Raw genomic sequence first — 57671 nt, 5'->3', positions numbered from 1 at the left:
AGCGCCTGGCGCATCGGAACCGCGCCAGCGAAAGATGCTGAAACCCAAAACAATTCACGCGGCCGCAGATCTTCTGACGTAAAAATGCGCGATACTGGCCCCGAACGCCCGCCCTCTCCTATCCTTGAAGGGCTGCCCTGCGCAGTCGCACCCCATGGAGGCTCCAGAGCGTAGTGTCCGCACGAATCACGCCGCTGCGGCTCGAATGTTTCGAGCAGCTTCCCAAGCATGCCCGTCGCTGTGTGTTCTGGGAGGTCGATCCGACGACTCTGGGCAGCGACGACCACTTCGCGGATCCCGAGTTCGAGAAGGAAGCCTGGCTCTCGATGGTCATGCTCGAGTGGGGTGCGTGCGGCCAGATGGCCGTGCCCGTCCGGCGCCCGGGCGAACAGGAGGACGCTCCGGTCATCGAGCAACGGGAGGCGGCGTGTGTCGGTTACGCCCTCTATGCGCCACCGGGCGCCGTTCCCCGCGCGCGGTGCTTCCCGACCGGTCCCGTCAGCCCCGATGCGGTCCTTCTCACGTCGATGGGCGTCGAACCGGGACACGAGGAGACCCTCGCGCACAGCCTGATCGCGCAGACGGTCGCCGACTTGAAGCGCCGCGGCGTGCGCGCGCTCGAGGCGTTCGGCCGCACCGCAGAGGCGGGCGACCTCGCCGAGCCTGACACGGCACCCCCGGAGATCCGGTCGGTGATCGAGCCGTTCGGCGACTGCTCGTTCGACCAGTGCATGATCGCCGCGGATTTCCTTACCGACGTCGGGTTCACCGTCGTCGCGCCGCATCGGTACTTCCCGCGGTTGCGGCTCGAGCTCGACCAAGGCCTGGGGTGGAAGGCCGAGGTGGAAGCCGCGCTGGAACGGCTGCTGCACAGCGCGCGGCTCGAACCGGTGGGCGCCGGTGCGTGCGGCGCAGACGTCAGTGAGTGAGCCGGCCGGCCTGCTCCACCGACAACTCGTGTGCCAATAACTCGGCGAACGTGAAAGTGCCTGTGGGCCGGTCATTTTTGCCGAGGAGGTACAGCCGCTTGACGGCCGCGAGGATGCCCTCGGCAATCGAGTCGCGAGTCTGGCTCGTCACAAGCAGCTCGCGGTCGCGCGGGTTGGTCACGTAGCCGATGTCGACGCACACGGTGGGCATGCGAGTCAGCCGCAGCAGATCCCAGGTGCGTCCGTGAGTGCGGCAATCCCGTAACCCTGTGCGAGCCACCACTTCTCGTTGAATGAAGTCGGCGAGGTTGCGGCCAATCGTCGACACCGAGCCGTGTGAGTTGCCGAAATGGAACGAGGCGACCCCGTTGGGGAGGTCACTGGATTGGCTGGCGCAGCGCAGGCTGATCATCAAGTCGGCACCGACGGTGTTCGCGGTGGCGGCGCGCTCGGCATCCGACGGGCTTCGATTGCCCGGCCGGGACAGGAAGGTCTCCATGCCGATCGCGGTCATCCGGCCTTCGAGCCGAGAAGCCAAGTCCCACAGCACGTCCGCCTCGCTGATCGGCCCCGTCGGGCCCTGCGTGATCATGCCGCGGTCACCGCCCCCGCGGCCGGGGTCGATGATGATCCGCTTACCGGACAGGCGCGGGCCTGAGCGGCGCACGAGTTCTTCCTCCCGGATCGCATGCGGGGATCCGCCGGTGACGCGGGAGCCGAGAAAATACAACGAGCGCAACGTCTCCGGCCCGCAGATGCCGTCAGGAGCCATCCCGTACTCACGCTGATACGACATCAGCGCCGTGTGCGTGGTGAGCCCGAAGTATCCGTCGACGAGGCCCGTGTAGAAACCGAGATCCTGCAGGCGCGCCTGCAAGGACGCGACGTCGTCGCCGTACATGGGGGCACCGAACTGATGGTGCAGCGTGCGCGCACCGAGGCGGTACGACGCCTCCTTCAACGCGCGGTAGGTGGCTTCACCCACGATGCCGTCGACGAGCAGGCCGCGGTGCTGCTGGAATGCGCGTACCGCCTGGTCGAGCTCGGCGTCGAACATTTCCGGGACAGCGTGCTTCCCGGTGGTCAGATCCGCGTCGGGATGGTCAAGCCAGCCCAGGGATGCCAATGCATCGCGGATCTCGGGGACAGCGCTCCCGCGATCCCCGCGGCGCAGTGTCGACATACAGGGCCTTTCGGTCACGCTCGCCGAGTCGGACGCCGGTGCGCCGAGAGCGGCTCAACGCAAGGGCAATACGATCGGCGATCGCACGACAAGCTGAGAATATTGTCGCAGACGGGCCGCCAGATTAGGAAAACGCCAGGCACATCGCAGGTGCCTACAGGTGGTCGTTGAGCTCACGCAGCAACGCCGCTTTGCTCTTGGCGCCCACGATCCGCTTTACGGGTTCGCCGCCCTTGAACAGGATCAGCGTGGGGATCGACTGGACTTTGAAGTCACGCGCGGTGCCCGGGTTGGCGTCGATGTCGATCTTCGCGACCGTGAGCTCAGAGGCCTTTTCCACGGCGATCTGCTCGAGCACCTTCGCCACCAGCCGACAGGGACCGCACCAGGTCGCCCAGAAGTCGACGAGAACGGGTTGCGACGCGCCGAGCACGTCTTGTGCAAACGTTCCGTCGGTGACGGCAATCGTGGAGGTGTCGTCGCTCACAGCGGGGCTCCTATCAGATCATCGGTGGTATCGACGGGGGCCGACTCGGCGAGCCAGCGTTCGGCGTCGATGGCCGCCGAACAGCCCGTCCCGGCGGCAGTGACCGCCTGCCGGTAGGTGCGGTCGACGAGATCGCCGGCCGCGAAGACGCCCTCGAGGGAAGTCTGGGTGGTTCCGCTGCGCACGAGGACATAGCCGTCGTCGTCGATTTCGAGCTGGTCGCGGACGAGGTCCGAGCGGGGGTCGTGGCCGATGGCGACGAAGACACCCGTGACGTCGAGCGCGCGCTCCTCGCCGGTGACGGTGTCACGAACCCGCAGCCCGGTGACACTCGTGTCGCCCAACACCTCGGTCACCACGGCGTTGGTCACGAACTGGATCTTGTCGTTCTCCTCGGCGCGGGTGAGCATGATCTTGGATGCGCGAAACTCGTTGCGGCGATGCACAACTGTGACACTGCGCGCGAACCGCGTCAGGAACGTCGCCTCCTCCATCGCGGAGTCGCCGCCGCCGATCACCGCGATGTCCTGATCGCGGAAGAAGAAGCCGTCGCACGTGGCGCACGCACTCACACCCCGGCCGAGCAGCTTCTGTTCGCCGGGCACGTGAAGGTAGCGGGCAGCGGCACCCATCGCGAGGATGACCGCGCGAGCATGGTGGGTTTCGTCGCCGACGGTGACGGTCTTGATTGCGCCCTGCAAGGACACCGAGTCGACGTCCTCCATCCGCAGGTCGGCGTCGAACCGGAGCGCCTGCTCGCGCATCTCGTCCATGAGCTCGGGGCCCTGAATGCCGCTGCGAAATCCCGGGTAGTTCTCGACTTCGGTGGTGGTCATCAGCGCTCCACCGAACTGGGTGCCTTCGAAAACCAGCGGCGAGAGCTGTGCCCGTGCGGCGTAGATGGCTGCGGTGTATCCGGCGGGGCCCGATCCGATGACGATGACGTCGTGAACGGTGGGGGAGGAACTCATGCCAGCCTTTCTGCCCTGTCGCGCAACGATCTCAACACCAGGGTATGTCCCGGTGTTCCCCACCGGCGTCACGGACGCCGGATCTGCGTTTCGGCAAGCAGCCCGGTGTCGGCTGCATTGCAGTTCGGACTCACCGCCAACGCCACGACCTGCGTCTGGGTGCCCGCCGTTGGCGTCTCGCCTGCCAACAGCAACAACACCGCCGGTTGACCGACGATCGTGAGTTGCCGCGCACCGAGCACGGCTGTCGCGCCGGGATAGCCGAGCCCGCTCAGACACGACGCGCGCCGGCGGGGGTCACTGAGAGGCCCGAGATCGGGCGGGGTGCGCAGCAGCGCCAGGATTTCGTCCTCCGACAGGGGGATTGCCGGGTCGGCTGCGCTGGTGTTATGCAACGACGTGCCTGCGCGCGTGGACGTATCTGAACCTGCGAGGCTCACGACACCCACCACCGCGGCCACCAGGGCTGCGAGCGCACCCGCGGCGGTGCTTGCGCGAACAATCCGCCGGTGCCGGGCGCTTCGAACCGGCGGCGCAGTGCGCAACGCGGAGACCACTCGGTCAACGACCGCGGCCGGCACGTCGGGGGCCGACGCCTCGTCGCCCCCTAGTCGAGCGAGGTCAGCACGGACCCGCTCGACCGCCGGCATCCGCCCGTCGTCCATCCATGCCGTTGTACCGGGTGTCTGGCGCGAAAGCGATACGGCTATCCGGCGGCGCCAGTGGCCGCGTCGTGGTCGAAGTACCGCAGCATCAGGGCGAGCCGCCCGCGCGCGCGGGCACACCGGCTCTTCACCGTTCCCTGCGGCACCCCGAGGATCCGCGCGGCGTCGGCGATCGAGTAGCCCTGCATGTCCACGGCAACGACTGCCGCGCGCTGTTCGACGGGAAGGCGCATCAGCGCCCGCTGAACCACGACCGCGGTATCGGTCCGAGGGGCAGGATCGCTGACCGAGCCGATGTCGTCCTCGAGTTGAATCGCGAGGTGATTCTTGTTTCGCCGCAACCGATCAAGGCATGCGTTGACGACGATCCGGTGCAGCCAGCTGCTCACTGCCGCGTCGTTGCGGAACGACCCTGCGCTGCGGTGCGCCGAGAGCATCGCGTCCTGCAGCGCGTCGGCGGCGTCCTCCCCCGTGCGACTCGTCAGCCGCGCCAGCCGGTAAAGCTGCCGCTGGTGCCGGAGGAACAGCTCCTCGAACGCGTACGGATCTCCCGCGACGTGTGCCGCCAGCAGCTCCGCGTCACTGCGATGCGGCCGTTCTGACCCCCCGAGGAACCCCACAGCCGAACCCTAAGCGCCCGCCGGTGGGTGCTATGACGCCAACTTCAGGAATGCTTCCGTCTGCAAATATTTCGTCGGCGCGACAGCGGATGACGAGGCTGGTCAGGCGCGGTGGTAGTGATGGCCGGCGGCCGTTGACGCTGAGAACGCCATGGCTGGAGCTATTTGGGATGAGCGGTCAGGACGTCCCTTTGAGCGTGATCTCGGCGATCTCGGCGTGCGAATCGCTACCAGTGCTGCCCAGCTTCGTGATGAACACCACGACGTTCGAGGTGGGCTGGGCGTTGTCGATCCGGATCGTGTTGGAGCCCTGCTGCATTGCCTGTGGCTTGGTGAGTTCGGTGGTGTCGCCGAGGCTGGCCGGCGAAGCGCTCGAGGACGACCGGAGCTGGATCTGGGTGCCCGTGCTGTTCACCGTGACGTCGGCCGACGTCAGCACGGTCGGTTTAGGCAGATGCAGCACCAGGCCGACGCCGGGGTAAGCGGCGGGGAACGGGTCGCGGTCGTCGTAATGGACCGTCTTCCAGGCGGTTGCGGGATTGCCGTCGATGGCCAGCGTCGCCTGGTCCGGGTTGTCGGGAGACCCGCCCGGCGCCCAGGACGTCACCTTGTCGGGCTTCACGACATCGCCGGCCTCGGCGGGGGCGGCCGCGCCCGACGACGGATGCAGGCCGTACTTGTCTTCCTTGCTGCCGTAGCCGCCGTCAAAGCCGTGGAACAGTGCCGCGGCCAGCAGTGCGGCCACGACGAGGATTGCACCGACGACTCCCAGCCCGATGAGCAAGCCTCGGCGGCGCTGCGCGCGTTCGTCTTCGTCAAGGTCGCTCCATCGGCGGAATCCACCGCCCTTGGAGCGCACGCCGGCGGGTGGCGCGTTCTCGACGGGCGCTATCAGCTCCGTGCGGTCGGCCTCGGCGGTGGCTTGCTGAAGAATGCTCAAAAGCGTTGAGGCGCTCGCGATCCCACCACCCTCCTGGACCGAGCGCACCGCTGCCGCGGACACTTGGAACGGGATCTGGTGGTCGACGGCCTTGGGCTCCACCGGATTTCCCATGGCGTCGACGTCCGCCGGTGCCAATCCGCTGGGTGCGCCGCTCTCCGGCAATGGCCACCGGTTGAGCAGCAGCGCATACAGCACGGCACCCATTCCGCGAAGGTCGTCCTCGGGGGTGGCGCTCGGCAGTGTCGCGGGAAATGCAAGGGCGACGTCGCCTTCGATGCTGACCCGAATTCGACTGGGATGGTCGATCGATAGCGCGACGCCTGCCGTGTGCGCTGCATCGGCAGCGGCGGCAAGTGACTGCATCGCCCGCGCGCCGCCGATCGGTGACGGCGACGTGTCGGCCACCTCCTGCAGAGACCCGCCGCGGATCCATTCCGACACAATGAGGCCGCCGGCGCGGGTGCGCACCACGTCCAGCACGCGGGCGATGCCCGGCATGGTGATGCGGCTCAGCCGGAGCGTACGAGAGAGGATGTCGGCCACCTCGTCCGATGGGAGCCGGCCGTCGGGGTCGACGAACGTCAACGCCACCTGCCGATCGAGCGCGGTGTCCAGCGCCTGCCAAAACTGCAGACCGTCGGGACCGCCGTGATCGACGAGCAACCTGTAGCGTCCGTCGGCGATGCTCACGCCTGGCATCAGGGACACGTCGTCTCCGCCGGACGCGTCTGAGGACGGAGCCGCCAGGCCCATCGCCTCGCGCGTCGGGTCGCCGGCGAAGTCACCGGCCGGAACGCCGACACGGCGCAGCGACGACGTGTTCACGGCCGTGTCGGCGGACACGTCGGGCTGGAAGTCGTCGGCCGCCGGGCGTGTCAGCCGCGTCGTTGCGTCGGCACTCCCTGGGGTCTCGTCGGTCACCGCCATCCCTTCCCATGCGCTGCCCCGGACGTGACCCGGCCGAACGGGTCCGGGTCCCGTGCGTGGCCTCGGCGTGTACGGAAGCCTCTGCTCAGGGTACGAGGTAACACGTCCAGGCTCGTGCCAAACCGGGATTGACCTGGCGGGCGCACGCCCGAGGCGACGGCGCACGGCAGCCAGCGCGGCCCTGGCTTCAGGTACCCGTGCGGCGAACATCACCGTGGCGACGATGGGCACCATGATCAGGCCCAGAACAAGCAGACGCAGCAGCGAGCCGACCCCGCCGAAGCGTTCGGTAAGGACGTTGACGTGCAACAACCGGTCCGCGACGTGAGCGACGAGGCCGGCCAGGAGCGAGGCCGCCACGGTCACGAGCACCGTGCGGAGCACCTCCGTGCTGAACAACGCCCCGCCCGGCGGGCGCAGCGAGCGGCGCAGCAGGAAGTAACCGAGGGTGGCGCCGGCCAGGAAGCCGAGCCCGTTCGCCGTTCCGAGATAGCCGGCCACCATCTCGGGGCGGGCGATCACGCCATGCCCGGCGAGCTGTTGCACGAGAAGTGATGCGCCGATCTTCACGGAGGTGATCACGACGATGATCAGAATCGGGGTCCAGGGCTGATGGCGTGCGTAGAAGACCCGCAGCTGCAGCAGCACCATCGCGTAGGGAATCAACGTGAACGCGGACAGGGCGATCGCGTTGCCGAGATAACCGGCATCGACCGCACCGAAGTTGCCGTACGCGAACAGCGCCGATCCCATCGCCGCCCCGCCGACGGTCATGAACGCGGCGATCGGGATCAATGTCACCATCGTCAGTCGGGTGGCCAATCCCAGGTCGCCCAACACGCCGCCGATGTCGTCGGCGGCGGCGTTGCGGGACAACCGCGGCATCACCACGGTCAGCACGGTGACCCCGATCAACCCGAACGGCAGCATCAGCACGAGCCAGGTGTAGTTGTAGATTGCCGGGCCGGAATCGGCTGCCCAACTTGCGATCTGGTTGCCGACCACCAGGCCGAACTGGCTGATCATCACGTAGAGGACCATCGCCGCGGCCATCATCCCGAACTGCTTCAGACGATCGTCGATTCCCCACAGCGGGCGCAGGCTTATCCGTTGGCGCGCGATCGCGATCAGCAGCACAGCCGTCTGGGCCGCTACGCCCAGCGTCGTGCCGACGCCAAGCACCAACAGTTTGATGTTGCCGTGCGCTGCCGAAAGATCGGCAGGGACAAGCACATACACGCCGAGCGTGAGAATTGCGACAACGTTGTTGACCACCGGAGCCCACGCGGGAGCACCAAACGAGTTGCGATTGTTCAGGATTGCCATGAAGACCGAGGACAACCCGTAGAACAGGACCTGGGGGAGCAGCAGATACGCGAACGACGTGGTGAGGGCCTCGTCGACCTTCGAGGTGGCGGTGCTGCCCAGCATCAGCCGGACCAATATCGGCGCGGCCACCACGGACAGGGTCGTCGTGATCAGCAGCAGTGTGGTCGCGATGGTTACCAACCGGCGGACGAACGCAGTCCCGCCGTCGGGGTCCTCGCGCTCAGCGCGGGCGAGCACGGGGACGAAAATCGCCGTGAACGTCGCTTCCAGGACCAGCGCCGCGATGAGGTTCGGCAACTGGTTGGCAACCGAGAAGGCACTCGTGATCGCCGCACCGAGGATCGCGGCCAGCAAGACGAATCGCGCGAATCCGGTGATCCGGCTGATCAGCGTCGCGAAGGCGATCCCCCAGGACCGGGATACCACCGCCGCGTCGCTGAGTTCGGGCCGCGCAGACGACGGTCGAGTGGGCGGCGGCCGGGCGCCGCGTGGCTGGCGGGGCAGGTCGGCGGCGGGTCGGCGCGAACCCTGCCGAGGTGGCACGGGACCGTTGGCCCCAGGCTGCGGCCGCGGGCGGTATCCAGGGGGCTGCGCCCTACCGCCGGGCTGCGCCCTCCCCCCAGGGGCCGGTTGAGGGCCCGCGGGGTGCCACCGGCCGGTGGTCACACGGATTCCGGGCGGTCCAGGTCGGCCGGATCGGGCTGACCGCGGAAGCGATGCCACAAGCGTCGGCCGGCCAGCATCACGAGAACGGCTGCGGCGGTGATCGTGATCGCGAACAGCAACTTGCCGTACGCGTTCGAGTGCACTGACAACCGGACCGGATCGCCCAGCGGCAGACCGTCGGGGGTGCGCAACGTGACGTCCACGGCAACCCGCTGGGTGAACTGCACCTCGATCGGAACCCGCAGCGGCAGGTACCCGGGAGGCAGCTCCTGCACACCGATGTCGGTGACTTTCATGCCGGGCGGTGCCTCGATCTGCACGCGGACATTGATCGGCACCGGAAGGTCATTGCGCAAGACCAGGGGAAGCGGGCTGTGCTCGGTCGCCAGCGTGTACGACCCGCCCGGATTGACGATCGTCACCCCGCGAAACATGTCGTCGATCGTGGCGTCGACGGCCGTCATCTGTTGCTGCGCGAACTCGTCGCGGTTGTTGGGCCCGACGGCCTGGCTCAGCGCACGCAGCATGTCCTCGCGCAGCGGCGCGGTGTACTGCGGGCCGGTCAGTCCGGTTCTCGGGTCGGTGGACAGAGCGGCGGTCAGCCCCCACAAACGGCCGACCTGGCGCGACATGTTGGCAGTGATCTGGTCGCCGATTCGTCCGCGGCCGCCGGCGTCGTCTTCTGCGCCCGGTGAATTCGCAGAGGCGCTCTCCTGCGCTTCGCCCACAGTGGCAGGCAGCGACCGCGGCACCGCGACACCGCTCCGGATCGTGGCCGCCAGCGTGCCCAGGACCGTATGCGCGTCGGCCGATGTCAGGTCCCAGTACAGCGGAGGCATGACGACTTGCGAACGGGGCGCCGCGTCGGGATTGAGCGCCAGCCACATGAGTGCGCCGATGGCGTCCTGTCTGCGCGCGGTCGGCGAGTCGCGCTGGTAGGCGACGACGAGCGAATGGCCGAGATACGACGGCGTCGACGGGTAGTTGCCCGTGGCCGCGAGTGCGGCGCTGACCGTCGGATCGAACGGCGCCGCCACCAGCTGCTGGGACACCCTGCGCGGGACAAGGGCGGCGGGCCGCAGCTGGCCGTCGATTTCGTCCTGCGCCGTGCAGTCTGCCGCGGTGATCGCCACCGTGGGTGTGCCCTGCGCGGTCAGCAGGGCCGCGGCGGCGGGCGTCAGCCTCTCGTCGCCGATCAGGGCTATCCCGCGCTGCGATTGAACACGCAGGATCTGGTCGACGACATCCGCGGCGCCAGCGGTCGCGATGGTCGCCAACCCCTTGTCGCCCACTCGGCGCACAGCGTCGAGGCTTGCCTGCGCATACGGCGTCGGCGTCACGCATGTCCGGCCGGCCAGCGCCCGGAGCCGGTCGAGCCATCCGGACGCGGCGTCTTGCCCGGCGCCGGGGTGAGTGGGCGAGTTGCGGTCGGTGGGACGGTCGGCGACCACATAGCCGCCGGTCATTGCGTTGACCGTCACCAACAGGTCGGGATCGACCGCCAGGCACAGGGCCTCGTTGACGCGGGCCCCGGGGTCGTTTGCCGGATCGGTCGCGGACTCCGCCGCCGACAACAGGGTGTCCAGCCGTCCGCCCGCTGCCAGCGATGTCGCCAGGTCGTCGTCAGTGAGGCGGACGGGAGTGACGCCGCCGGGGGAGCCAGGGGCCAGCCGCGGACGGTCAGCCAATGGCCACAGCATCGTCACCATGACGGGGGCGGAGGTGTCGGGAGCGACGTCCCCGGCTGCCTGAGGGTTGGTCGGCGGTTCAGGCGGCACGCCGAGGACGGGCAGCAGGAAGCGGGCGTCGTCGAGCCGCGCTGGTTCGCCGAAGTCCGGTGTGCCATTGGCGTTGACCAGAAGCGGGTAGATGCCTGGCCGCGTGATGCGAAGCGAGGGTCCTGATGAGGCGCGGACTGGGTAGGACAGCCTGAATCCGGCGGCCTGTCCCCGTTGCAGCTCGGGCACCACATTGATGAAGTCGCCCACCGCCTCGTACTGATCGGTGGTTCCGTTGAGGTTCGTCCGCAACCCGATCGACGACGTCACCGGGCCGGCGCCTTCGAGCCGGACGACGATGTCGCGGACCGTGCGGTCGCCGACGTTGGTGACCGTCCCGTCGACCGTCACCGTCGGTTCGGCGGTGTTGGTGACTGTCTCCGGGGTGACCCGGTCGATGCGCACCTCGAGAAAGCGGGTGTCCGCCGGCTCGCCCGCGGCCGCGCGCGGCGCCGTGGCGGCCGCCGCGGGGGCCAAGGCCAGCAGCATGACGCCAAGCAGCCGCGACGCGGTGACCAGCATGAATCGCAGTACTGTCCTGAGGTTCTGCTCGTCGACCGCGCGGTTATGGCCGGCCGTGACCATGCGCCCGCCCCGAGCCGGACTCGCCATGTGGACGCCGCCGAGTTGTCGAGTGGGTTTGGCGACGGCGCCACGGCGTGCTGTGCGGAAGCGGCGGCAGTGCTCCCGGTCCGTGCGTGTGCAGCGTTTGGATCAGTTCGTCGGCGACCTCGGCGAGCCGCCGTTCGTCGGCATAGGCAAGGCGCGAGGACAGCTCCTCCAGCGGCACCCAGGCCACCTCGCTGACCTCGAGGTCGTGATCAGAGAGCTCGCCCCCGAGAAAGCGCAGCAGATAGTGATGCACGGTCTTGTGCACGCGCCTGCCCTCGGTGACGAACCAATAGTCGATCGACCCGAGCGACGCGAGCACGTCGCCGCGGATCCCGGTTTCCTCGGCCACCTCACGGATCGCTGTCTGTTCGGCGGTCTCGCCGAGCTCGATGTGGCCCTTCGGCAACGACCACAGCATCCGCCCGCGGCGGTCAACCCGCCCGATCAGCGCCGCTACCTGACTGCCCTGCGGTCCGTCGAGCCCGTCGACGACGAGCCCGCCCGCCGAGGTCTCGTGAACGGTGCGCAGCCGCTCCGGAGAGCGGTGCCCGGTGCGGGGCTGACTGCGCGAGGCCGAATCCTGTTTGGACGACTGATCGGCGGAGTCGGCGGCAGCAGCGACGCGCTTGCCCCGGCGCCGGCCTCGGCGCCGTCGTGGCCTCGCCTGTTCGCCTTCCGACACCCAAGCGATAGTAGCTGGCATGACTTTTCGTCCCGCCCCCACGCGCCGGTCGGCGGACATCTTAGCGCGAGCATTAGGGTAATCGAACGTGCCCGAAACCGCGTCGAACGCCGAGCTGCTCGCCGGCGCCGTGGTTGCGCTGAACCGGCACGCGGATACTCTGCAGGCCCTCGGCGCGGCGTTCGCCGACGCCGGCCACGCGCTGTATCTGGTGGGCGGCAGCGTCCGCGACGCGGTCCTCGGCCGGTTGAGCGGCGACCTGGACTTCGCCACCGACGCGCGCCCAACCGACATCCAGCGAATCCTCAGCTCGTGGGCTGATGCGTTGTGGGACACCGGCATTCAGTTCGGCACCGTCGCTGCCGCCCGCGGCGGGATCAGAGTCGAGATCACCACCTACCGCTCCGACAGCTACGACCAGGTGTCGCGAAACCCGCAGGTGCAGTTCGGCACCAGCATCGAGGGGGACCTCGTGCGCCGCGATTTCACGGTGAACGCGATGGCGGTGCGTATCGGCGCGGACGGGCCGGGCGAGTTCGTCGACCCGCTCGATGGCTTGGCCGCCGTGCGTCACCGGGTACTGGACACCCCCGCCGGCCCGGAGGTGTCCTTCGGCGACGACCCCCTGCGGATGCTTCGTGCGGCGAGGTTCGTCAGCCAGCTCGGGTTCTCGCTGGCGCCGCGGGTGCGCGCCGCGATCGTCGAGATGGCTGCGCAGCTGGACCGGATCTCCGTCGAGCGCATCGCGGCCGAACTCGACAAACTCATGCTCGGCGACGACCCGGTGGCCGGAATCGAAGTGGTGGTCGACACCGGCATGGGCGACGTGGTCCTGCCGGAGATAGGCGCCATGCGACTGGCGATCGACGAGCACCACCAGCACAAGGACGTCTACCGGCACTCGCTGACCGTGCTGCGGCAGGCGATCGGTCTCGAGGAGGGGCAGCGGGATCTGGTGCTGCGCTGGGCGGCACTGCTTCACGACATCGGAAAACCAGCGACCCGCAAACATGAACCCGACGGTGGTGTGAGCTTTCACCATCACGAGGTGGTGGGGGCGAAGATGACCCGCAAGCGCATGCGAGCGCTGAAGTACTCCAAGCAGATGACCGACGACGTGTCGCAGCTGGTGTATCTGCACCTGCGATTTCACGGCTACGGCGACGGCGCATGGACGGACTCGGCGGTGCGCCGTTACGTGACGGATGCCGGGCCGCTGCTGCCGCGGTTGCACAAGCTGGTCAGGGCCGATTGCACCACCCGCAACCGGCGCAGGGCGGCGCGGCTGCAGGCCAACTACGACGACCTCGAACGGCGCATCGACGAGCTGGCCGCCAAGGAGGACCTGGCGAAGGTGCGGCCCGATCTCGACGGCAACGCGATCATGGAACTGCTGGGCATTCCCGCGGGTCCGGAGGTCGGGGAGGCGTGGCGGTACTTGAAGGAGCTGCGGCTCGAACGCGGCCCGCTGAGCCGCGACGACGCCGAGGCCGAGCTGCTCGCGTGGTGGAACTCCCGGACGTGACCGGCCGTCAAATGGGGGTATGGAGTACTGCTTCGGCCCAGGCGACGGGTCGGCGACGATGTGGATCGGCACGCCGGACGTGGACCTCGACGGCGACGGCACGCTCGACGCCGTGCGCTTGGATTTCGACGGCGACGGCCGCCTCGACGACGCGATCGGCGATTTCGACGGCGACGGGGTGGCCGACCACGCGGCGCTGGACCTCGATGACGACGGCGTCGCCGAGAGCTACTTCACCGACGACGGATCCGGCACCTGGGCGGTGACTGTCGACCGGACGGGGCAACTGCGCTGGTTCGGCATCGACGGGGTGGAGCACACGTCAGCGCCGCTCGTGGACTTCGACGCCGATGGGCAGGCCGACGACCGGCTGCTCGACAGTGACGGCAACGGGCTCGCGGACCGAGCGCTGTGCGACTCGGAGTCCGGCGCTGTCGGCTACGTCGACGTCGACGGGGACGGCAGGTGGGACATCAAGCTCGTCGACACGAACGGCGACGGAGCCGCGGACACCGCCAGCGACCTCTAGTTCCGGCCGGCTCCCGGTGGCCCCGCGAAAGCCTGCGCGAGCGTCAACCAGCGGTTGGCGTCGTCCCCGACGGCCACGATGTCGAGCGACGAGAGCGGGCGACGCTGCGTCACCATATAGCAGAAGTCCTCGGCCGGTCCGGTGATCCGCTGCGCGGCGTCCGGTGGGCCCCATTCCCAGACGGCGCCGTCGGGTGCATCCAGCTCGACGCGGAAAGGCTCTGCGGGCGGCGGCAATTCGTGGACTGCGAAGGCGTAGTCACGCGTGCGCACACCGAGGTGCGCGATTGAGCGCAACCGGGCGGTCGGCGTCCGGACCACGCCGAGAGCATCGGCCACGTCCAGCCCGTGCGCCCAGGTTTCCATCAGCCGGGCGGTAGCCATCGAGGCCGGGCTCATCGGCGGCCCGAACCACATCAGCTTGCGGTCAGACGGCACGGCCAGCAGAGCACTGTGCAATTCGCGGCGGGTTGTGCGCCAATCGCGCAGCAGCTCCGCCGGCGCGCGGCCGGCCTCGTGCTCGGCAACGGCGTCCACGAAGCCCTGCGGGTCGGCCGCGGCTGCCGTGAGCTGACGGCCGAACGCGGCCTCGTCGGTGATGGACAAGAGCGCGACCCGGTCCGTCCACAACAGGTGACCGATCTGATGGGCGATGGTCCAGCTGGCGGCGGGTGTTGGTGCGCCCCAGCCGGTTTCGTCGAGCGGGCCGACGAGCCCGTCGAGTTCGTCACTCTCCGCCCGTAAGTCATCGACAATGGGGCCGGCATCAGCCATGCGGGCAACCCTAGCCTTTGTGCCCCGGCGGCCCGCGTCGGCCGACCAGTGTGTGCACCGGCAGGCCGATCAGGTACACCGCGGCGCCGACGAGCGCGAGCGCCGGCGAGTGCCCGTCGGGTGGGATCACCGCGGCGGCCAGCGTGAGTGATCCGACGAACGACACCCAGAACAGCGAATCCTGCACCGCGAACACGTGGCCGCGCAACGCGTCGTCGACGTCGAGTTGCATGGCGTTGTCCGCGCACAGCTTGATGAGCTGCCCGCACGCGCTGAGGAAGAAACCACACACCAGCATGACGGGCACGAACAGCAGGGCGCCGACCGCTTGGATCACGGCCGCGGCTGCCAGCGCCACGTTGGCGGCGGCGAACCGGCCGAACCGGCGCACGATAAACGGGGCGAGCAACGTAGCCCCGAACGATCCAAGGGAAGTGAACAGGACGAAGAGAGCGGCGACCGCCAAGGCGGCGCCCTCTGTCCTCGTGTGATGCACGATCACCAGCACCAGCATCGTGTTGATACCGAACGCCACGCGATGAGCGGCCAAGCCGGTGAGCGTTGCGGTCACGCTGGGCGTGTTGATCACTGTGCGCAAGCCGTGTACCCACCCCGTCGCCACCGCGTAGTACGCCGAGCCGTGGACAGCACGGGCGGTGTCGTCGGGTCCGAGGCTGCGAGGCACGAACCGCAGTGCCAGCATCATCGAGACGAACACGGGAGCAAGGACAATGAAAAGTGTTGCGGCAGCCCCGGTATCGTTCGCGCCGAATAGCGAGCGAGAGGCGAAGACAAAGGTGGCACCAAAGAAGATCGCGACGGCGCCCACAGCGACGGCGACGGCGTTCATCGTCACCACCTTCTCTTGGGGCACCACATGGGGTAGCGCGGCCGACAAGCCCGACGCGATGAACCGACTGGCGCCGTTGACAATCAACGACCCGGCCAGCACCCACCAGGAGTTGGCGCTGACGGCCAACAGCACGGCGACACCGGTGATCAGCACAAGCCGCACGCCGCTTGCGGCAACCAGAACAGTGCGTCTGTCCCAGCGGTCCAGCGCCGCGCCGGCGAACGGACCGAGCAGCGAGTAGGGCAGGAACAGCACCGCAAACGCCGCGGCGATCTTCCACGGGTCGGTTTCGCGTTCGGGATTGAACAGAAGGGCGCCCGCCAGCCCGGCCGCGAACAGCCCGTCGCCGAACTGTCCGAACAACCGCACGCCGAGCAACCGCCCGAACTCGGGCATGCTGCGTACGGAGCGATACACGGCCCTCGGGGCGCGCATGTTAACCACCGAGGTCACGTCCTGCCGATCTGTCGCCGAGTATGCGGTGCCGGTCCACCCTACAAATACCCACGAGAACCCACGATGAAATCTCCGCGACGCCGTTCGCCCCAATTGCCCTGTGCTGGTGACATGATGGTCAGATGGCGCACTCGGAAGACCCGGAGGAATACGCTCCTCCCGCGCACCGAGTGCGGTCCGGGACCCTGTTGCTGGCTAATACAGATCTTCTCGAACCGACCTTCCGGCGCAGCGTGATCTACATCGTCGAGCACAACGACGGCGGCACCCTCGGGGTGGTGCTCAACCGGCCCAGCGAAACCGCCGTCTACAACGTGCTTCCGCAATGGGCCAAGCTCACGGCCAAGCCCAAGACGATGTTCATCGGCGGACCCGTGAAGCGCGACGCCGCGCTGTGCCTGGCGACGCTGCGGGCCGGCATGACAAGCGAAGGGGTGCCGGGTCTGCGTCACGTGCAGGGCCGGGTCGTGATGGTCGACCTCGATGCGGAGCCCGACGGGATCGCTCCGCTCGTCGAAGGGGTGCGAATTTTCGCGGGCTACTCGGGGTGGACGATCGGTCAGCTGGAGGGCGAGATCGAACGCGACGATTGGATCGTCTTGTCCGCGTTGCCTTCTGATGTGTTGTCGGAATCGCGCGCTGACCTGTGGGCGCGGGTGCTGCGGCGCCAGCCGACGCCGATGTCCCTGCTGGCGACACACCCGATCGACATCAGCCGGAACTAATAGAGGTAGACGTTCCGCGCGACAGCCGGCTGGCGATCCATGCGCAGACAAGCAGCTGGATCAGATGAAAGAGCATCAGCGGCAACACAATCAGGCCCACCGATGCTGTTGCGAACAACACCAGCGCCATCGGGAGGCCAGATGCCAGGCTCTTCTTCGACCCGCAGAACAACAGCACAATCGCGTCGCCGCGATCGAGCCGGAAGACGCGGCCCATCACCGTGGTGAGAACGAGGACCACCGCCAGCAGCGCCGTGCAGACCGCGGCCACCGCGGCGATCCGCCATCCCGTGACCACGCTCCAGACGTGTTCGGCCATCCCGACCGAGAAGGCCGTGTACACCACCAACAGGATCGAGCCGCGATCAACAACCCGGGTCAGCACAGCGTGCCGGTGCACCCACGCCGCGAGCCAGGGCCGCAGCAACTGGCCCGCCACGAACGGCGCCAACAGCTGCAACACGATGTCCAGCGCTGCCGACCCGTCGACCCGCAGACCGCCGGTGGTGCTCATCAGCGTGACCACCAGCAGCGGGCTGAGGACCACGCCGAGCATGTTCGACAAAGACGCGCTGACGATCGCGGCCGATACGTTGCCGTGAGCGATCGACGTGAATGCGATCGAGGACTGCACCGTCGACGGCAACAGACACAGGAACAGCACCCCTGTATAGAGGTCCGGTGTCAGCACGGTTGGCACGAGCAGGCGGGCGGCGATCCCGAGAAGCGGAAACACCACGAACGTGACGGACAACACCATCAGATGCAGCCGCCAGTGCCGCAGCCCGTGCCATGCCTCGGCCGGGGACAGCCGCACGCCGTAGAGCAGAAACAGAAGGGCGATGGCGAACTTCGTGACCATCGAGACGACGTCGGCGGCCGCGCCCCGCGCGGGCACGAGCGCGGCAAATCCGACCGTCGCCAGCAGAAGCAGGATGAACGTGTCGATCTGAAGGCGCAGTCGGCCTAGCGGCACGACAGGGTGCAGCTCGCGCAGGTAGCGCCGTTAGAGCGTTCGCACGCGGGAGCGTCGGTGCCGAGCAGCGCATGCGTGTGACGCGCTCCTTGCCACAACCCGGCGGCCACAGTGCCCACCGCTCCCACGACGCACAGGGCCAGCAAGCCGGCCGCGGGCTGACCCGACAGCGCGACCGCGCCACCAGCGGCGAGCATCACCGCAGAAGCCAGCTGCGTGGGCGCCACCGCACGCAGCACCTGTCGGCTTCCTCCGGCCGCGGCAGGCCGCGTCAGCGCGCGCACACCCAATGCGGCGATCACCGTCGCCACGCACAAGAAGAGCACTCCGGCGATGAGCATGGGGTCACAATACGAGGGCCACGCGTGCCGCGCCGGACGGCCTATGCCTTCAGGATGCGGGCCTCGGTCCTGGGGCCGGAGTGCTCACCCTGAAGCCGTTGATGATCGCGTCGGTGGCATCGGCGGCGACGGGCGCTGCCTGGCTGGTCCCTTGCGTGGTGACCGACAGCGAGACGAGGTACTTGCCGTTCGCGGTGGTCGCGATGACATGGCGGCGACACGTGTTGAGCGTCATGTCGTTCTGGCGGTAGGTGCCCTCGATCGCCGCCGAGGAAAGGCCGTAGAAGTCGGCGAGCGACGCATCGGTGGTCTGCCATGCCGGCAACGACTGGCTGTCGATGAAGCCGTGAGTGACGGCTTCCTTGGGGTCGAAGTCGCCGACCAGTTTGTAGACCACGACCTGCGCGTTGGGCGTGTACAGATCGGGGCTGCTCCGGTTGGCGATCACCGCGAAGGCGTCGGGCACGTTCGGGTTGGGCACCTGTGCCCAGCCCGCAGGCAACGGCAGCGTGATGCTTAAAGCCGAAAAGCCAACGGAGTGTTGTGGTTCCAGCTGGACGCGCTTCCCGGCGAAGTAATCGCGAAGTGTGCCAGAGGTGGCGGGGACCGGCGCAGGCGCGGGGGCCGGTGCGGCACCGGGCGCAGGCACAGTCGGCGCGGTCGCTCCGAGCGCGGCGGGCGCGACGACCGGAGCAGGAGCCATGGGGATGGCTTGCGCCGCCGGGACCGGCGTCGGCATGGGCGGAGGCAACGGTTCGGCGACCGCGACGGGGCAGGTCACGCAGATGACTACGGCAACGGTGGCTGCGCAGGCACTCGTCAGCGCCAGCCGAGCCCTGGCGGAATCGACCATCGCGGCACTCCTCCCTCCGCGCGCGTGCACCGGACCAACAGGATGCAGACGTTAACAACTGTCACTCTGGTACTACTAGTCGCGCGAGGGTTCCGGTATCGAGCCCTGACCGGTCCGCGACGGAACCGAGACCTGGCACGGACATGACTAACCTGTTGACGTGACCGACGCCCCGACAACCGGAAGTGCCGCTGAGCGCGTGACCGAAGAACAATCCGCCAGGGTGGGTGATGTGCCGAAGTTTCGCTACACCGCGGAACTGGCTGGCAAGCTCGAGCGCGCATGGCAGCAACGGTGGGCCGAAGCGGGTGCTTTCAATGTGCCCAACCCGGTGGGTTCGCTCGCGCCGGCCGACGGCGCGGCGGTTCCCGACGACAAGATGTTCGTCCTTGACATGTTTCCCTACCCCTCGGGCGAGGGCCTGCACGTCGGTCATCCGCTGGGCTACATCGCCACCGACGTCTACGGGCGCTACTACCGGATGACCGGCCGCAACGTGTTGCATGCGTTCGGCTTTGATGCTTTCGGGCTACCTGCGGAGCAATACGCCATCCAAACCGGCACGCATCCACGCACGCGCACAGAGGCCAACATCGTCAACTACCGGCGCCAGCTGGGCAGGCTCGGGTTGGGGCACGACACGCGCCGCAGCTTCTCGACCACCGACCCCGAATTCTACAAATGGACGCAGTGGATCTTCCTGCAGATCTACAACGCCTGGTATGACGCCGACGCCGCGATGGCTCGGCCCATCGCCCAACTGGCAGCCGAATTCGATTCGGGCACACGGCTTCTGGCAGATGGCAGAAGCTGGCAGGACCTGTCGGTGGGTGAGCGCGCCGACATCGTCGACTCGCACCGCCTGGTGTACAGAGCAGACTCGGTGGTCAACTGGTGTCCCGGCCTCGGTACGGTGCTGGCCAATGAAGAGGTCACCGCCGACGGACGCAGCGACCGCGGTAACTTTCCCGTGTTCCGGAAACGCCTGCGGCAGTGGATGATGCGAATTACCGCATACTCCGACCGGCTGCTGGACGATCTCGACCTGCTGGACTGGCCGGCGAAGGTCAAAACCATGCAGCGCAACTGGATCGGCAGGTCCACCGGTGCCGCGGCGCTGTTTGCAGCAGCGGCGAACGACGGCGAGACGGTGAATATCGAGGTATTCACCACGCGTCAGGACACGATGTTCGGCGCAACGTACATGGTGCTGGCGCCCGAACACGAACTCGTCGACCGCCTGATCGCCGACGCGTGGCCCCACGGCACCGACTCCCGGTGGACGTACGGGGTGTCATCGCCTGCGGATGCGGTTCGCCTGTACCGGAACGCGATCGCGGCGAAGTCGGATCTGGAACGTCAGGAGAACAAGACCAAGACGGGCGTGTTCCTGGGCACGTATGCCACCAATCCGGCCAACGGCGAACAGATCCCGGTCTTCATCGCCGACTATGTCCTTGCCGGCTACGGCACGGGGGCCATCATGGCCGTTCCCGGCCATGACCAGCGAGACTGGCAGTTCGCCACGGAATTCGGGTTGCCGATCGTGGAAGTCATTGCTGGCGGCGATGTTTCGAACGAGCCGTATCTCGGTGACGGTCCCGCGGTCAACTCCGGCTACCTCGACGGGCTAAGCGTCGACGCCGCCAAGGAGACGATCACGCGGCGGCTGGAGGCCGACGGTCGCGGCGCGGCCCGGGTCGAATTCAAGCTTCGGGACTGGCTGTTCGCGCGCCAAAGATATTGGGGTGAACCATTTCCGATCGTCTACGACGAGGATGGCAGAGCGTATCCACTGCCGGAATCGCAGCTGCCGGTGGTGCTGCCGGACATCCCCGACTACGCACCAGTCGTGTTCGATCCCGACGACGCCGACAGTGAGCCGTCGCCGCCGCTGGCCAAAGCAACCGACTGGGTGCACGTCGAACTTGATCTCGGTGACGGCCCGAGGCCCTATATGCGGGACACCAACGTGATGCCGCAGTGGGCCGCAAGCTCGTGGTACGAACTGCGCTATGTGGATCCGTGTAACTCAAAAGAGTTTTGCGCCAAGGAGAACGAGGCGTACTGGATGGGGCCAAGGCCGTCTGAGCACCACCCCGATGATCCGGGCGGGGTGGACCTCTACGTCGGTGGCGTCGAGCACGCGGTGCTGCACCTGCTGTACGCGAGGTTCTGGCACAAAGTGCTCTACGACCTGGGTCATGTCAGTTCCCGCGAACCGTACCGCCGACTGATCAACCAGGGCTACATCCAGGGTTTCGCGTACACCGACGCGCGGGGCGTTTACGTACCGGCCGCCGAGGTCACCGAACGAGACGGGCGGTTCTACTTCGAGAGTCCGCAGGGCGAGATCGAGGTGGACCAGGAGTTCGGGAAGATCGGCAAGAGCCTGAAGAACGTTGTGTCGCCCGACGAGATCTGCGACGAATACGGCGCGGACACACTGCGCGTGTACGAGATGTCGATGGGCCCGCTGGAGGCATCACGACCGTGGGCCCCCAAGGACGTCGTCGGCGCCTACCGATTCCTGCAGCGCGCCTGGCGGCTGGTGGTCGACGAGCAGACCGGCGAGGCGCTGGCCACTGAGGACGCGCTTGACGACGTCACGCTGCGCATCATGAACCGCACAATCGCGGGGGTGATCGACGACTACGTGAGCCTGCGCAACAACACGGCAGTGGCCAAGCTCATCGAGTACACGAATCACCTTACCAAGCAGTCGATTACGGCACGGGCTGCTGTCGAGCCGCTGGTCTTGATGCTCGCCCCGGTCGCACCGCACATGGCCGAGGAGATGTGGAACCGCCTGGGCCATGACCGCTCGCTGGCGCACGGCCCCTTCCCGCAGCCCGATCCGCAGTACCTCGTCGACGACACCGTCGAGTACCCGGTGCAAGTGAATGGCAAAGTGCGCAGCCATATTTCGGTAGCCGCCGACGCAAGTGCCGAGACCTTGGAGGCCGCCGCGCTGGCCGACGAGAAGGTGGCGGCGTTCCTGTCGGGCGCCACGCCGAAAAAGGTGATCGTGGTCCCGGGTCGGCTGGTGAATCTCGTCGTCTGACGCGCGTCAGCGCTGTCTTCTGCTCTTCGCGCAAGCGCTCATCGCTGTCGGAGCACGATCTGGTGCACGTGTCCGTCGGCCGGCGTGCCCACGATGTCGACGATCGCGCGCGCGACTGTGTCCGGTTTCAAATAGTGCGCCGCGTCGTATTTCCCGCCTTCGTACTCGACCAGCTTGCGCTGCATGGCAGTGTCGATCCGGCCCGCATGCACGGAGGTGACGCGCAACTTCGGCTCTTCGATTCGCAGCGAGTCGGCGTAGGCGCGCAATGCGAACTTGCTCGCCGAGTACGACGCCATCCCAGGCAGCACGTTGAGCCCCGCGCCGGAATTGATGAAAATCACTTGGCCTTTCGCGCGTCGCAGCGCTGGAAGCAACGCCTGCGTCACTGCGACCGGCCCAAGCACGTTGACCTCGAGAGTGGTTCGCCAGTCCTCGATTCGTGAGTCGGCGAGGTCATCCGGGTAGGCGACGCCGGCGTTGTGCACCAACACGTCGAGCGCCTCGACGGGGACGGGACTCTTGGAGCCGACGTCGCTGAGGTCCAGCGGCACCTCGGTGGCGGAAAGGCGCGAGACCATCTCGTCGAGGCGTTTCGACGGACGGCCCGCCAGCAGGAGTTCATGTGTCCCAGACAGCGCGGTGGCGATCGCGGAACCGAGGCCGCCGGTGGCTCCGGTGATCAGTGCAACGGGTTTCTCCGGCATGAAAGCCACCCTATCGGGAGGGGGCTGTTGCTCTTCGCGCAAGCGGCTCATCGCATTTGTTGCTCTTCGCGCAAGCGGCTCATCGGTCTTTGCCGGGCGAGCCGGCGCCGATCGCCGCATGATAGGAGGGATGGCGCCTGATCCCAGCTTCTCGCAGACGCAGCTCGCCGCGCGCGCTGCGTACTTGCTGCGGGGCAATGACCTGGGAGTGATGACCACGGCGGCGCCGTTGCTGTATCCGCACATGTGGAGCTGGGACGCGGCTTTCGTCTCGGTGGGGCTCGCGCCGCTGAGCGTCGAGCGGGCCGTGGTCGAACTCGACACGCTGCTGTCAGCGCAGTGGACGAACGGGATGATCCCGCACATCGTGTTCGCCAACACCGTCGACAACTACTTTCCGGGGCCGGCCCGTTGGGCGTGCGCTGCGTTGGCGGGCACCGCGCCGCTGGACCGTCACACGTCGGGCATCACACAGCCTCCCGTCCATGCGATCGCCGTCGAGCGAATTCTCGATCACGCGCGTAGGCGGGGCCGGTCGACCCGCCACGTCGCCGAGGCGTTCCTGGACCGCCGCTGGCCCGATCTGGTGCGCTGGCACCGGTGGCTGGCCGAGGCCCGCGATCAGCGCGGCCGCGGGCGCATCACGCTGTATCACGGCTGGGAATCCGGGATGGACAACTCGCCGCGGTGGGATGAGGCGTACGCCAACGTGATTCCAGGTGTGCTGCCGGAATACGAGCGGCGGGACAACCTGATCGTCGACGACCCCTCCCAACGGCCGTCGGACAGCGAGTACGACCGCTACCTCTGGTTGGTCGAGGAAATGAAGATCGCCCGCTACGACGACGAACTTCTGCCGAAGGTAATGAGTTTCGTGGTCGAGGATGTCTTCGTGTCGGCAATCTTCGCTCTCGCCTGCGAGGTGCTCGCGAACATCGGCGAGGACTACAGCAGGCCGCACGCCGACGTCCGTGACCTGTATTCATGGGCGGAGCGATTTCGCGCGGGTGTTGTCGAGACAACCGACGAAAGAACAGGCGCCGCAAGGGATTACGATGTGCGGGCGGAGAAGGTGATCGCGACTGAGACCGTGGCCCAGTTCGCGCCGCTGTTGTGCGGCGGTCTGCCGCACAACAGGGAAAGAGCGCTGCTGCGACTTCTGGAGGGCCCGAGGTTCTGCGGGCACCCTGACCTCCGGTTCGCATTGATCCCCTCGACGTCGCCCGTGTCACGGGACTTCCGGCCGCGGGAGTACTGGCGCGGACCGGTGTGGCCGGTGGTGACGTGGCTCTTCTCGTGGGCGTTCGCGCGCCGAGGGTGGGCCGAACGCTCCCGGAATCTGAGGCGCGAGGGGCTCCGTCAGGCCAGCGACGGAACGTTCGCGGAGTATTACGAGCCGTTCACCGGTGAGCCGCTTGGCAGCATGCAACAGTCGTGGACCGCGGCGGCAGTGCTTGACTGGCTCGGATGAACGAGCCGATGTATTGGGGCCCGCCGCCCAAGGAGCGCAGGCCATTTGACCGACGACTGCTGTGGGTGGCCGCAGCGGTGATCGTCGTCGTGGCGCTGGCCATCACGGCGGTGGTGCTGGTCATCTCGCGCGACGAGTCCGCTGCGAGGCGCCCCGAGGGGTTGCTGGCCGGCACATATCCGCAGCAGCCGACCGCGGCGTGGACGGTCCGGGCCGCCGACCTGTTACCGGGTTCGACGGTCTGGACACCCAACACGGAAATCGACATGGGGTCGTGGTCGCTGCGCGGGCTGATCGACGCCGGCGATCGCATTGTCGTGCGTGTGGTCGACGCCTCGACCCACCGCACCGCCCGGCTGGTGGCGCTCGACGCCGCGACCGGCCGGACCGCGTGGGCCATCCCGTTCGGCCCGTTGGGTGGCTGCGCGGCGCATCTGGTGTCGGGTCTGCTGGCGTGCATTTCCGACGACGACGTGGTGTTCATCAAGATGTCCGACGGCGGCATCGCGTCGAAGTACACGCCCGACTTCATGCCCGGCGACGTCGCATCGGATGGCAACGCCGTGGTAGTCGCCGGCGGGGTGGCCCACGACTCGCAGTCGGTCAATTACGAGAAGGTCATCTCCAGCGGGACGGTGAACGACCCGGCGAAGTTCTGGACCACGAAGGTCGACGCCACCCTGTGCCACAACGGAAACAGCGACGAGCTCGACGTCAGGGTCGACGACGGATTCGTGGGCACCAACCTCGGAATGCCCGATGCGGCCCTCAAACTCGGGGACGGCTCGACGCTCGTCGACGACGCGGCGTGGCTGGTCGCCGTCTTCCCGGGAACGGGCGCAGTCGTCGCGCGCTGCATCGACGGCTACCCCCCGAAGGGGGATCAAGCGACGTTTTTCGGGCCGGACGCGCAGAGATACCGCACCGGCCCGGCTCCGGTAGAGCCGATGATGTGGGTGACCGCGCTGGCGAACCCTCCTGTTCTGCTGCCTAACGGCACCGCCGTCGACTTCGTGACAGGCGATCAGAAGTGGTCAGCCCCGAGTCTGGCCGGCTTGTACGAGAAGTATTCCCTCGTCGGTGACGTCGCCGTCCACGCGACAGGCACCACCGTCACCGCGTACGACATGCACACCGGAAAGAGTCGGTGGTCGACCAGCCGACCTGACCAGAACTGGTTGCCGACGATCACCGACGGCGCGCGGGTGATCGGAACCGGCGCGGGCCGCGTCATCGCGCTCTCGCTGACAGACGGCTCGACGGCGTGGACGTTCAAGGAGCACGTCGTGGGCGATGACTATCTCGCAGCCGAGGTGGCCCAAGCCGGCTTGGTCACGATGACGGCCGACGCGATCAGCCTGTACCGGCCGACCGGCGGGCCGTCACATGTGCCCGGAGAAATCGGCACGCGTAGGTAACTGTCCGTCGTTCGGGTGATGAGAGTCCGCTCCACCTCTTGAGAATGAGTGGGCAATTCCCTGGCAGCAACTTCGTCGCACACGTCTCGCCACACTTTGTCCAGACGCCCTGAAGTCGTTGACCTGCAACGCCGCAAGCCGCGTCTTGTTACGCATTGCGGAGTGCACGATGGCGATGTCCTTGGCCAAATTACTTGGCGCACAGGCTTATCACGATCCCGTGCCAGGCGCAGACATCGACAGACAACAACTGATATCGGATTCGTTGTCTCACAACATTTATCGCATCGCTCGTTTGTGTGGGTCCGGCGATCGGCCTTAGACCGCGGGCAAATTTGGTCAGACAGGCGTGGCGCCGACGCGATCTGGGACGAGCGGAGGACGCGCCGTGCTTGCAGCTACGATGGCCGCGATCGCATTGACGGAACCTCGCACCACCGGGCGCAACCTCGAAGCGATCAACCCCATCTGATCCAGGTCCATTACCCTGGCCCGCGTCAGCATGCCTCGGCATGTCAACGGAATTGGGCGCCGAGCTCAGGGTCGAACGATCATTCTCGCGCGGGTGCGCGCCCCGGCCCCCGCTAGCCATAATCTTTGCCTTGCTGGCAGCCTGCCTCCAAGGCCGCATACCGTGCTCAATCCAGCCGCATTCCAAACGCGTTGGCTGCTACCCAGTTTCGCCACAGGAGATTGTTAACATTCGCCTTTATCGTGGCGTTCGACGGCGAAGTGGCCGAACAACTCAAAGATGCGGCCAACGATCCGCGGATGCCGGCGAGCCTCTGGTTTCCGCTGCCGTCGCCCCCGCAGGGGCTAACTCGGCGCCTGGCCCACTCTTCGAAGAACCAAGGGTTAACCGACGCGTCAAGGGAGGAACCGATAACAATGCTTGCGATCAGCTCACCTGATGCGAGTTGGACAGTTGGCAGGCGACCGTGAGGGCCGACAGTCAAGTTCGCGTACGACGCGAGCCACTCGCCGTGAAAGTGCCTGACACAACCGCGTCGTTCTGGGCCTTAAAGCTCGTAACGACCGCAATGGGTGAGGCTGCATCGGATTACCTGCTCAGCACGATGAGCTTTGTGGGTTTGGTTATCGGTGCAACAGGCTTCGCATTTGCCCTGTGGGTTCAGTTTCGGACACGGCGTTACCACGCCTTCGCCTACTGGTCGGCAGTGATGATGGTCGCCGTCTTCGGCACCATGGCCGCCGATGTGGTTCATCACCAGCTTGGCGTCTCCTTTGGGACGTCCACCCTGCTCTGCGCCCTCGCGCTCGCAGCGACTTTCTGGATATGGCATCGCAGCGAGAACACACTGTCTATTCACAGCATCACAACACGCCGCCGTGAGGTTTTTTACTGGCTCGCAGTGTCGTTCACATTCGCCCTCGGAACGGCCGCCGGCGACCTGACGGCAAGCCAACTGCACTTCGGATTCGTCGGATCGATCGTTCTGTTCGCAGTCGTCATGGCCGTGCCTGCTCTGGGCGCTTGGCGTTTTCACCTCAGCAGTATCTTGGCCTTCTGGTGGGCGTATATCCTTACCCGACCACTCGGCGCTTCCGTCGCGGATTGGATGAGTAAGCCCGGCAAGGTCGGAGGCCTCGCCTACGGCGACGGCCCTGTCGCCGCCGTTCTGCTGATGATCGCCCTCATCTTGGTCACCATTGCAGCCGCCAGGCGCTCCAACGTGACAAGCAGCAGCACGAAATCCCCAGCATGGGCCGGAGGAATCTCCGAATGATCCTGCGATGGTGAGCAGTCTGCATCGCGCTATTTGGCGCCGCACGTGAGGCTTTCGGCGAGATAAATCATGCCAGAGCAAATCCAACTGCCGAACTTCATTACCGACATTGAGGGCTGACCGGGTGGCCCACGTAGATGTAGTGAGCCACTGCCGCCCTCTGCCGGCGCTCCAGTGGAGGCTCTTCGTGAGCTCGCCCCCGGACGAGACCCCTGCTCTCACTTCTAGTCTCGTTATAGCCACCGGGTAAACCAGAAGTAGGGGTAGCGGTAGGGATAGTCGGCCGTTAACTGCGACGACTACTGCCGGGCGAAGCACGAGACTAGAACCCATGGACCTCAGTACATCTCACGCATCAGCTCAACAACTCACCGCCGAACCCATCATCGCAACCGGCCCGCGACCGGCGGTGAAGTACGCGGTCGAGGCGATCGGAACATTCTTTCTGGTATTCACCATTGGCGCAGCCGTAGGCGGTCACAGCCCACTGGCTCCGTTAGCCATCGGCGCGGCGCTGATGGTGATGATCTATGCCGGCGGCCATCTCTCGGGCGGGCACTACAACCCCGCGGTGACCCTGGCCGCGCTCGTACGCCACCGGATCGGTGCGCGTGATGCGGCCGGGTACTGGCTGAGCCAGACCGGTGCCGGGCTGATCGCGGCCCTGCTGGTGCGCACGGTCATCGATCCGACGCAAACCGCCGCCGCGGCGACCGTGACCCTTAACGGCCCAACCCTGTTGGCGGCGTTCGTCGTTGAGCTGCTGTTCACCTTCGCGCTGTGCTATGTCGTGCTGAATGTGGCGACCAGTAAAGACCACCCGACCAACTCCTTTTACGGCTTGGCGATCGGGTTCACGGTGCTGGCCGGTGCCGTCGCAGTCGGCGGCATCTCAGGTGGCGCGTTCAACCCTGCGGTCACCGTCGCCGGTGCCGTGATGGGAATCTTCGCCTGGCCGACGCTGTGGGTGTACCTGGTGGCGCAGCTCATCGCCGGCGCCGCCGCCGGATGGACCTTCCTGGCCCTCAACCCCGACGACAAATAGGTGCTTCAGCACCACTACCTGGTCGAGCAGATGACAGAAACGCACAATGCAGACGGTCGAATTCGCCGTCGGGAAGTCCAGAGTGGGGTCATCGCTGGCCTTCAGTACAGCGAATTCCCCCAGTTGTACTGGGTCGTCCCGACCCAGAATTTCGGCGCGGTCGCCCAACTAGGAGCCCGCGAATCCCGTCCCCTCGAGGCGGCTCGGGCGCGTCCAGCCCAGCCATCCGCGCGGCCGATTGCAGCCAGCAGGTATGTCGGTTGCATGGCAGCGGTAGCGACATCGCCGATCGTGGCTGTGACGATGACAGACGAAGGTAAGCCGTGATCACACCACGGGCCCGCTCTAAGGGGCGCAAACGTGGGCGTGCCCAAAGCGGGTCTGCGGCGGCACCAATGGTGTCAGCATGTCGACTCCCAAAACTGGGCGCACACAACCCGATACATCACTGATTCCTGGAGTGCACATGTCTACCACTGCCGTCGACAGTATCGCCGGCGTGACGCGCTGTCCCCAGAGGCGCTTGGGGCCGTCACCGCCGCCCATCCGCGACCAGATTTCAAGCGGCCGGATACTGCGAGCGTTCAATGACGGCAACAACCACCGCCCGCACAGCACTTTCGGAAATGTCAACGCAGCGAAATCGAAATCAACCGAACTAGGCCCCACCTAATCCCATACCCACCACCAAGGAGAAGAAGATGGCATTCGAAGAGAACACCAAACCGCTGACCACCGCGGCGGGAGCGCCCGTCACCGACAACCAGAACAGCATGAGCGCCGGTCCACGCGGCCCGCTACTCCTGCAGGATCTTTGGCTTATCGAGAAGCTCGCCCACTTCGCCCGCGAAGTCATCCCCGAGCGGCGCATGCACGCCAAGGGTTCCGGCGCCTTCGGCACGTTGCGCGTCACCCACGACATCACCCGGTACACGAAGGCGGCGATCTTCAGCCAGGTCGGCAACAGCTGTGAGATGTTCGCCCGGTTCTCCACCGTGGCCGGCGAACGCGGCGCCGCCGACGCCGAGCGCGACATCCGCGGCTACGCGCTGCGCTTCTACACCACCGAAGGCAACTGGGACGTGGTCGGCAACAACACCCCGGTCTTCTTTCACCGCGACCCGCTGAAGTTCCCCGACCTCAACCGCGCAGTCAAGCGCGACCCGCGCACCAATATGCGTGACCCCGAGAACAACTGGGGCTATTGGACCAACCTGCCCGAATCACTGCACCAGGTCACCATCACCATGAGCGACCGCGGCATCCCCCGCTCCTTCCGGCACATGCACGGCTACGGCTCACACGCCTACAGCATGATCAACGCTGAAGGCCAGCGGCACTGGGTCAAGTTCCACTTCCGCACCCAGCAGGGCATCGAGTGCCTCACCGACGCCGAAGCAGGAGAACTGATCGGCCGCGACCGCGAGTCCCACGGCCGCGACCTGTTCGACGCGATCGAGCGCGGCGATTACCCGAAATGGGGCGTGTACATCCAGGTGATGCCCGAAGCCGACGCCGCCACCTACCGCTTCCACCCCTTCGACCTGACCAAGGTGTGGAGCCAGAAGGATTACCCGCTGATCGAGGTCGGAGAATACGAGCTCAACCGCAACCCGGACAACTACTTCGCCGACGTCGAGCAGGCCGCATTCACCCCGTCCAACCTCGTTCCGGGAATCTCGTTTAGCCCGGACAAGATGCTGCAGGGCCGGCTGTTCTCCTACGGAGACGCTGCCCGCTACCGGGTCGGTGTCAACCACCACCAGATCCCGGTCAACTATCCACGTGCAGCCAAGCTGGTCAACACCTACCACCGCGATGGGGCCGTGCGCGTCGACGGCAACCAGGGTGGGGTCGCCGGTGTTGAGCCCAACAACTTCGGCCGCTGGGCCGAGCAGCCCGCCTACGCCGATCCCGCTGAGTCGATCGGGTCCACCGCGGATCACTTCGATTTCCGCGCCGACGACGACAACTACTTCGAACAACCCGGTGACCTGTTCCGGCTCATGACGGGCGACGAGCAGCAGAGGCTATTCGAGAACACCGCGCGCGCCATCAAGGGTGCCCGGCCCCAGACGGTCGAGAAGCACATCGAGAACTGCACCCAGGCCGACCCCGCCTACGGCGAAGGCGTGCGCAAGGCGTGTGAGGCCCTCGGTGCGCTGTGACAACCGACCGCTCGCCCGACGCTGACCAGTTTGGAGTTGATATGACAGATCACCTCATTGACAGACCGGGCGGCGCGCTCGATAGCCAAGTCCTGGACCTGGCGGCGCGCATATTCGATATGGCGCGCAGCGGGGACACTGCAACCTTGGCCGCCTATCTCGACGCGGGCGTACCAGTGAACCTCACCAACACCAACGGCGACACGCTCGTGATGCTGGCGGCCTATCACGGACACGACTCGACCGTCGCCGCGCTGATCGCGCGGGGGGTCGACGTTGATCGACACAACAATCGAGGACAGACCCCGTTGGCAGGCGCCGTCTTCAAGAACGAGACCACGATCATAGAACTGCTGGTGGGCGCAGATGCCGATCCGCTGGCAGGCTCGCCGTGCGCGCTTGAGACTGCACGGTTCTTCGGCAAGGAGCCACTCGCGGGGCAGCTGCTGCAACATATGCAGCGACGGCGCAGCGTGAACGTCTAGCCGCAGCGCGCACACGTAGCATCGGGCAGACCATTCCGCGCAATTCGGGGGGTTTTGGAGTCGCGCTGGGCGCGGGCGCGCTGGGAACCCCGCACAAATTCTGGCGATGTATCACCGAAATCGGTTGACACTAAATGAGTTCGAGAACAAGCTATCGCGACGAGCTCGACCTGCCCGAGGGTCTCGACCTCCACTTAGTGCGGCTTTCCTATGCCGTCGAAGACGGCTGGGACCCGTCGCACGTCCCGTCGACCGTCGGTTAGCCGCCGGCCAATATTTTCGTCAGGCTCATCGCGAGCGGCGCCACACGCTTTAGACTCGTCCGGCATCGGTTCGCTGACGGGAGGTGGTCTCATGGGTGACGATCCGTCATCCGAAGACGAGTCCGCGACGTGGTCGCCCGATGCGTTCGAACCGGTCAAGGACGAGTCCGAACCCGTCGAGGACGAGTCGGCGCCCTGGGTGTCCGATGAGGCCCCGACCACGTTCGAACCCATCGAACAGCAGCGGACCATGGCGCTCCAGGAGCCTCAAGCGTGGTCGAATGAGCCGACCCGCCAGGAGACCGAATCGCCGTGGCAGGGCAGCGACTACGAGTACACGCAGCGGCTCCCAACGCCGCCACCGCAGTATCCGCCGCAACCGCCACCGTCGGGATCTTCAGGGCGCGTGATCGCGATCGCGGTGGCCGCCGTGGCGGCAGTGGCGGTCATCGCAGTGATCGCGATCATCGCGATACGGAGCGGATCCAACAAAGGCGGCACCACCAATCCCGGTGGTGGTGGCACGGCAGGTAAGTCGTCGGACGTCACCAAATGTAGTACTCCGCCGTCGTATTCGATGACCGACGCTGCGACCAATTCAAGCGGGCTGACGGTCAAACTGAAGATCACGGCGAGCTGCGACGGGGGCGACGTGTTGTCGTCGCCGAACACGAACATTGCCATCGGCACGTCCGATGGAGGACTGGACGTCGCGTCGGGACGCTTTGATCTGTCGTCGAACCCGATCTTCGTCCCGCGTCCCGGCGACGGCGCCGTCGAGCAGCAGTTCGTGTTCCCGCCCGACACCTACTGGATGCCGCTGGGCATGCTGGGCGACCAGTTCACCGCCAGCTCCCCGGGATACCGGATTCAGTCCACCGAGTCTGGCACTGGGTCGAAAAGGTCTGGTACCGCCAGCACAGGCGCTACGTCGACGTACACCGCGTCTGGCCCCGGCACGCCGCTCGGAGGAAACAGCGATCGCGCTGCCGGAAATGCGTTGCGGGCCATCGCTGACGCCGACACCCCGGTGATTCAGCGGGACCTCGCCGGCCGCTGGGTACCGCAGTTGAGCTCAAAGAAGGTGGGCGATTACTGGGAGGGCCTGAACTGGGACAACTCGCAGATCCTGCACGAGCAGCTCGATCTGCGGACAAGGTTCAACAACAAGGTGCGGTTGGCATGGTCGGACGAGTGGAGCACGTACGACATCGAGAACATGTGGGTCACATCGGCCGCTTTCCCCTTTGATGCGGCCGATGAAGCCCTCAACTGGTGCAGGACGAACGGCCGCAACCACGACAACTGCTACGCGAAGATCATCAGCAAGACGATGGGTCCCTCGGGGACGACGAAGCTATTGCCCCCGGGCTAAGCGGTCGACTGACCGGCAAGCCGCTCCAGCGGCTCGAGGGCCTTCGCGAGTGTTTCGCGGTCCTCGTCGGACAACCCGCGCAGCATGGCCGCCAGCGCGGCGCGGCGGCTGGCCAGCGACTCGCGGTGCACCGCGAGGCCCTTGTCGGTGATCGCGACGAGCACGGCACGCAAGTCGGTCTGGTCCTTCGATCGCTTGACCAGACCGAGTTTTTCGAGCCGGCGGATCGCGACGGTGGTCGTCGGTGTGCGCACCCGCTCGTGTGCGGCAAGATCGGTCATCCGGATCGGTCCGCGCTCGAGCAGCGTGACGAGGATCGAGAGCTGCGCCAGCGTGAGGTCGCCGGCGAACACACGGTTGGTGTCGCCACGGCGAAGCACGGAAACGAGTTTCGAGAGCACACGATGCAATCCTTCGGCCAGCTCAGCGACCTGCGGCTCCGTTTCGATCATAATTCGCTAGTCTAACCTGTCGGATGCTGCCAGGTTCGAAACCGCGAATATCTACGACTGGCTATTCCGCCACCCGCACAGCGCCTCCGCGCCCGTGAGGTCGTAGTCAGGCCCGTTGATACCGAGCGTGAGGAACGTAACGCCGAGGGCGACGAACGCGTCGGCCTGCGCGAGCAATTCGGCACCGGACCCCGTGACGCCTGCCGACCGTTCGATGGTGTCCGGATCGCGGCCCACCTCGGCGCAGTGCTTAGCGAGGATTTGGGCCTTGCCTTCGTAGGTGCCGAGCTCGGTGAAGCCGTGCCAGATGTCGGCGTGCTCGGCGACCAGCCGCAGGGTCTTACGCTCGCCCTGGCCGCCGATGAGTAACGGGATGTCACGGGTCGGGGGCGGGTTGAGCTTGGCGAACCGCGACTCGATCCTCGGAAGCGCCTCGCTGAGCTCATCGAGCCGGCTGCCTGCGGTGCCGAACTCGTAGCCGTATTCGTCGTAGTCCCGTTGTTTCCAGCCGGAACCGATACCGAGGACCAGCCGGCCGCCCGAGATGTGGTCGACGGTGCGCGCCATGTCGGCGAGGAGTTCCGGGTTGCGATACGAGTTGCAGGTGACCAGCGCGCCGATCTCGATGCGCGACGTCTGCTCCGCCCACGCGCCCAGCATTGTCCAGCACTCGAAGTGCGCTCCGTCAGGATCGCCGTACAGCGGAAAGAAATGGTCCCAATTGAAGGCAACGTCCACGCCGATGTCCTCACAGCGGCGGACGGCGTCGCGGATGTCGCCGTAGTCGGGGGCGTGCTGAGGCTGCAGTTGGACACCGATGCGAAGTGGAAAGGCCATGTGGCCCACGCTAGCGCGGGGGCCTCATCGGTGGTCTTCGCGCAAGCGCCTCATCACCTACGGCACGTCTCGTACTTGTCGATCAGTGCCTGCTCACCGGGCGCCGGTGGGTAGGTGCGCGCGCTGCACCCGCCGATCGTCACCACCACCGGAGCGGTGGCCTGCCCGTAGAAGCCGAGGTGGCCCCGGTATTGATTGCTCGCCGTGTACAGCACCGGGGCGGGCAGCCTCGCGACGAGCGGCAGGTGCTGCTGCGCCAGACGCAGTGCCGTTTCGGGATCGTCGGCGGGGATCCTCTCGGACACGAACAGCGGGCCGGTGTAGTCGCCGTTGATCGTGAACACGTCTGCGTGGGGGATCGACTGGTCAGCGTTGAGCGTGGTCCACAGCTCCATCTCAGCGGGAGTCGGCAGCCGCCGTGATGCGTGGATCTCGGCAGGGTGCTGCTTGCTCGCGTTGATGGTCCACTCGCCGTCGGTCAGGTCTGCGAACGAGCTGCCCAGTGTGTCCACTGCGGCGGCGACTGCGGTGTAGTCGGCATCATCAGGCAGGTCGATGTTTCCTGAGCTCGGCACGGGTGGTTTGCCGTCGGCGTGGCTCGTCGTGGCGCGCAACTTGACGGTGCCACCGCCGAATCGCTCGCCCAGCGCGATCCAGCTGTGCGCCTCACCGAGGATCTGGTCGCGGTTGGCCACCGGACGTCCAGTGGTGTCAACCAGGAACAGGTTGTCGCCCCGGTGCACGTCGAGCTCTGCGCGGTAGCCGGTGTAGTCCACCCGGCCGAGGTCGTCGAGGTACCGGGCGGTGAGCGCGGAGAGTTGATCGGCGGTGACGGATTCGTCGACGTCGACGTCGATCTCGAAGTACGCAGGTCCGCGCGCCAGGTCGTCGCTGAACGTGTTGCGCGCGCCATGCACCCCGGGCATCAAGGCAAGTTGGCGGGTCAAATCGTCGACGGCGGCACGGCGGTCGGGCGGCGCGGTGACGCAGGCGGCCAGCATCAGGACCATCGCGACAAGCGGCATCGATCGCTTCGTCTTCCCGCGCACGCTTGCGCGTGTCGTCTGCTCTTCGCGCAAGCGGCTCATCGCTCTCGATTCTGCCAACGAAGCGCTTCGTCCAGGAACCTCCCTGGTTGCTCTCATGTCTCTCTCACATAGCCATGACCCAATGGCAGGGTGACGTCAATCGCCCACGCGCGCGTGCTCGCAGAATCCGAAGAGCCTACGACCCAGACCGTTGACGCCGATCCTGCCGACGGGCCGGCAAAAACCACGGTCACGATGTGGCACCGGGCCGGGCTGGCGGTGCTGCTCGTCGCGACGGCCGCGACGTACTTGTGGAATATCACGATCAACGGAATGGGCAACCAGTTCTATGCCGCCGCGGCCCAAGCCGGTTCGACGAACTGGGAAGCGCTGTTGTTCGGATCGCTGGATCCGCACAACTTCATCACCGTCGACAAGCCTCCTGTCTCGCAGTGGGTGATGGGGCTTTCGGGACAGATCTTCGGGTTCAGCAGCGCGAGCATGCTGATACCGGAAGCGTTGATGGCCGTCGCCGCGGTCGCGCTGCTCTATGGCGCAGTCACCCGGGTGTGTGGTCCGAACGCGGGATTGCTTGCCGGCACCGCGTTCGCGGCGACTCCGGTCGCGGCGCTGATGTTCCGGTTCAACAACCCGGACGCTGTGATGGTGCTCTTGATGATGGCCGCCGCGTACTGCACGATCCGCGCTCTGCAACGCGCAAGCACGAAATGGCTTGTGTTGGCTGGAGTTTGCCTAGGCTTCGCGTTCCTGGCCAAGATGCTCGAGGGCTTGATGGTGATGCCGGCCATCGGCCTGGCATACCTCGTCGCGGCGCCGACTCCGCTGCGGCGGCGGCTCTTGCAACTGCTCGCCACGCTAGCAGCCTTCGTGGTGTCCGCGGGGTGGTTCGTGGTGCTCACCATGCTGTGGCCGGAGTCGTCGCGGCCATACATCGCCGGCTCGACAGACAACACGTTCATGGATCTTGTGTTGGGCTACAACGGTTTTGCCCGGGTCCTGGGCCGCAATCACGGTGGTGGCTTCCAACCCCCGGCCGCGCGACCCGATGGCCCGGTCGCGCACCTTCGCAACCAGGGCGGATTCGGCGGCTTCGGCAATCAAACGCAAGGGGTGACACGGCTGTTCAGCGGCGAGTTCGGTTTCGAGATCGGCTGGCTAGTGCCCGCGGCGTTGCTGGCGACTGTTCTGGTGATCGTCGCGCGTTGGCGTGCGCCGCGCGTCGACCTCGTGCGCGGCGCCGCCATTCTGTTCGGCGGCTGGTTGGTGGTCGACGGTCTTGTGCTGAGCTTCATGCACGGCACGATCCATCCCTACTACTGCCTCTCGTTGGCGCCGGCAGTCGCGGCGATGTTCGCGATCGGCGTGCAGCAGAAGTGGGCCACGCGGGATACGTGGTTGGGCCGGATCGGTATGGGCGCAATGCTGTTGGCCACCGGCGGCTGGAGCTTCTGGCTGCTGCGCCGCAACGCCGACTGGCTGCCAGGGTTGCGCTGGTCCGTTGTGGCGCTGGCAGTGCTGACGGCGGCCGTGGTCCTGGTTGCGATGAGCAGGAGGCGTGATCGCGTCGCGCTGGTCGCGCTCGTCGGGGCCCTCGTCGTCGCACTGGCGGGATCCACCGCGTACGCGGTGGCCACGATCTCGCAACCGCACACTGGAGGCGGCCCGATGGTCGGACCGGCCGAGTCTGCGCGCGCAGATAACCATGGCGGCCGCAACGAGATGGGCTGGGCTTTCGGACAGAACACTGAGAACCCCCAGCTGGAGTCGATGCTCTCGGCGACGCGGACCGATTGGTCGGCGGCGATCAACCGGTCGTCGGCGGCTGCGAACCTGGAACTGAAGACCCACACCTCGGTGATGGCGATCGGCGGGTTCTCGGGCAGCGACCCGGTGCCGACGTTGAGCCAATTCCAGCAGTATGTCCGGGATCACCGGGTGACCTACTACATCGTCACTGCCAACCGTCCCGGCAATGGGCCGCGGAATCTCAACCGGGCGCACTCCGACATCGCGGACTGGGTGGCGGCCACCTATCCGCCGATAAAGGTGGGTGACGACACCGCCTACGACCTGACGGGGCCGCCGAAAACCTAGGTGTCCAGCGCCTCGCGCAAAATGGCGATGAGCGCGTGCGGCTGGTCGCTGTGCACCGAATGCCCCGAGTCGGCGACACGGTGAACTCCGCTGAATCCCGGTGCGGTGCGCGCGAATTCGGCGGCGTCCTCGTCGTTGACGAACCAGGAGTTCGCGCCGCGCACCAGTGTGGTCGGGGTCGCCAGCGCCGGCACGTCTTCCCACAGCCCTTCGAATCCCTCGGTCTTGCGGAAGGAGTCGTAGCGCCACGTCCAGGTGCCGTCATCGAGCTGCTTGGAGTTGTGGAAGACTCCGCGCCGCAATGACTTTCGGTCGCGATGCGGAGCGGCGGCCACCGTCACCTCGACCATCGCGTCAAAGCTGTCGAAGACACGGTCCCCCTCGACGAGCGCGACGGTGCCCTTCTGCGCGTCGGTCATCTCGGTGTGGCGTTGCGGTGCCGACGGTGTCACGTCGACGAGCACGAGTCGACGCACGAGGCCAGGGGCGTGGGTGGCCAGCCGCAGCGCGGTCAGCCCGCCCAGTGAATGCCCGACGAAAAGATCTGCGGCAGGGGCCCATTCACGCAACACGGGCTCCAGCGTCACTGCGCTGGGCTTAGGCCCGTAGTCGCCGTCCTCGCGCCACGCAGAGCGCCCATGCCCGGGCAGGTCCACGGCCAGCGCGGGCACACCAAGCCCGAGGATCACGGTGTCCCAGGTGTGCGCGTTCTGGCCGCCGCCGTGCAGGAACACCACCCTGGGAGAATCGGTGCCCCACTTGAGCGCGCTGATACCGCCTTCGTCGACGCGGCGCACACCAGGAATGTCGTGGACCCCGGCCTGTTCGGCGTTCTCCTCGAGTAGACCGAACTCGTCGATGCCCGTGAGATCTTCAGTCACGGCCTCATCTAACGCCGAAACTGCGGGGAGATCGCATTCAGGGGTGTGAAACGCGATCTCACCGCAGTCTCGGTGAAAGGATCTAGCCCTCGATGAACTTCTCGAGCTCGGCGCGAGCCACGTCGTCGGGCATCTGCTCCGGCGGGCTCTTCATCAGGTAAGCCGACGCGGGGATGATCGGGCCGCCGATGCCGCGGTCCTTGGCGATCTTCGCCGCGCGCACAGCGTCGATGATCACGCCGGCCGAGTTCGGCGAGTCCCACACCTCGAGCTTGTATTCCAGGTTCAGCGGCACGTCCCCGAACGCGCGGCCCTCGAGCCGGACGTAGGCCCACTTGCGGTCGTCGAGCCACCCCACGTGGTCGGACGGGCCGATGTGGACGTCCTTGGTCTTGAACTCGCGCTGCAGGTTGCTGGTGACGGCCTGCGTCTTCGAGATCTTCTTGGACTCGAGTCGCTCGCGCTCCAGCATGTTGAGGAAGTCCATGTTGCCGCCAACATTGAGCTGCATCGTGCGGTCGAGCTGAACCCCGCGGTCCTCGAACAGCTTCGCCATCACCCGGTGCGTGATCGTCGCACCGACCTGACTCTTGATGTCGTCACCGACGATCGGCACGCCGGCATCCTCGAACTTCTTGGCCCACACCGGGTCCGACGCGATGAACACCGGCAGCGCGTTGACGAACGCGACCCCGGCATCGATCGCGCACTGCGCGTAGAACTTGTCGGCCTCTTCCGAGCCGACCGGAAGGTACGACACCAGCACGTCGACCTCGGCCTCGCGCAGCGCCTTGACCACGTCGACTGGCTCGCTGTCAGAGAGGTCGATGGTGTCGGCGTAGTACTTGCCGATGCCGTCCAGCGTCGGGCCGCGCTGCACCACCACGTTCGTGGGCGGGACGTCCGCGATCTTGATCGTGTTGTTCTCCGACGCGAAGATCGCCTCCGACAGGTCGAAGCCGACCTTCTTGGCGTCGACGTCGAACGCGGACACGAACTTCACGTCCCGGACGTGATACGGGCCGAAACACACATGCATCAGGCCGGGAACGGTCGAGTTCTCGTCGGCGTCCTGGTAGTACTGCACGCCTTGCACCAGCGAAGACGCGCAGTTGCCGACGCCCACGATCGCGACGCGCACTTCCGACTCGGCATTCCTTTTGCCAATCATGTGCGTTCTCTCCTTAACTTCTGGCGACTTGAAGCTGTTGTGGGTGGTGGTCACTCGGCGTGACCCTGCGCGACTCGTTCGGCGGCGATCAGTTCGTTGAGCCACTTCACTTCTCGCTCGCTGGATTCCAGGCCCAGCTGGTGCAGCTGGCGGGTGTAGCGGTCCAACGAGTTGCTGGCCCGCGCGATGGCGTCACGCAGGCCTTCCCGCCGTTCCTCGACCTGACGACGACGGCCCTCGAGGATCCGCATCCGCGCCTCAGCCGGGGTGCGGTTGAAGAACGCGAGGTGAACTCCGAAGCCGTCGTCGGTGTAGTTCTGGGGCCCGGTGTCGGCGACGAGTTCGGTGAACCGTTGGCGGCCTTGTTCCGTAAGCAGGTAGACCCGACGAGCGCGGCGGACCGGAGCGCGGGCGGGAGCGGTGTCCTCGGCGATGAGGCCGTCCAGTTGCATGCGACGCAGTGCCGGATAAAGTGACCCGTACGAGAACGCCCGGAAAGCGCCCAGTAAACCGGTCAACCGCTTCCGTAGCTCATAGCCGTGCATCGGAGACTCCAGCAGAAGGCCCAGGATCGCGAGTTCCAGCACCGGGTCACCTCCTTTGCTCAGCCGCTACGACACGCCGACACCTCGCGCCATACTATCGCGCCGATATATTCGTCGCCACTCAAGGGTTCACCGGCTGTTCACTCACCGGTGCCCGAGGCGCAGGCTGCGTCAGGACGCCGGGTGCATCTGGACGGGGTTGCCCTTGCCGTCGACGCTGAGCCATCCGCTGGAGAATTCGCCGGACACGTAGATCTCGATCAGCACCGCACCGGGCGTCAGCGGGTCCTTCGCAGCCCCGATGCTCATGTGGGTGCTCTTGACCTCTTCCGGCTTGATGTTCAGCGACTTCGGGGCGCCTTTCCACACTCCGATGATCGCGGCCGGGTCGAAGCCCCCGAGGTCGACCAGCACGTCGCTGTCGCTCACCACCGACGGCGAGGATTGTGGGGCCCAGCCGCCCCGGTAGGCGTACGACAGCTTGCGGCGCGGCTCCCCCGGATCGGGCAGCTCCAGGTCGGCATTGTCGGAGAAGATCCTCAGCTCGAATCCCATCGTGCTCCCGAATTTCTTGCGCATCTGCTCCATCAGCCCGGTCAGTCCGTTGAGGGTGAAGAGCTGGGTCGGCGGCCGCAGCACCGTCGGCTCGATGTGATCCGGCTCTGCCCCGGGGTCGCGGGCGGCACTCGAATTCAGCGGCGAACTCTGGCCGAAAATCCCCCAGCCAAGGCCGACGCCGAACAGGACGAGCACCGCCGCAACCGCGAGGCGCGTGCCCCATGTCGCACCCACGGCGTTTCGCGGCTTCACCTTGACCCCGTCCAACTCGATCGCCTCGTCCTTCACGACGACGATCGTAGAAGCACTGCCACAATTTTGAGGCGCCAACTGAGCAGCCCAGCACATGTGCCGCAGGATTGGTGACAGCCTTCCGTGCATCTTCCGTCGGCCTAGGGACGTACTCTGGTCTCCGTGCGACTGCAGCGACAGGTGGTGGACTACGCGCTTCGGCGGCGGTCCCTGCTCGCGGAGGTCTATTCGGGACGCACCGGCGTCTCGGAGGTCTGCGACGCGAATCCGTACCTGCTGCGGGCTGCCAAGTATCACGGCAAGCCCAGTTCGGTGATGTGCCCGATCTGTCGCAAGGAGCAACTCACGTTGGTGTCGTGGGTGTTCGGCGATCATCTCGGCGCCGTGTCGGGCTCGGCCCGCACCGCGGAGGAGTTGGTGAAGCTGGCCACCCGGTACGACGAATTCTCGGTACATGTGGTGGAGGTATGCCGGACCTGCAGCTGGAATCACTTGGTCAAGTCCTATGTGCTCGGCGCGCTCCGTCCCCCGACCGGGTCGCGTGGCACCCGCGCGGCGCGCGACGGCGCGCGGACGGCGAGTGAATAGCGGCGAAGGCCCCGACAGGTCAGCCGGCGACCTCCCTGAGGGAGGAGCGGCTGACCGTGTTAGGGGTCCGTCCCGTAGACCGGGCGGCCCGGCGGCCCAGACCTCCCGGCCTCTGCCGCCAGCGGGTCCGTCGTCTGCGCGCCGTCCCGGTGCCGCAGCCTCCGGTCCGTCGCCCACGCGGGCGCAACCACGTCGGGCGACGTCTGCGGATCCCCAGCCCACAACCGTCATCCCGACGATCACGGACCACGGTGCGGCGCTTCGCGACCCGATCGAGATGGTCAAGGCGGCGCTGGACGGAAGGCCGCCGTCTCAACCGCCGGGCGGGGGCCCTCCTGGCGGCGACGGTCCTCCGCCGGGGCCCAGGCCGCACCGCAAGCGCAAGGTCAATTACACATGGGTGCGCCGGGGCCTGATTCTGGCCGTGGTCGCGTTGGTGGTGTTGCCCATCCTCACGTTCTCGATGGCGTACATGATCGTCGACGTCCCGCAGCCGGGCGACATCCGGACCAACCAGGTGTCGACGATCCTCGCGAGTGACGGCACCACTGAGATCGCGAAAATCGTCCCGCCCGAAGGCAATCGGGTCGACGTCGACATCAGCCAAGTACCCCAGCACGTGCGTGACGCCGTGATCGCGGCCGAAGACCGGGACTTCTACTCCAACCCGGGATTCTCATTCAGCGGGTTCGCCCGAGCGATCAAGAACAACCTCTTCGGAGGCGACACGCAGGGCGGCTCGACCATCACCCAGCAGTACGTCAAGAACGCTCTGGTGGGCTCTGCGCGCGCAGGCATCGGCGGCCTCGTCCGCAAGGCGAAAGAACTCGTCATCGCCACGAAGATGTCCAGTGAGTGGTCGAAAGACCAAGTACTGCAGGCGTATCTGAACATCATCTACTTCGGGCGCGGCGCGTACGGAATCGGCGCGGCGTCAAAGGCGTACTTCAACAAGCCCGTCGACCAGCTCACTGTCAGCGAGGGCGCCTTATTGGCTGCGCTGATTCAGCGGCCGTCAGGGCTGGACCCGGCCACCAACCCCGACGGCAGCGCCGAGCGGTGGAACTGGGTGCTCGACGGCATGGTGACCACCGGCAAGCTGGCGCCAGGCGACCGTGCCGCACAGGTGTTTCCGGCGACCGTGCCACCGGATCAGTACCGCGCCGAGAGCCAGACCAGAGGACCGGACGGCCTGATTCAGCGCGAGGTCTCGCGTGAATTGCTCGACTTGTTCAACATCGACGAGCGAACACTGAACATGCAGGGTTTGCAGATCACCACCACGATCGACCCAAAGATGCAGAGGGCCGCCGAGCAGGCCGTCAACAAGACCCTCAACGGCCAAGACCCCGACATGCGCGCCGCGGTCGTGTCCATTGATCCGAAAACCGGTGGGGTGAAAGCGTATTACGGTGGATCCGACGCCCAGGGCTTCGATTTCGCCCAGGCCGGGCTACAGACGGGTTCGTCGTTCAAAGTGTTCGCTCTGGTGGCCGCGCTGGAGCAGGGCATCGGACTGGGCACCCAGGTCGACAGCTCGCCGGTGAACCTCAACGGAATCACGATCAACAACGTCGAAGGTGAGGCCTGCGGCACCTGCAACATCGCCGAGGCGCTGAAGAGGTCGCTGAACACGAGCTACTACCGCCTGATGCTGAAGTTGAAGAACGGGCCGGCGGACGTCGCCGACGCGGCGCACCGCGCCGGCATCGCCGACAGCTTCCCCGGCGTCGACCACACGCTGTCCGAGGACGGAAAGGGCGGTCCGCCCAATAACGGGATCGTATTGGGCCAGTATCAATCTCGGCCCATCGACATGGCAACGGCGTACGCGACGCTCGCCGCTGACGGGATGTACCACGCGCCGCATTTCGTCCAGAAGGTCGTCGATTCCCAGGGGCAGGTGCTGTTCGACGCGTCCGACAAGGACAGCGGTGGTGACCAGCGCATCCCGAAGGGTGTCGCCGACAACGTCATCTCCGCGATGCAGCCGATCGCGGGCTACTCGAACGGCCACAACCTCGCCGGCGGACGGGTATCCGCCGCCAAGACCGGCACCACGCAGCTCGGCGACACCGGCGCCAACAGGGACGCGTGGATGGTCGGGTTCACGCCGTCGTTGTCCACCGCGGTATGGGTAGGCACCACCCGGGGCGAGAAGCCGCTGCAGACCAAGGGGGGCGGCCCGGTGTGGGGCTCGACGCTGCCGTCGGACATCTGGAAGTCGACGATGGACAACGCGCTGGACGGCACCCCGAAGGAAACGTTCCCGAAGCCCACCGAAATCGGTGGCTCCGCAGGTGTTCCCGCGGCACCGCCTCCGCCTCCGCCGCCGTCGGCACCACCGGAGCCCACGCCCGGAGAGGTCGTCCAGCCGAGTATCGAGGTCGCGCCGGGGATCACGATCCCGATCGGCCCGCCGAGCACGGTTCCAGGTCCGCCCCCACCCGAGGTTGCGGGGCCCCAGGGGCCACCGCCCGGCCCGCCTCCGCCGTGATGACTGATCTCGCGGCGGCCCTGTGAGTTCAGCAACCGAAGACGACCCCGAGCGCGACGAGGGGTCGGGGGTATCCCCACAACCTCTTGCCGCGGATCTCCGTAGCCTCGACGACCGGGACTGTCCGAGCCGCACCGACGCCATCGGCGCGGCGCTGGCGGAGACGATCGGCGGACCGGTGGGCCGGCACGCGCTGATCGGTCGCCAGGCCTTCCTGACGCCCCTGCGGGTGATGTTCATCGTCGGGGTGGTGTTCCTCGCGCTGGGTTGGTCCACAAAGGCCGCTTGCCTGCAGAGCACCACCAAGGGCACCGCCGACCAACGAGTCGCGGTGTGGGAGAACAACCGTGCGTATTACGAACTCTGTTACTCCGACACCGTGCCGCTGTACACGGCGGAACTGCTTGACAGAGGTCAGTTTCCGTACAAGTCGCACTGGCTGGAGAAAGACGCCGCGGGCAAGCCGAGAACCCAGTACGACGGCACGCCTGCCGTGCGGTACATGGAGTATCCGGTGCTCACGGGGCTCTACCAGTACGTGTCGATGGCTCTGGCCAAGACGTATACCGCGCTGACGAAGATCGTCTCGGTACCGATCGTCGCCGAGGTCGTGATGTTCTTCAACATCTCCGCGTTCGGTCTCGCGCTGGCGTGGCTGGCCACGGTGTGGGCCTGCTCGCGGCTGGCGGGCCGACGCGTCTGGGATGCAGCGCTGGTGGCCGCCTCACCGCTGCTGATTTTCCAGATCTTCACGAATTTCGACGCCCTGGCAACGGCATTCACCGCCGGCTCGATGCTGGCATGGGCCCGACGAAAGCCGGTGGGGGCAGGGATGCTGATGGGGCTCGGTGTGGCCGCCAAGCTGTATCCGGCCCTCTTACTGATTCCGTTGGTGGTACTGGGGATTCGCACCAGCCGTCTACGGGAGGTCGGTAAAACCGCTGTGGCCGCGGCACTTACATGGCTTGTGGTGAATCTGCCGGTGTTGGTCGCCTTCCCCCGCGGGTGGTCGGAGTTCTTCCGGCTCAACACCCGCCGCGGCGACGACATGGACTCGCTGTACAACGTGGTGAAGGTCTTCAGCGGCTGGACAGGCTTCGACAACGACCTAGGCTTCTGGCAGCCGCCGGCCGTGCTCAATAGCGTTGTGGCAGTGCTGTTTCTGTGTGCCTGCGCTGGAATCGTCTACGTCGCGCTGACCGCGCCGCAACGGCCGCGGGTCGCGCAACTGGTGTTCCTGGTGGTCGCCACGTTTCTGCTGACCAACAAGGTCTGGAGTCCGCAGTTCTCACTGTGGCTGGTTCCGCTGGCGGTCCTGGCGCTTCCGCACCGGCGAATCCTGTTGACGTGGATGACAATCGATGCCCTGGTCTGGATCCCGCGGATGCTATATCTGTATCCGAACGCCAATCATGGACTGCCCCCGGAGCCGTTCGTCGTGACCGTGCTGCTGCGAGATCTGGCAGTGATTGCCATGTGCGTGCTCGTGGTGCGGCAGATCTACCACCCGGACAAAGACCTCGTCAGGTTCGGTGGTCGTATCGACGACCCGTCCGGGGGTGTGTTCGACAGCGCGCCCGACGCGGCGCCGCGCTGGCTGCCGTCCCGGCTGCGTCCGCGCGCCGAGGCACCTCGCGAGCTGGTCGAGACGGCCGACCCGAGTAGCGAACGCGTCGTCTCGGTGGAACACCTCACTTGACGCTCGGACGAACCCTTATCGTCAAGGGCGTGATCAGGGGTGGGCGGTTCGTGTGCGTATGGGTTGTCGTAGTTGCCGCGTTGGTCGGTGGGTGCAGCCCCGCCAAGGTTCCGACGGGAGGCACCGCGCCGCAAACGCAGAACCCGACGCAACCGGGGACGTCGGCCCCCGGAGATGCGGTTCGCTATCTCGCGATGGGAGACTCGCTGACCCAGGGTATCGGTGCAACCGACCTGGAGACCGGCACCTTTCCGGCGTTGCTCGCCGCGAAGTGGACTTCCGACGGGTGCCAGGTCGAACTGAAGAACGTCGGCATCAGCGGCTACACGGCAGGTCAGATCCTGGCCGAGCAGGTGCCGGCCGTCGCGGAATTCCAGCCCACCCTGATCACCTTTCAAGGCGGCGGGAACGACATCGTCAACGGGGTCACGGAGGACGAATACCGCAAGAACGTCAGCGCGGTGCTCGACGCGGCGAAGAACAGCGGCGCCCGCGTCGTCGTGTTCGCACAGAACGAATGGTTCCGGTCACCGGAAGGGCTCAACTACGGGACCGAGGCCGAACTGTCCGCCAAGCGCGATGCCCTCGACAAGATCCTGATCGACGAGGCCAAGTCCCACGGTGCCCAGTTCGTCGACCTGCGGCCGCTCTACAAGCAGCAAGCCGATCAATCGCTGTGGGTCGAGGACGGAATCCATCCGACACCGGCGGCCTATGAGGCGTGGGCGACCGAGATGGCCACCGCCGTTCCCGCTCCCTGCAAGTAACCCTAGTCGATGGCGCGGAGCAGCGATTTCGCAGCTCAGCCACTCTTCGGTTACCCTGGTGCGGTTGCCGACGCAGGCGACCCTCCTGCCGCGTCACCGAACCGCGGCCGCAAACGACCATAGGAGGTGATGAGGTTTCCATGCGTCCATACGAAGTAATGGTCATTCTGGACCCCACTCTTGACGAACGCACCGTGGCGCCCTCGCTCGAGACGTTCCTGAACGTCATCCGCAAGGACGGCGGCAAGGTCGACAAGGTCGACATCTGGGGTCGCCGCCGGCTGGCATACGAGATCCTCAAGCACACCGAGGGCATCTACGCGGTGGTGGATGTCACCGCCAAGCCGGAGACGGTGTCAGAGCTCGATCGTCAATTGAGCCTGAACGAGTCGGTGCTGCGCACTAAGGTTCTGCGCACCGACAAGCACTAGACGTCTCAAGGCCGTCAGTGCCGCTGCGTAGGCTCGCTTGCGCGAAGAGTCAACCAAACTGCCCAGGAGGATCTCGTGGCTGGTGACACCACGATCACCGTCGTCGGAAACCTGACCGCCGACCCCGAACTGCGGTTCACCCCATCGGGTGCCGCAGTCGCCAACTTCACCGTCGCGTCCACGCCGCGCATCTATGACCGCCAAAGCGGGGAATGGAAAGACGGGGAGGCGCTGTTTCTTCGGTGCAACATCTGGCGGGAGGCCGCCGAGAATGTCGCCGAAAGCCTGACCCGAGGCTCGCGGGTGATCGTCACCGGGCGGCTCAAGCAGCGCTCCTTCGAGACCCGCGAGGGTGAGAAGCGCACCGTGTTCGAAGTCGAGGTCGACGAGATCGGGCCGTCGTTGCGTTACGCCACGGCGAAGGTGAACAAGGCCAGCCGCGGCGGCGGCGGCGGTGGATTCGGCGGGGGCGGCGGCGGTGGTGGCGGTGGTTCGCGGCCAGCGGCCAGCGACAAGCCCGCCGACGACCCGTGGGGCAGCGCCCCCGCGTCCGGCTCCTTTGCCGGCGGCGCGGCCGACGACGAGCCACCCTTCTGACAACCCCATAGCAATCGAGAAAGAGAAAGACCATGGCGAAGTCCAACAAGCGACGCCCCGCGCCCGAAAAGCCGGTGAAGACGCGCAAGTGCGTGTTCTGCTCCAAGAAGGGCCAGGCGATCGACTACAAGGACACAGCACTTCTGCGCACGTACATCAGTGAGCGCGGAAAGATCCGCGCCCGCCGGGTGACGGGCAACTGTGTGCAGCACCAGCGCGACATCGCGATCGCGGTGAAGAACGCGCGCGAGGTTGCGCTGTTGCCGTTCACGTCCTCGAGCCGTTAAGGAACAGGAACGACGATGAAGCTCATTCTCACCGCCGAGGTGGAGCACCTCGGGACCGCGGGCGATCTCGTGGAGGTCAAGGACGGCTACGGCCGCAATTTCCTGCTGCCGCGCGGCCTGGCGATCGTCGCCACCCGCGGCGCGGAGCGGCAGGCGGACGAAATCCGCCGTGCGAGGGACGCGAAGACCGTGCGTGGCCGCGAACATGCCGATGAGTTGAAGACCGCTGTCGAAGGCCTCGGCGCTGTGTCGTTGCCGGTGCGCACCGCGGGCGACACGGGCAAGCTGTTCGGCTCGGTGACCGCGGCCGACGTCGTGACGGCGATCAAGAAGGCCGGCGGCCCCAACCTGGACAAGCGGACTCTGCAGCTGCCCAAGGGGCACATCAAGTCCGTCGGCAGCTACGTCGTGGCCCTGAATCTGCACCCCGAGGTGGAGGCCACCGTCGAGTTGGCCGTCGTCGCCGAGTAGTAGCGGCGGCGTTACTGGCCGCCTTGGCGCGGGACGAACCGGCTGTGCGGCTGCTGCGGCTGCTGGATGACCGTCTGAGTGACCGTCTCGGTGGGTGGTGCGATGGTCGACGAGTCGGTCGGCGGCGTAACGGTCACGGTGCTGGGCGGAGGCGCGTCTGACGGTGGCGGGGCAGCCGCAGTCTCCGTCTGCGTCACCGTCTGAGGATCCTGCGTGACGACGTTCGGTGCGCCGCCGTAGCTGTGGTGCGGAGGTGCATCTTGTGCGCTGGGGGCGGCTGACGGACTGGGTTGCGACGTCGCCGGAGCACTGGGGGGAGTGCTCGTCGACGCCGGTTTCGTCGACGAATGCAGACCGAGAGTCATCACCGCATACACCGCCCCAGCAATCGCAAGAACTGTGACTGCACCACCTGCGACGAGCGGCCAGACCCGGCGGTGCAGGTCTGGTGGCGGCGGTGGCGTCGCGCCCGGGCGTGGGTATTGAGCGACCCGAGTCGGCTCGGAGTAGTAGTCGTTATCGTCGTAATACTGTGGCACAGCGGGACGGTAACAACGGCATCTGGCAAGTCGATGTCAGCCTGCACAAAAAGTACTGGTACAGAATGACTTTGGCGGACAGTCAACTCTCAGGATGTGGATCTGATTCCGCTGTAAGTGATTTCATCCGCCCGGCGAAGATGCTGGCCAGCGGCGTCGCGACGATGGTGAGAAGCGCTCCCAGCATCAACGCAGACGGTTCACCGGTTTCCAGCAGGTGAGTCTGCGTTCCGATCGTCGCTGCGGCTACCGGCACGCCGAGTTGCGCAGCGGCCAGGATGCTGAGCGGCCACGGCTGTCTGAGCGCCGAGCCGACCATGTGCGCGAGAATCGCACCGGCGCCGAGTGCAACGCCGAGCAGGATCAGCCGCGGGTGCGCGCCGAGGTCGCGCACCTGCAGCGACGCGCCGAGCCAGACGAAAAACAGCGGGCCGAAAAGGCCTTCGGTGATGCCGAAGAGTTGGCGGGCGAGTCGTCGGGGGGTGCCGGTCGCGGCCATGGCGAGGCCAAACGCGAAGCCGGCCAACATGATCGACACATGCATGTAGACGGCGAGCGTCGCGAGTGCGAACAGGATCGCCAAGTTGGTCCGCAGTTCAAGTGCCAAGCCGCGCTTCGCCGAATACCTGTGCATTCGTCGTCGCCAGCCGCTTCGGTCCCCGGCTCGCAGGATAAAGACCGTCACCACCGCACAGGCCGCCACGGCAGCCGCCCCAAGCGCCGCACGACCTGCCTGACTAGGGTTGATCATCAAGGGCAGCAAGACAATACACGCCGTATCGGCGACGGCGATCTGAGCGGTCAACGAAAGCACGGGGGTACCTGTGAGCCCGAGCCCGTCAAGCACCGGCAAGGCGAGCGCGGCTGACGACGAGGCCATGAGGACCGCGTAGAGCGGGCCGTGGCTGATTCCGAACAGCGCGGCGGTGCCGAATCCGAGACCGGTGGCGACAGCGCCCACCACGACTGCCCGGGCCAGGGCCCACGGAAGCGCGGACCGCAGTGCGCTGTTGTGGACCGGGACGTGGGTGCCGACCACGAACATCACGAGGGCGAAACCGACGTTCGCCAACAGGGTAAAGGTTGAATTCGCGGGGTCGATGAGGCGAAAACCGGTGTTGCCCAGCGCGACACCGATCAGCAATTCGCCGACGACTACAGGCACCCGCGCGCCAGGGATAGCGGCGAGCAGCGGCCCGGCTAGGCCGGCAAGAACCAGCAGCGTCAGGGTGCCGAAACCGAAGCCCGACATGTCAGGCGGTCCCTACTGCCAAGACACCAGGCGGCAGGGGATGTCGGTGTTCTCGTCGGTCGCGTAGCTGGCGCAGACCCGGTGGTACCCGTCGGCGATCTCGAGGGCTGTTCCACGGCGGGCGGCACCGCGGACCAACAGGATCGGTGACAGTTTCTTGCCCGCGGCGATCTTGGCGAGATCGTCCCGCACATGGACATTGGACTGCGGCAACAGGGCCAACCGGGCAGCGCGGAGGATGTCTTTGGCCTTGCGGTACAACGGCTTTGCGTCACGCAGAGCTGTGACGGTCTTGTGCACCTCATCCGGTTCGGCGAGCATGCTCAGATAGTCGGCCGCGGCGGCGTAGTCGTGGTCTTCGGGTTCGTCGAGCCAGGTGACCGCCATTGCCACACCTTAGGCGCCGCGAAATGCCGGTTGGCCCGGAACCAGCGGGCTGATCGAATCGACGGCCAGGCAAATAACTAGCAGTCATCAATAAGGTCACGATCCGGGCGTATGCGCAGGCTTTGCCGGTACCGGCGGTCTGAAAAGGACCGTTGCTATCAGGCCTGGCGAACTGTTGGCCGCAGTGCCGAGGGCCCCAATCTCACCTGTTGTTAACCTTTATCTCAACCGGCTGAAACACAACACGCCCGAGACCGCAACCCGGAGAGACACGCCGAAGCGATTTCAATCCACAGTCCCCACCAGCTCTAAACATGCATTCAGCAGGGAATATGTGGATAAGGATGGCGATCATCCACAGCTTGTCCACACCACGTCAACACGGCTGGCCGGGCTTATCCACACTCGATCCACACCTCTGTTAACAGCACCCTTTTGCGTTGCTGCCAGCAACGTCTACCGTCGGACCGTCCGAGGGGAACTCGGCGCGTCGGGACGGCCAGGTGTCGGGTGCTTGCCTTACTGTCGAGACAGCTGAGGCGAACGTACGTTCGGGAGGAGGTGGGGCGCCGGATGGCCGTCGTGGACGATCTCGGTCATTCCGGCTTGGATGCCGCACCGAGCGAGGACTTCGGTCGGCAGCCTCCCCAGGACGTTGTCGCTGAGCAGTCGGTGCTGGGCGGGATGCTGCTCAGCAAGGACGCGATCGCCGACGTGGTGGAGCGCCTGCGGCCGGGCGATTTCTACCGGCCTGCACATCAGAGCATTTACGACGTCGTCGTGGACTTGTCCACGCGCGGGGAGCCGGCCGACCCGGTGACCGTGTCAGCCGAGCTGGATCGTCGTGGCCTGTTGCGGCGCATCGGTGGCGCACCGTATCTGCACACCCTGATCTCGACGGTCCCGACCGCGGCGAACGCGGGTTACTACGCGGGCATCGTCGCGGAGAAGGCGTTGTTGCGCCGGCTTGTGGAGGCGGGCACCCGGGTGGTGCAGTACGGTTACGCCGGCGCCGACGGCTCCGACGTCGCAGATGTCGTGGATCGCGCGCAGGCCGAAATCTATGACGTCACCGACAGGCGGCTGTCGGAAGACTTTGTGCCGCTTGAGCAATTGCTGCAGCCGACGATGGACGAGATCGACGCGATCGCATCCAGCGGCGGCAAGGCCAGCGGGGTGCCAACGGGCTTCAACGATCTCGACGACCTGACGAACGGTTTGCATGCGGGTCAGATGGTGATCGTGGCCGGGAGACCTGGATCTGGGAAATCGACGCTCGGACTTGACTTCCTGCGGTCGTGTTCGATCAAAAACCGGATGGCAAGCGTCATGTTCTCACTCGAAATGAGCAAGTCGGAGATCGTGATGCGCCTGCTGTCGGCGGAGGCGAAGATCAAGCTGTCCGACATGCGCGCGGGCCGGATGACTGACGACGACTGGCGGCGCCTGGCACGGCGGATGAGCGAAATCAGCGAAGCGCCAATGTATATTGACGATTCGCCGAACCTGACCTTGATGGAGATTCGCGCGAAGGCGCGGCGGCTGCGGCAGAAGGCGGAGCTGAAGCTGATCGTCGTCGACTATCTGCAACTGATGACGTCGGGCAAGAGGTTCGAATCCAGGCAGCAAGAGGTGTCGGAGTTCTCGAGAAACCTGAAGCTGTTGGCCAAGGAGCTCGAGGTGCCGGTGGTGGCGCTCAGCCAGCTGAACCGCAGCCCGGAGCAGCGCACGGACAAGAAGCCGATGCTGTCTGACCTTCGCGAGTCGGGCTCGCTGGAACAGGACGCCGACATCGTCGTTCTAGTGCACCGGCCGGACCTGTTCGATCAGGAGAACGAAGAGCGGCTCGGTGAGGCGGATTTGATTGTCGCCAAACACCGTAACGGCCAGACGAAGACGGTCACGGTCGCCCATCAGCTGCACTACTCGCGCTTCACGAACATGGCGAAGTGAGCGGGCACACCTGTAGGTTCTCAAATTAGATGTCCATTTCTCAAGTGACTTGGCCAACGTTTGGCCAATTGGACACTTCAAATGAGAATCGCGATCCTTGTATTGTGGTGCGGAGAAGTCCACCTCTTTGCACCATCGCGGCCACGTAGGTCCCCCGGCCACGCCGCGGGCGCCACCAACTCTTCATCGCACCGATCGTTGCCGTAGCCGACCTCTAGGGTGAAACAGACGTTTCCGAAAGTGCTGTGAGGGCGGTGTTTGTTGCCGTCGTTGAACGCTCGCAGTATCCGGCGCTTGAAATCTGATCGCGGGTGGGCGGCGGTGACGGCGCGAAGCGCCTCTGGGGACAGCGCCTCACGCCGGCGATACTGTCGACGGCAGCGGTAGACATGTGCACTCCAGGAATCAGCGATGTATCGGGTTGTGTGCGCCCAGTTTTGGGATTCGGCACGGCGACAACAGTGGTGCCGCCGCAGTCCCGCTTTGGGCACGGCCCACATTTGCGCCCCTTAGAGCGGCCGACGTGGTGTGATCAAGGCTTACTTTCGTTTGTCATCGTCACAGCTACGATCGGCGATGTCGCTACCGCTGCCATGCAACCGACAATCCTGCTGGCTGCAATCTGCCGCGGGGATTGGGCGGGCTGGACGCGCCCTGGGCCACGGGAGACCGAGATGTCTTGTCCAATAAGACTTTGTACGATCTTTCGGCACCGTCGTCAAAATGCCGTGTTTGTCATTGGTGGTGGAGCGTCGATCAGCTCGAGTCGTGCCGGCGTTCGGGCAGCCGCTCCCGTTGGCGTGGGCACACGGTTCATCTACGACGGCGAGATCGTCGCCATCGTCGAAATGTTCCCGGACAAACGAGGAAACGAGGTACTCGTGGCCGATCGTGCCGAAAGCGACGATTTTGGATACGCTGCTTGAGCTCTGTAACCCCTGGCGGGCAATGTTCATTGCTGACGACGATTGCCCACGCGGTGACGATCCAGGTGATGTCGCGTCGGTCGCACTATCGAATCTCGATGAGGCACTCGGCAAGGTGCTCATCACCGTTTCGAAATGAGTGCGTGCTCTAGGCGGCTTGCGAAGCGAGTTCTCCATGCGGGTCGATAACGAACTTTTTGGAAACACCGCTGTCGAACTCCGCGTAGCCGTGCGGCGCCTCGTCCAGGGTGATGACGGTGGCACCGACAGCCTTCGCGATCTGCACTCGGTCATGCAGGATGGCCTGCATCAGACCTCGGTGGTATTGCATGACCGGGCACTGCCCCGTGGCGAAGGACAGTGACTTGGCCCACCCAGTGCCCAGACTCAGCGACAGAGCACCGCGCTTGGCGGCGTCGTCGACACCGCCCGGATCACCCGTGACGTACAGGCCGGGAATGCCGATCCCGCCGCCCGCCGCGGTGATGTCCATCAACGAGTTCAACACCGTCGCGGGAGCATCACGACCTACGTCGGCGCCGTGCCCCTTGGCTTCGAAACCGACTGCGTCGACGGCGCAATCGACCTCCGGGACGCCGAGGATCTGCTCGATCTGGTCCTCAGGCGAACCCTTGGAGACGTCGACGGTCTCGCATCCGAAGGACCGCGCCTGCGCGAGACGCTCCTCGTTCATGTCGGCGACGATGACGACTGCGGCGCCGAGGAATTGTGCGCTGACGGCAGTAGCGAGGCCGACGGGGCCGGCGCCGGCGATGTAGACCGTGGAACCGGCTCCGACGCCGGCAGTGACGGCCCCGTGGAATCCGGTCGGGAAGATGTCGGTGAGCATCGTCAGATCGAGGATCTTCTCCATGCCCTGATCGGCGTCAGGAAATTTCAGCAGATTGAAGTCGGCGTAGGGCGCCATCACGTATTCGGCCTGGCCGCCGACCCAGCCGCCCATGTCGACGTATCCGTAAGCCGATCCGGGCCGGTCCGGATTGACGTTGAGACAGATGCCGGTCTTGCGTTCTTTACAGTTGACGCAGCGACCACAGGCAATGTTGAAGGGGACCGAGACCAGGTCGCCGACGGAGATGAATTCAACATCGCGGCCCACTTCGATCACTTCACCGGTGATCTCGTGGCCAAGGACCAGCCCCTCAGGGGCGGTTGTGCGTCCGCGAACCATGTGCTGATCGCTGCCGCAGATGTTGGTGCTGACAACTTTCAGGATGACGCCATGCTGGCATTGACGGCCGATGTTCGCCTTGGGGACACCCGGCCCGTCCTGGACCTCCAGCTTGGGGTATTGGATTTCCTGGACGGCGACCTTTCCGGGGCCCAGGTAGGTCACTGCTCGGTTTGACGTCATCGTCATCTCCCACTGTGGTGCGCACTGATCCCCTAGCCTCGCGCTTCGGAACATCAATTGTCGTTACCGCCAACCCCAATTGGGGCCTGCTACTGACGGGTAGGACCGATTCCAGCTAGCGGGGGGGGGCATGCATGGGTGGCAGCGGCGACGACACGGGCCCACTCGTGCGCAATCCTCGATCTCACCCCAGCTGGGCCGACCCTTGCTGCCCTAACCGCCCATTGCCATTGAAAGACGTTGATGAGTTGGTCACTTAATTCTCGCGAATTGCCTTGGCCAACGCCGTCGGCAGCGGCATTCAGCCCTTGTGGGCGATACCGTTAACGTCTTGTGCGGCTCAGTTGTCTTGTCGTTCAGGCTTAACTGCAGCAGGCTCGCAGGGTGACAGCCAACGGAACGCTTCGCCGGGTGGCGATCAGCATTCCAACTAGACACCATGCGGGACAGGGCTCACATGCCGTCGAGCGGAATCCTGGCCTCCAGCGACGTTCCCCTTCCGGCTGGGCTCTTGATGCGCATCCGCCCGCCGAGGGCCTCGACCCGGTCTGCGAGCCCGACGAGCCCTGAGCCGTTGCCGATGTCGGCACCCCCGATTCCGTCGTCGTGAATCGACAGCCAGAGCGTGCGATCCTTCGTTTGCCCGGATACGACCACTTGGGTCGCACGAGAGTGCTTGGCGGCGTTGGTCAGTGCTTCGGACACAACGTAATACACGCCGACTTCGACTGAGTCCTGTAGGCGTTGGTCAATCGTGAGGTCGAGGGTGACCGGGATGGCCGATCGGCGGGCCAGTGCCTTTAGCGCGGGACCGAGTCCTCCCTTCGACAGGATGGCGGGGTGAATCCCGCGTGAGATCTCTTGCAGATCTGCGGAGACACCGGTTAATCCGGACCCAATGTCCCCAAGCTGCTCTCCGAGCGCCTGTAGGCCGGGTGGCACTGACGCCTCTGCCAGTCGCACCTGCAGCCCTAGCGCGACCAGCCGTTGTTGGGCGCCGTCGTGCAGGTCGCGCTCCAGGCGGCGGCGACCTTCGTCGGCGGCCGCGACGATGCGGGCGCGTGAGGCGATCAGTTCGGCGCGGGTGGCGGCGTTCGCGATCGCGGTCGCGGTCAGATCGGCGAAGTCGCTCATGCGCGCCTCCGTGTCCGGTGACAACGGCTCAGGTCGTAACCAACCGAGCGCCACCATCCCCCATACCCGTTCGTCGACAATGATCGGGACTCCCACCGTGGAACATAGGCCAAATCTCCGTAGCCCTTCGGCGACGAAGCCGGGAGCATTCTGAAACTCGACGCCTTCTAAGCGTGCGGGCCGGCCGGAGTGAAACACCCTCGTCGCGATGTTGTCTCCGTCCAGTACGGGATAGCGTTCGCCGACAAGTGGTGCGCCCTTGATCGCGGGCGCGACGGCAGCCACGGCGACCACGGTCACCATGTCATCGTCAAAGGTGCTCACCGACGCGTTGCCGGCGTGCAGACAGCGGGCCATCTCGTCCGCGACCGCGGAGTACACCTCCGAGGGGGGCGTCCCGCGCGCCACCAGGGTTGCCACCCGCCGCAACGCGGCCTGCTGCTCGGCGAGCACACTCAGCTCGTCGCGGCTGGCCTGCAATTCCGCGCGGGTGGCGGCATTGGCGATTGCGGTCGCGACCAGATCGGCAAAGTCGGCTATGCGCTCCTCGGTATCTGGTGGGAGCGGCTCGGGTGCCGACGAGCCAACGATCGCCGCACCCCACACGGATCCGTCGACGATGATCGGGACTCCTACCGCCGAACGGATGCCGAGCTCACGAATGCGTGCCGCGTGGTCACCGGGAGCGTTGTCGTGGTTGTCCATCCGCGCGGTGCGGCCGGTGCGAAACACCCTGGCCGCGACGTTGTCGCCCGCCAACGGCAGGCGCAGGCCCTCGGGCAGCTTCCGCAGTCGGTTCTCGTGGCAGATGGCGTCGGGGATGCATGCGTCGGCGTCGTAATGGGATACCGTCGCATGGCTCACATGCACGCAGCGGGCCAACTCGTCGGCCACCGCTTCGAACACCTCCGACGGGCTGACCCCACGCGCTACCAACGTTGCGACCCGCCGCAACGCGGCCTGCTGCTCGGCGAGCACACTCAGCTCGTCGCGGCTGGCCTGCAACTCCGCGCGGGCGGCGGCATTGGCGATCGCGGTGGCCACCAGATCGGCGAAATCGGCGAGACGTGCCTCGGTGTCCGCGGGCAGGGGCTCGGGTCGCAATGAGGCGACCGCGGCAACCCCCCACAGGTGGCCGTCGACGATGATCGGCGCACCCACCGCCGCGCGGATGCCCAGCTCCCGTATCCGCGCCGCGGCAGAACCGGCCGCCTCGTCGAGGCTGTCCATCCGGGCGGGGCGGCCGGTATGCAACACCGTCGCCGCGACGTTGTCGCCCTCGAGCGCAAACCGCTCGCCCACCGGCATCTTCTTCGCACCCGGCTCGTCGGAGGCCGCAAGCAGGGTGGCCGCGCCATCGGGCTCGTAGCGCCACACCGACGCATGCTGCACACCGAGAACCCGGGCCAACTCCGCCGCCACGGCGGAGAACACCTCCGAGGGGCTGGCCCCGCGCGCGACCAGTGTCGCCACCCGCCGCAGCGCCGCCTGCACGTCCGCGAGCCGTCCCAGAGCCTCGCGTGACTCGGCATTCCCGATGGCGGTGGCGAGCAGCTCGGTGAAACTGGCCAGCCGCGCCTCGGTGCCCACGGGCAGCGGGTCGGGATTCTTGGTGAACGCCATCATCGCGCCCCACACGCGTCCCGCCACGACGATCGGGACTCCGACCGCCGAACGAATCCCTAGTCGACGGGCGGTGGCCGCCAGCTCACCGTCCAGCCGTGAATAGTCATCGATGCGGGCCGCCTCCCAGCTCGTCCGCACCCGTGCAAGCACGTTCGCACCGTCCGGTGACCATCGGTGGCCGGCGGGAAACGGCGCATCATCCGGGGGGAAGCTGGCGCACTCCGTTGCCGTGCCATCGACCTCGTAGCGTGCAACGATCAGGAACGGGAGGTTGACGACGCGGGCGACCTCCTCGGCGACCAGAGCGAACAAGTCACGAGGCTCCGCTTCCTCCGCAACCAGGGTCGCCACGCGGCGCAGAGCGCTCAACTCGGCATTGGCCATCCGGCGGTCGGTGACGTCGCGGGCCACCCCGTACACGACGCCCAATTCTGGCCGGCTGCTCGTGCTCCACTCGAACCACCGCACCGATCCGTCCACGCACACTTCGCGACACTCGAACCCGACGACGTCGTTACCGGCGGCGAGTGCCTCCAGAACCGTCTCCACCGACTCGACATCGTCGGGATAGACGTTATCCATGAACGGCCTGTCCAAAAGCTCCTCAAGGGTGTAGCCCAGGCTGCGGGCGAACGCCGGATTGGCACGCCTCAGGTAGCCATCGAAACCGGCGATGCAGAACGCATCGTGCGAGAGCTCGAAGAGCCCTACCAATTCGTCGTCGAACGACCGGCTC

General features: G+C 66.1%; 50 protein-coding genes and 2 pseudogenes. 25 read left to right on the top strand and 27 right to left on the bottom strand.

Annotated elements, in window-relative coordinates; all coding sequences use genetic code 11:
* Positions 1-173 precede the first annotated feature (173 nt).
* The gene (locus tag QOH60_RS20480; protein ID WP_526423700.1) at positions 174-929 is read left to right on the top strand and encodes an acetyltransferase; all 756 of its coding nucleotides are present in this window, start codon (positions 174-176) and stop codon (positions 927-929) included.
* Here the strand turns inward: QOH60_RS20480 and QOH60_RS20475 are convergent.
* From QOH60_RS20475 to QOH60_RS20440, 8 genes are all read right to left on the bottom strand, one after another.
* Positions 919-2112, bottom strand: coding sequence for an N-acetylmuramoyl-L-alanine amidase (locus QOH60_RS20475; RefSeq protein WP_526423728.1), 1194 nt, complete (start codon positions 2110-2112; stop codon positions 919-921). The two genes, QOH60_RS20480 and QOH60_RS20475, sit on opposite strands and share 11 nt — an antisense overlap.
* 154 nt (positions 2113-2266) lie before the next feature.
* Positions 2267-2599 carry a thioredoxin gene (gene trxA / locus QOH60_RS20470; protein WP_526423699.1) on the bottom strand — a complete coding sequence of 111 codons (333 nt, stop codon included), beginning with the start codon at positions 2597-2599 and terminating at the stop codon, positions 2267-2269.
* Positions 2596-3570, bottom strand: coding sequence for a thioredoxin-disulfide reductase (trxB, locus tag QOH60_RS20465; RefSeq protein ID WP_526423698.1), 975 nt, complete (start codon positions 3568-3570; stop codon positions 2596-2598). The genes trxA and trxB overlap by 4 nt, the downstream gene beginning before the upstream one ends.
* A gap of 68 nt (positions 3571-3638) precedes the next feature.
* Positions 3639-4235 (bottom strand): RsmA family anti-sigma factor, encoded by a 597-nt coding sequence (locus QOH60_RS20460; RefSeq protein WP_526423697.1) that lies wholly within the window; start codon positions 4233-4235, stop codon positions 3639-3641.
* 41 nt (positions 4236-4276) lie between these two features.
* Positions 4277-4855, bottom strand: a complete 579-nt coding sequence (gene sigM, locus QOH60_RS20455) for an RNA polymerase sigma factor SigM (protein ID WP_526423696.1) — start codon at positions 4853-4855, stop codon at positions 4277-4279.
* A 178-nt stretch (positions 4856-5033) separates the two neighbouring features.
* Positions 5034-8597, bottom strand: coding sequence for a murein biosynthesis integral membrane protein MurJ (murJ, locus tag QOH60_RS20450; RefSeq protein WP_526423695.1), 3564 nt, complete (start codon positions 8595-8597; stop codon positions 5034-5036).
* Positions 8598-8716: 119 nt separating this feature from the next.
* Positions 8717-11020 carry a DUF6049 family protein gene (locus QOH60_RS20445; protein WP_526423727.1) on the bottom strand — a complete coding sequence of 768 codons (2304 nt, stop codon included), beginning with the start codon at positions 11018-11020 and terminating at the stop codon, positions 8717-8719.
* Positions 11021-11063: 43 nt separating this feature from the next.
* On the bottom strand, positions 11064-11792 hold the full coding sequence (locus tag QOH60_RS20440) for an NUDIX hydrolase (RefSeq protein ID WP_526423694.1): 729 nt from the start codon (positions 11790-11792) through the stop codon (positions 11064-11066).
* Between the two features lie 88 nt (positions 11793-11880).
* Between QOH60_RS20440 and QOH60_RS20435 the strand changes: the two genes are divergently transcribed.
* Positions 11881-13317 (top strand): CCA tRNA nucleotidyltransferase, encoded by a 1437-nt coding sequence (locus QOH60_RS20435; RefSeq protein WP_526423693.1) that lies wholly within the window; start codon positions 11881-11883, stop codon positions 13315-13317.
* A 19-nt stretch (positions 13318-13336) separates the two neighbouring features.
* Positions 13337-13846, top strand: coding sequence for a pullulanase (locus QOH60_RS20430; protein WP_526423692.1), 510 nt, complete (start codon positions 13337-13339; stop codon positions 13844-13846).
* On the opposite strand, the gene QOH60_RS20425 is transcribed toward QOH60_RS20430, so the two are convergent.
* Positions 13843-14619: a TIGR03084 family metal-binding protein gene (locus QOH60_RS20425; RefSeq protein WP_526423691.1), complete on the bottom strand. Its 777-nt coding sequence runs from the start codon at positions 14617-14619 to the stop codon at positions 13843-13845. The genes QOH60_RS20430 and QOH60_RS20425 overlap by 4 nt on opposite strands.
* 10 nt (positions 14620-14629) lie before the next feature.
* On the bottom strand, positions 14630-15907 hold the full coding sequence (locus QOH60_RS20420) for an MFS transporter (RefSeq protein WP_526423690.1): 1278 nt from the start codon (positions 15905-15907) through the stop codon (positions 14630-14632).
* A gap of 143 nt (positions 15908-16050) precedes the next feature.
* Between QOH60_RS20420 and QOH60_RS20415 the strand changes: the two genes are divergently transcribed.
* The gene (locus tag QOH60_RS20415) at positions 16051-16653 is read left to right on the top strand and encodes a YqgE/AlgH family protein (protein ID WP_526423689.1); all 603 of its coding nucleotides are present in this window, start codon (positions 16051-16053) and stop codon (positions 16651-16653) included.
* Here the strand turns inward: QOH60_RS20415 and QOH60_RS20410 are convergent.
* From QOH60_RS20410 to QOH60_RS20400, 3 genes are read right to left on the bottom strand one after another with little or no spacing between them, the layout of a single operon-like run.
* Positions 16640-17629, bottom strand: a complete 990-nt coding sequence (locus tag QOH60_RS20410) for a bile acid:sodium symporter family protein (RefSeq protein WP_526423688.1) — start codon at positions 17627-17629, stop codon at positions 16640-16642. The two genes, QOH60_RS20415 and QOH60_RS20410, sit on opposite strands and share 14 nt — an antisense overlap.
* Positions 17620-17970: a hypothetical protein gene (locus QOH60_RS20405; protein WP_526423687.1), complete on the bottom strand. Its 351-nt coding sequence runs from the start codon at positions 17968-17970 to the stop codon at positions 17620-17622. The genes QOH60_RS20410 and QOH60_RS20405 overlap by 10 nt, the downstream gene beginning before the upstream one ends.
* Before the next feature lie 49 nt (positions 17971-18019).
* A complete protein-coding gene (locus QOH60_RS20400; RefSeq protein WP_526423686.1) occupies positions 18020-18823 on the bottom strand; it encodes an LpqN/LpqT family lipoprotein in 804 nt (267 codons plus the stop codon).
* 160 nt (positions 18824-18983) lie between these two features.
* On the opposite strand from QOH60_RS20400, the gene leuS reads away from it, so the two are divergent.
* Complete coding sequence (gene leuS, locus QOH60_RS20395) at positions 18984-21887, top strand: leucine--tRNA ligase (protein WP_526423685.1); 2904 nt, start codon at positions 18984-18986, stop codon at positions 21885-21887.
* 38 nt (positions 21888-21925) lie between these two features.
* On the opposite strand, the gene QOH60_RS20390 is transcribed toward leuS, so the two are convergent.
* The gene (locus QOH60_RS20390) at positions 21926-22594 is read right to left on the bottom strand and encodes an SDR family oxidoreductase (RefSeq protein ID WP_526423684.1); all 669 of its coding nucleotides are present in this window, start codon (positions 22592-22594) and stop codon (positions 21926-21928) included.
* A 130-nt stretch (positions 22595-22724) separates the two neighbouring features.
* Here QOH60_RS20390 and ggh point away from each other — a divergent pair, with 130 nt between their 5' ends.
* The 9 genes and pseudogenes from ggh (at position 22725) to QOH60_RS20345 (ending at position 32567) form a co-directional block, all read left to right on the top strand.
* Positions 22725-24065: a glucosylglycerate hydrolase gene (gene ggh, locus QOH60_RS20385; RefSeq protein ID WP_526423683.1), complete on the top strand. Its 1341-nt coding sequence runs from the start codon at positions 22725-22727 to the stop codon at positions 24063-24065.
* The gene (locus QOH60_RS20380) at positions 24062-25483 is read left to right on the top strand and encodes a BamB-related PQQ repeat family beta-propellar protein (protein ID WP_526423682.1); all 1422 of its coding nucleotides are present in this window, start codon (positions 24062-24064) and stop codon (positions 25481-25483) included. Before ggh ends, QOH60_RS20380 begins: the two co-directional genes overlap by 4 nt.
* 983 nt (positions 25484-26466) lie before the next feature.
* The gene (locus QOH60_RS20375; RefSeq protein WP_526423681.1) at positions 26467-27231 is read left to right on the top strand and encodes a COG4705 family protein; all 765 of its coding nucleotides are present in this window, start codon (positions 26467-26469) and stop codon (positions 27229-27231) included.
* 331 nt (positions 27232-27562) lie between these two features.
* The gene (locus tag QOH60_RS20370) at positions 27563-28276 is read left to right on the top strand and encodes an MIP/aquaporin family protein (RefSeq protein ID WP_526423680.1); all 714 of its coding nucleotides are present in this window, start codon (positions 27563-27565) and stop codon (positions 28274-28276) included.
* A 498-nt stretch (positions 28277-28774) separates the two neighbouring features.
* Positions 28775-28913: pseudogene (locus QOH60_RS20365) on the top strand (HD domain-containing protein); the annotation flags it as partial.
* Positions 28914-28977: 64 nt separating this feature from the next.
* Positions 28978-30444, top strand: a complete 1467-nt coding sequence (locus tag QOH60_RS20360; protein WP_526423679.1) for a catalase — start codon at positions 28978-28980, stop codon at positions 30442-30444.
* Between the two features lie 41 nt (positions 30445-30485).
* The gene (locus QOH60_RS20355; RefSeq protein ID WP_526423678.1) at positions 30486-30929 is read left to right on the top strand and encodes an ankyrin repeat domain-containing protein; all 444 of its coding nucleotides are present in this window, start codon (positions 30486-30488) and stop codon (positions 30927-30929) included.
* A gap of 134 nt (positions 30930-31063) precedes the next feature.
* Positions 31064-31192 carry a hypothetical protein gene (locus QOH60_RS20350; protein ID WP_526423677.1) on the top strand — a complete coding sequence of 43 codons (129 nt, stop codon included), beginning with the start codon at positions 31064-31066 and terminating at the stop codon, positions 31190-31192.
* Between the two features lie 91 nt (positions 31193-31283).
* Positions 31284-32567 (top strand): hypothetical protein, encoded by a 1284-nt coding sequence (locus tag QOH60_RS20345; RefSeq protein WP_526423676.1) that lies wholly within the window; start codon positions 31284-31286, stop codon positions 32565-32567.
* Here the strand turns inward: QOH60_RS20345 and QOH60_RS20340 are convergent.
* Genes QOH60_RS20340 through QOH60_RS20330 form a run of 3 tightly spaced genes read right to left on the bottom strand, consistent with a single transcriptional unit; the run spans position 32564 to position 34944 of the window.
* On the bottom strand, positions 32564-33019 hold the full coding sequence (locus QOH60_RS20340) for a MarR family winged helix-turn-helix transcriptional regulator (RefSeq protein WP_526423675.1): 456 nt from the start codon (positions 33017-33019) through the stop codon (positions 32564-32566). The genes QOH60_RS20345 and QOH60_RS20340 overlap by 4 nt on opposite strands.
* A 51-nt stretch (positions 33020-33070) precedes the next feature.
* Positions 33071-33856, bottom strand: coding sequence for an LLM class F420-dependent oxidoreductase (locus tag QOH60_RS20335; RefSeq protein WP_526423674.1), 786 nt, complete (start codon positions 33854-33856; stop codon positions 33071-33073).
* A 53-nt stretch (positions 33857-33909) separates the two neighbouring features.
* Positions 33910-34944, bottom strand: coding sequence for a hypothetical protein (locus tag QOH60_RS20330; protein WP_526423673.1), 1035 nt, complete (start codon positions 34942-34944; stop codon positions 33910-33912).
* Between the two features lie 90 nt (positions 34945-35034).
* Between QOH60_RS20330 and QOH60_RS20325 the strand changes: the two genes are divergently transcribed.
* Entirely contained in the window at positions 35035-36999 is a 1965-nt protein-coding gene (locus QOH60_RS20325; RefSeq protein WP_526423672.1) for an ArnT family glycosyltransferase, read from the top strand.
* Here QOH60_RS20325 and QOH60_RS20320 read toward each other — a convergent pair.
* The 4 genes from QOH60_RS20320 to QOH60_RS20305 all read right to left on the bottom strand — a co-directional run bounded on the left by QOH60_RS20320 (position 36996) and on the right by QOH60_RS20305 (position 40442).
* The gene (locus QOH60_RS20320) at positions 36996-37880 is read right to left on the bottom strand and encodes an Rv0045c family esterase (RefSeq protein WP_526423671.1); all 885 of its coding nucleotides are present in this window, start codon (positions 37878-37880) and stop codon (positions 36996-36998) included. The genes QOH60_RS20325 and QOH60_RS20320 overlap by 4 nt on opposite strands.
* Before the next feature lie 82 nt (positions 37881-37962).
* Entirely contained in the window at positions 37963-39051 is a 1089-nt protein-coding gene (locus tag QOH60_RS20315) for an inositol-3-phosphate synthase (RefSeq protein ID WP_526423670.1), read from the bottom strand.
* 50 nt (positions 39052-39101) lie between these two features.
* Positions 39102-39638, bottom strand: a complete 537-nt coding sequence (locus tag QOH60_RS20310; protein WP_526423669.1) for a PadR family transcriptional regulator — start codon at positions 39636-39638, stop codon at positions 39102-39104.
* Between the two features lie 129 nt (positions 39639-39767).
* Positions 39768-40442 carry a hypothetical protein gene (locus QOH60_RS20305; protein WP_526423668.1) on the bottom strand — a complete coding sequence of 225 codons (675 nt, stop codon included), beginning with the start codon at positions 40440-40442 and terminating at the stop codon, positions 39768-39770.
* Between the two features lie 126 nt (positions 40443-40568).
* Here QOH60_RS20305 and QOH60_RS20300 point away from each other — a divergent pair, with 126 nt between their 5' ends.
* The 8 genes from QOH60_RS20300 to rplI all read left to right on the top strand — a co-directional run bounded on the left by QOH60_RS20300 (position 40569) and on the right by rplI (position 47743).
* Positions 40569-40994, top strand: a complete 426-nt coding sequence (locus QOH60_RS20300; RefSeq protein ID WP_526423667.1) for a DUF5318 family protein — start codon at positions 40569-40571, stop codon at positions 40992-40994.
* A 277-nt stretch (positions 40995-41271) separates the two neighbouring features.
* Positions 41272-43491 carry a transglycosylase domain-containing protein gene (locus QOH60_RS20295; RefSeq protein WP_526423666.1) on the top strand — a complete coding sequence of 740 codons (2220 nt, stop codon included), beginning with the start codon at positions 41272-41274 and terminating at the stop codon, positions 43489-43491.
* Between the two features lie 22 nt (positions 43492-43513).
* Entirely contained in the window at positions 43514-45190 is a 1677-nt protein-coding gene (locus QOH60_RS20290; protein WP_526423665.1) for a glycosyltransferase family 87 protein, read from the top strand.
* 29 nt (positions 45191-45219) lie between these two features.
* A complete protein-coding gene (locus tag QOH60_RS20285; protein ID WP_526423664.1) occupies positions 45220-45957 on the top strand; it encodes an SGNH/GDSL hydrolase family protein in 738 nt (245 codons plus the stop codon).
* A gap of 140 nt (positions 45958-46097) precedes the next feature.
* The gene (gene rpsF, locus QOH60_RS20280) at positions 46098-46388 is read left to right on the top strand and encodes a 30S ribosomal protein S6 (RefSeq protein WP_526423663.1); all 291 of its coding nucleotides are present in this window, start codon (positions 46098-46100) and stop codon (positions 46386-46388) included.
* Positions 46389-46463: 75 nt separating this feature from the next.
* Positions 46464-46985 (top strand): single-stranded DNA-binding protein, encoded by a 522-nt coding sequence (locus QOH60_RS20275; RefSeq protein ID WP_526423662.1) that lies wholly within the window; start codon positions 46464-46466, stop codon positions 46983-46985.
* Between the two features lie 32 nt (positions 46986-47017).
* Complete coding sequence (gene rpsR / locus QOH60_RS20270; RefSeq protein WP_526423661.1) at positions 47018-47272, top strand: 30S ribosomal protein S18; 255 nt, start codon at positions 47018-47020, stop codon at positions 47270-47272.
* A gap of 15 nt (positions 47273-47287) precedes the next feature.
* Positions 47288-47743 (top strand): 50S ribosomal protein L9, encoded by a 456-nt coding sequence (rplI, locus tag QOH60_RS20265; RefSeq protein ID WP_526423660.1) that lies wholly within the window; start codon positions 47288-47290, stop codon positions 47741-47743.
* Positions 47744-47754: 11 nt separating this feature from the next.
* Here the strand turns inward: rplI and QOH60_RS20260 are convergent, their stop codons facing one another.
* The 3 genes from QOH60_RS20260 to QOH60_RS20250 form a co-directional block, all read right to left on the bottom strand.
* Positions 47755-48282, bottom strand: a complete 528-nt coding sequence (locus QOH60_RS20260) for a hypothetical protein (protein WP_526423659.1) — start codon at positions 48280-48282, stop codon at positions 47755-47757.
* Positions 48283-48364: 82 nt separating this feature from the next.
* Complete coding sequence (locus tag QOH60_RS20255) at positions 48365-49534, bottom strand: cation:proton antiporter (protein WP_526423658.1); 1170 nt, start codon at positions 49532-49534, stop codon at positions 48365-48367.
* A gap of 12 nt (positions 49535-49546) precedes the next feature.
* Positions 49547-49921: a hypothetical protein gene (locus QOH60_RS20250; protein ID WP_526423657.1), complete on the bottom strand. Its 375-nt coding sequence runs from the start codon at positions 49919-49921 to the stop codon at positions 49547-49549.
* A gap of 573 nt (positions 49922-50494) precedes the next feature.
* On the opposite strand from QOH60_RS20250, the gene dnaB reads away from it, so the two are divergent.
* A complete protein-coding gene (gene dnaB, locus QOH60_RS20245; protein ID WP_526423656.1) occupies positions 50495-51874 on the top strand; it encodes a replicative DNA helicase in 1380 nt (459 codons plus the stop codon).
* 227 nt (positions 51875-52101) lie between these two features.
* Here the strand turns inward: dnaB and QOH60_RS20240 are convergent.
* Positions 52102-52233: pseudogene (locus QOH60_RS20240) on the bottom strand (HD domain-containing protein); the annotation flags it as partial.
* Between the two features lie 532 nt (positions 52234-52765).
* On the opposite strand from QOH60_RS20240, the gene QOH60_RS20235 reads away from it, so the two are divergent.
* Positions 52766-52939, top strand: a complete 174-nt coding sequence (locus tag QOH60_RS20235; RefSeq protein ID WP_526423655.1) for a hypothetical protein — start codon at positions 52766-52768, stop codon at positions 52937-52939.
* Positions 52940-52948: 9 nt separating this feature from the next.
* On the opposite strand, the gene fdhA is transcribed toward QOH60_RS20235, so the two are convergent.
* Positions 52949-54175 carry a formaldehyde dehydrogenase, glutathione-independent gene (gene fdhA / locus QOH60_RS20230; RefSeq protein ID WP_526423654.1) on the bottom strand — a complete coding sequence of 409 codons (1227 nt, stop codon included), beginning with the start codon at positions 54173-54175 and terminating at the stop codon, positions 52949-52951.
* A gap of 453 nt (positions 54176-54628) precedes the next feature.
* A partial coding sequence (locus tag QOH60_RS20225) for a GAF domain-containing protein (protein ID WP_526423653.1) occupies positions 54629-57671 on the bottom strand: 3043 nt, incomplete at its 5' end.

This window comes from Mycobacterium sp., assembly GCF_032159765.1.
Classification (GTDB): Bacteria; Actinomycetota; Actinomycetes; order Mycobacteriales; family Mycobacteriaceae; genus Mycobacterium.
The sequence above is the reverse complement of the archived record's forward strand: the minus strand, read 5'-3'. Positions and strand labels throughout refer to the sequence as shown.

What these genes read in the sequence shown, in the direction of transcription:
- QOH60_RS20475 (WP_526423728.1), bottom strand. Translation starts at nt 2,112, where the DNA reads ATGTCGACACTGCGCCGCGGGGATCGCGGGAGCGCTGTCCCCGAGATC.
- trxB (WP_526423698.1), bottom strand. Translation starts at nt 3,570, where the DNA reads ATGAGTTCCTCCCCCACCGTTCACGACGTCATCGTCATCGGATCGGGC.
- QOH60_RS20460 (WP_526423697.1), bottom strand. Translation starts at nt 4,235, where the DNA reads ATGGACGACGGGCGGATGCCGGCGGTCGAGCGGGTCCGTGCTGACCTC.
- QOH60_RS20445 (WP_526423727.1), bottom strand. Translation starts at nt 11,020, where the DNA reads ATGCTGGTCACCGCGTCGCGGCTGCTTGGCGTCATGCTGCTGGCCTTG.
- QOH60_RS20430 (WP_526423692.1), top strand. Translation starts at nt 13,337, where the DNA reads ATGGAGTACTGCTTCGGCCCAGGCGACGGGTCGGCGACGATGTGGATC.
- QOH60_RS20425 (WP_526423691.1), bottom strand. Translation starts at nt 14,619, where the DNA reads ATGGCTGATGCCGGCCCCATTGTCGATGACTTACGGGCGGAGAGTGAC.
- QOH60_RS20420 (WP_526423690.1), bottom strand. Translation starts at nt 15,907, where the DNA reads ATGCGCGCCCCGAGGGCCGTGTATCGCTCCGTACGCAGCATGCCCGAG.
- QOH60_RS20415 (WP_526423689.1), top strand. Translation starts at nt 16,051, where the DNA reads ATGGCGCACTCGGAAGACCCGGAGGAATACGCTCCTCCCGCGCACCGA.
- QOH60_RS20405 (WP_526423687.1), bottom strand. Translation starts at nt 17,970, where the DNA reads ATGCTCATCGCCGGAGTGCTCTTCTTGTGCGTGGCGACGGTGATCGCC.
- QOH60_RS20400 (WP_526423686.1), bottom strand. Translation starts at nt 18,823, where the DNA reads ATGGTCGATTCCGCCAGGGCTCGGCTGGCGCTGACGAGTGCCTGCGCA.
- QOH60_RS20390 (WP_526423684.1), bottom strand. Translation starts at nt 22,594, where the DNA reads ATGCCGGAGAAACCCGTTGCACTGATCACCGGAGCCACCGGCGGCCTC.
- ggh (WP_526423683.1), top strand. Translation starts at nt 22,725, where the DNA reads ATGGCGCCTGATCCCAGCTTCTCGCAGACGCAGCTCGCCGCGCGCGCT.
- QOH60_RS20380 (WP_526423682.1), top strand. Translation starts at nt 24,062, where the DNA reads ATGAACGAGCCGATGTATTGGGGCCCGCCGCCCAAGGAGCGCAGGCCA.
- QOH60_RS20370 (WP_526423680.1), top strand. Translation starts at nt 27,563, where the DNA reads ATGGACCTCAGTACATCTCACGCATCAGCTCAACAACTCACCGCCGAA.
- QOH60_RS20360 (WP_526423679.1), top strand. Translation starts at nt 28,978, where the DNA reads ATGGCATTCGAAGAGAACACCAAACCGCTGACCACCGCGGCGGGAGCG.
- QOH60_RS20355 (WP_526423678.1), top strand. Translation starts at nt 30,486, where the DNA reads ATGACAGATCACCTCATTGACAGACCGGGCGGCGCGCTCGATAGCCAA.
- QOH60_RS20350 (WP_526423677.1), top strand. Translation starts at nt 31,064, where the DNA reads ATGAGTTCGAGAACAAGCTATCGCGACGAGCTCGACCTGCCCGAGGGT.
- QOH60_RS20345 (WP_526423676.1), top strand. Translation starts at nt 31,284, where the DNA reads ATGGGTGACGATCCGTCATCCGAAGACGAGTCCGCGACGTGGTCGCCC.
- QOH60_RS20340 (WP_526423675.1), bottom strand. Translation starts at nt 33,019, where the DNA reads ATGATCGAAACGGAGCCGCAGGTCGCTGAGCTGGCCGAAGGATTGCAT.
- QOH60_RS20335 (WP_526423674.1), bottom strand. Translation starts at nt 33,856, where the DNA reads ATGGCCTTTCCACTTCGCATCGGTGTCCAACTGCAGCCTCAGCACGCC.
- QOH60_RS20330 (WP_526423673.1), bottom strand. Translation starts at nt 34,944, where the DNA reads ATGAGCCGCTTGCGCGAAGAGCAGACGACACGCGCAAGCGTGCGCGGG.
- QOH60_RS20315 (WP_526423670.1), bottom strand. Translation starts at nt 39,051, where the DNA reads ATGATTGGCAAAAGGAATGCCGAGTCGGAAGTGCGCGTCGCGATCGTG.
- QOH60_RS20295 (WP_526423666.1), top strand. Translation starts at nt 41,272, where the DNA reads ATGGTCAAGGCGGCGCTGGACGGAAGGCCGCCGTCTCAACCGCCGGGC.
- rpsF (WP_526423663.1), top strand. Translation starts at nt 46,098, where the DNA reads ATGCGTCCATACGAAGTAATGGTCATTCTGGACCCCACTCTTGACGAA.
- rpsR (WP_526423661.1), top strand. Translation starts at nt 47,018, where the DNA reads ATGGCGAAGTCCAACAAGCGACGCCCCGCGCCCGAAAAGCCGGTGAAG.
- rplI (WP_526423660.1), top strand. Translation starts at nt 47,288, where the DNA reads ATGAAGCTCATTCTCACCGCCGAGGTGGAGCACCTCGGGACCGCGGGC.
- QOH60_RS20255 (WP_526423658.1), bottom strand. Translation starts at nt 49,534, where the DNA reads ATGTCGGGCTTCGGTTTCGGCACCCTGACGCTGCTGGTTCTTGCCGGC.
- QOH60_RS20250 (WP_526423657.1), bottom strand. Translation starts at nt 49,921, where the DNA reads ATGGCGGTCACCTGGCTCGACGAACCCGAAGACCACGACTACGCCGCC.
- dnaB (WP_526423656.1), top strand. Translation starts at nt 50,495, where the DNA reads ATGGCCGTCGTGGACGATCTCGGTCATTCCGGCTTGGATGCCGCACCG.
- fdhA (WP_526423654.1), bottom strand. Translation starts at nt 54,175, where the DNA reads ATGACGTCAAACCGAGCAGTGACCTACCTGGGCCCCGGAAAGGTCGCC.